The following is a 45,200-nucleotide window of genomic DNA, read 5'->3' on the forward strand; positions in this document are numbered from 1 at the left end:
CTGGCAACATCCTCTCAACCCACCTGAATCTCATGTTTTTGTACTCAAGTATCGGGTTATCGGTGGGATACAAGTCAATGGTGACAAAAGCCAGGTTTACTGGAAAGCCATTTTTGCGGAGCGCCAAGTACCTGTTCTATCGGGTACGGTTACTGTTCACTTACCCGAAGTCCTCTCAGGTCAAGTCAAAAGCTACACATCCTATGGAATTCCCGCTACTCGTCGCACTCTTGATGGTAAAACCTTTGAATTTGTCGCCAGTCAAGCATTGCCACCTGGGGATGAACTCGAAGTACAAATCATTTTTCCCTCATCGGTTTTGAATCTTCCTCAACCTCAATGGCAGCAATTTAGGTTTGATATTCAAGAATTTTTCGTCTATATGCTTTGGAGTTTGCCAGTCATTGGTATAGCTATCAGAAAAGTTTTTGCCCGCCTATGTCCGCGTTGTAGAAAGCTGACGATGATCAAAACTCGGTCAACGTCCTATTTGTCCTATTTGTCCTATTTCAAGGGTAGAGGGCGAGTGACTTACTATTACTATTGTCCAAACTGTTTTTATCATCGCACATCTAAAAAGGCTATCTCTTGGGGTGGTGGGGATGGCGGTGATGGTGGCGGTGGCGGCGGTGGTGGCGGTGGCGGCGGTGGCGGTGGTGGTGGCGGTGGTGGTGGCGGCGGCGGTGGCGGCGGTGGTGGTGGTTAAACTGAAGTGCCACGCCAAGTTAACGCTTGTTCGCTTCAATATGAGTACATCATACCAGCCGATAAACCAGCACCCACCTACTGTCATTCATCGGGATATTAAGCCAAGCAATATTCTGTTGGGCGATCGCAGTGGGAATAGTCTTGGTCAAGTCTATCTCGTTGATTTTGGCTCAGTGCAAACGGTAGCAGATGGTGGCACGATTACAGTCGTCGGTACCTATGGTTATATGCCACCTGAGCAGTTTGGTGGCAAGACAATTCCTGCCTCAGATTTGTATAGCTTAGGTGCTACATTAATTGACTTGCTAACTAGAACCCATCCCGCTGATTTACCCAGCCGCAACGGTTGTATTCGGTTTGAGGCGGAACGACTCGCCAGTAAGCCGTTCCAAACCTGGCTTAAATTACTAATTCAACCCGATCTTAGTCAGCGATTCAAGAATGCTCGGTCAGCCTTGGATGCTTTACAAAAGGAGCAACTGACACTACAGTCCTTAGCAAAGGTTCACGTAAAACCTAGGGGTAGCCGAGTTGCTCTAACTAAAACGGATGACCAACTGCAAATTGTTATTCCTCCGCTTCCCCTTAAACAGAAACTCCAAGTTATTTTTTCTGGGTTGAAGCAAACGAGCTTCTGGTGTCTTCTCTTACTGTTAGGCTTTTGGAAACTTGAAACTTTATTATTGGTTGCACCATTGACGCTGTGGATAGTTTCGTCAATATGGATAAAAATTATTGGCAAAATATTTGAAGAGATTCGGTTGTCCATTGATCAAAGAGAGATTTACTTAACTATTAACTGGTTAGGTATTAAAAAAAGATATTCATCACCAACCCAAGATATCATCAAACTTGAGCGCGTCACCTACAAAGAATTCTTCGACACCATGCAAAAGACCAGTAAGCCAAAACTTCTGTATAGTGGACTGAATATCTGGGTAGGGAATCAATGTTATGCACTAGAAAAAGACTCGTTTATTGGGGGAATACGCCAATTGACTCCAGTGGAGCTAGACTGGCTAGCCGTTGAGTTGAGTGATTGGTTGGATTTGCCCATTCAAACCGCCGGGGAAGTCCCTATCTTAGGTAATCAAAGTGGGATATCCACTGACGTAATGAATACGGAGTCCAATTTCAGAGACAATACCTCAGACATAGACAGTGCCTCAGAGAATGATTTATCCAACCTCTGGTTCTTTTTTTGAAGCAAAAATAGTTTAATCAAGATTGCCTAAATTACCTTAGGTCAAAAGTTACAAGCATTGGGGAAGATTTTGATTTCTTTCCGGAAATGTTTCAAGGTATAGAGTACAACAGATGTAGTGGTCTTTAAATTCTAAACAACCATACCCAAAATACAACCATGTATGTTAGCAAGCAAACTACCAATGAATTAGTTATTCAAAGAGAAAAAGCTACCTGGCTACACAAAGTATTTGCTTTTTTCTTGCTCTCACCATTTTGGGCTGTAGCGTTCGCTCTGGTGGGTCTTCTTTTATCTCCCTTTAGCATCTTTACTCTTTCTTGCAATCGGGTTGAAGCTACCTTGGTTGAATGCGAGTACACTCATGATGAACTTTTTGGTCTTATTAAAGAACCCATTATTAAAACGGGATTGACTAAAGAGGCTAAGTTAATTACTGACCACTCGGTAGCTTTAGTGATTGTTGATGGGCGTGCTAATATTTTAAATTCTAATATTATATATGAATCTAGTAACCATGAGGCTGTAGCCACACTTGCCTCAGGAATTAACAGTTTTATTAATTCTAATGAATCCTCTTTAATCCTTAAACGCATTAACTGGGAAGAAGAACAACAGTTCATAGGGGCGTACATTTTTATTTTACTGTTCACATATATGTGGATTTCCAGATTAATTTCTATTACTAGATCTATGATTTATGACGCTAAAAGTAGAAGCTTTACCTTGAACAAAATAACTAATAGTTTTATTGATAAGCATGGCAATAAAGTCAAACAGTACGAACTTAGTAAAATTAATAATATTGAACAAAATAAATACGAATCTAGTGATATAGATGAACCTAATACTCATACAGTATTTTTAGTGTTGTATTCCGGAGAAAGGTGTCTGCTAATGGCGACTTTTAACGAAAATAAAGCGCTCTTAGTCAAACAAACAATTGATAATTTTATTCAAGAATAAATAAAGAAACAGACTTTTTACGTTATTGTGGACGGCTTTTCAACGGTTGAAATAAGATTAATTGGATTGACTTCACCGCCTAATTGCACAACCAGTGCTTGGGTTCCGGCTAATGTCCCGACGTCAAAGTCACCTTATACTGGACTACCCATCCGTGCTAAATAAACTTTATCGTAATAGGAAATGAAATGTTATGGTCATAACTCGCAAAAACCTGTGGGACTGATTGGACAGATTGGCTGTGGTATAGGATTGTCTTTAAGGTGAAGCCTCCTCAGATTGGTAAGTCCAGACAGAGGACTGATATCTGTTATTTGGTTAGAGTTGAGGTGAAGCCCTCCTAGATTGGTAAGTCCAGACAGAGGACTGATATCTGTTATTTGGTTAGAGTTGAGGATAAGCCCTCCTAGATTGGTAAGTCCAGACAGAGGACTGATATCTGTTATTTGGTTATTGTCAAGGATAAGTATAGTCAGATTGGTAAGTCCAGACAGAGGACTGATATCTGTTATTTTGTTATTGCCAAGGACAAGATAACCCAGATTGGTAAGTTCCAACAGAGGACTGATATCTGTTATTTGATTAGAGTTGAGGTAAAGCCCAGACAGATTGGTAAGTCCAGACAGAGGACTGATATCTGTTATTTTGTTATTGTTGAGGTAAAGCCCAGACAGATTGGTAAGTCCAGACAGAGGACTGATATCTGTTATTTTGTTATTGTTGAGGTCAGGCGCAGTCAGAGTGGTAAGTCAAGAAAGAGGACTGATATCTGGTATTTGATTAGAGTTGAGGTAAAGCCCAGTCAGATTGGTAAGTCCAGAAAGAGGACTGATATCTGTTATTTGGTTATTGTTGAGGTTAAGTACATCCAGATTGGTAAGCCCAGACAGAGGACTGATATCTGTTATTTGGTTATCGCTGAGGTTAAGCACAGTCAGATTGGTAAGTCCAGACAGAGGACTTACATCTTTTATTTGGTTACCACCGAGGATAAGCCCAGTCAGTGAGGTAAGTCCAGACAGAGGACTGATATCTGTTATTTGGTTATTCCAGAGGTTAAGCTCAGTCAAATTGGTAAGCCCAGAAAGAGGACTAATATCTGTTATTTGGTTATTCCAGAGGTTAAGCTCAGTCAGTGAGGTAAGTCCAGACAGAGGACTTACATCTGTTATTTGGTTATAGCCAAGGACAAGATAATTCAGACTCGACAGAATTTCATCGGCTTGAGAACAATCACTTGTGCCTGCTTCTTCTAACAGTACCTCAACTGTTTTTCTTAAAGAGGCTGATAAACTGCCTCGTTGGAGACACCACTCTCTAAAAGAACTCCCCAGACTGGGTTGGGCAGCTATAGCAACTCCATATCCCCATCCCCACAGACTTAAGGAGAGGGCGATAACACTAATCCGTTTCATTTCCTGGCTTTGATACACTCTCGCCTCCAGATTATCCCGCTTATTACGATATGAGGGTTATAAGTAGTCGAACAAAAGAAAACGGCACTGTATGAAGTTTTGTAATCCTTGTCGGGCATCCGTTGTGGAGAAAGGCAATGGTGGGCGAAAATTACCATTACCTCCTCAAGCACTGAGGTAGTGAACAACCTCAGTTAAAGGAAATTAATTCACCGACAACCGGAAGCCATTCAGCAATAATTAAAGCAGAAATACCACACTTGGCGATTCCATCCTCTAACCCAGCACCACCAATACTTAGTACACTTGCTACCCGATTAACATGAAGATCTTTTAGATGCAGTAGATCACACCCAATAGTTGTTCCTAAGACACCTCCAGCAAAGGCAACTGGAACATCAAGACGAGCAACACCACTTGTCACTAATCCCATTTCTGTAAAAGCAGCTATGAATATCATTGATGCCAAAACAGCTATGAGTGTTACAATCCAAAAACCTGAGAAACTTAAATAAATCCCTATTCCTGGTAATACAGTGACAAAAAAATAGCTAATCAGCGCAACAATTGTCATCACGATTAAAATAGCTAAAGGTTGAGTGCGATGAAATTGATAGAGCGCCAAAACGATGGGAATCAAACCGCCTGATACATTTAAGCCGATGTAAGAACGGATGTAAGAACCGGGTGTAAGCGATATCAATACTGGCAGTAATTTATAGTATCTGCGACCCTGACATTGTAATACCAGATAGAGCGGCAGGTTGATGAAGCATCCGAAAAAAACCGTAATGATTAAAGGGATTCCTAAACTTGGTGCAATGCCTAAGCGAGTCATTACGAGCGAAAACACAATCGAATAAAATTTGATTGTGAACCAAAATAATGCACAAAAAATCAGCAAAAATATTAAACAGCTAGAAACACAACCTTGAGCAGACTTGGGTCTAATCTCCCAGTTAAATTTATGGCGTTGCACTACATCAAAATTCTGATTAAACCAATGTTTAATTCGTCTTTTAAAATTCATCTTTAATTTCTCTTTGATATTGAGAGTCTATAAATTATTTAAAGGCAAAGTGTACTTTTAGGCGATCGCACTCCCAAAACCCGTCAAACCCACAACCAGACAGTGTTTCAATTTTTGGGGAAAGTCGCGATCGCTCCTCACCTCTGTATCATATCATGTCCGGTGGAATACTTACGCTATCGGTGGAGACAAGGCAGAGGGCAGAAGGCAGAAGGCAGAAGGAAAGGAAAAAGGTTGCAAGGCACAAGGGAATAATGACTGTTTAGGCGGACATGATATCACTCCTTTTTTGGGCTGAAGGGGTGTTTTTATGGTCTAATGCCAGAGGGTAAAATTATTAGAAAGGATAACTGAGGGAGTAAGTGAATAGCGTTGTGTTACTCTGCTAAAAATCCTGAAATTTGATACAGTAAGTCTCAGATCCCTCTACAGAAAAGAGCAAACACCTGGGGGAAAAAGAGCAAACACTTGGGGGACTGACTGGGCAAGTTGGCTGTGCGATGGGATTATCTCCAAGGAAAAGCCTCCTCAGATTTGTAAGTTGTGCCAGAGGGCTGGCATCTGTTATTGAGTTGCTGCTCAGGAAAAGTTCAGTCAGATTGGAAAGTCCAGCCAAAGGACTAATATCTGTTATTGAGTTGTCCCAGAGCTGAAGCTCAGTACGACTCAACAGAGTTGCATCAGCTTGTTCACAATTACTTGTGCCTGCTTGTTCTAACAGTATATAGACTGTTTTTCTCGTTTCATCTGACAAGCTCCCACGGTTCAGACACCACTCTTTAAAAGAACTCCCCAGGCTGGGTTCGGCTGCTATTGCCACCCCACATCCTAATCCCCATATACTTAAGGAGAGGGCGAACACACTAATCCATTTCATTCCTGATTGCACGATTAACCTTCCTTCGGTGGTTTTGATTTCCGTTCAAAGGCTTGGATACTAGGCTGATCCAGTATGAATCCCTGTTTTGTTCTAGCTCCCATCTTACCGCTAATCGCGTCGTCACCCAAAACTGTTGAACTAATTCAACAGAGCCTTCCCAAGACTCTATAGCCCTTTGGATCGGGGTTTCAAGCCTTCGTTGCTTGTAATTCAGTTTCTTCAAATGCCAAAATTTAGTCTAAAGTCCAGTAATTAACTGCCCAAAGAATAATCAAGGTAAAAAGCTGCTGTTGAAGATTTTGGGTTTATGCGTAAGCGCAAAAAGATAACCTGACAATCAGTGGGTGTACAATGTACACCCTTGAACGGATTTGGACTTTGGCATAATGGCACAAACAGATACTAGCAGCCTAGATTGGAAGTAGAACCGTCAGACATAGTTGCACCACACAAGTTTGCACCTGATAAATCCACATCATTCAATTTTGCCTCACTGAGATTGGCATTGCTTAAATCTGCACCGTCTAGTAAGGCATCTTCCAAGTTGACCCCTGTCAAGGTCGCATTTCTCAGGTTCACATTACGTAGGTTAGTGTAAAATTTTGTACCTCTGTTGCTAATAGGAAAACCAATTGCAAGATCAAGCAAAAATTCACCAAAACTGTAATTACCAGGTATATCCTGCAAACGAATTGAAATATCGCTGAGGTTTGCTCCTTGCAGATTTGCTCCTTCTAGGTTGGCTCTTTCCAAGTTTGCACCTTGAATGTTGGCATCTTCCAAGTTGGTATTTCTTAGATCAGCATCTTGTATCAAAGTAGGTGCAATCAATTTGGCTCCCTTGAGATTAGCCAGTTGTAGATTAGCACCTTGTAGATTCGCAGCACTCAGGTCTGCACCTTCCAAGCTCGACTCAGTAAGCGAGGCTAAGGTGAGATTACTTCCTGTGAGAACCGCTTCAGTGAGATTAGCTTGGCTGAGGTTCGCGCCAACCAGGTAAGCTCTCACAAGTGTGGTACCTTGTAGATTGGCTCCTTGCAGACTCGCACCTTCCAAGTTAGCCTCATTTAAATTAGCACCAGCCAAGTCAGCACCGCGTAGATCACACCGTATACATTCTTTAGTTTCTAATAATCGCTGTACTGGAGAAGAGAAATTTGAGAGAGTGTTTACTTGGCTCTGGGATAAGAGTTCTGCGGATGTAGGAGTTAGACTGAGTTGAGTGTTTAGAGAATTTGGGATGTTTTCATTGGTGAGAATTGTCAGAAATTTGGTGCGATTGCCTTGATTAGAATCGGGTTTCACAAGGTAGCCAAATTCTAACCTGTGAACTTTATTCCAAATTTGGTAATTCTGAGCAAAGACAGTCTCAAAAAAGATTTTAATCTCTAAACTGGGAAGTTGGTTATCCAAAAACTCAATGGGTTCTCCTTCTTCATCCTCCAGGTATACAGTCAAACTTTCTTCTGTTGCCACTACCTTGCACTTCCCACTTTGATTACTATTGCCAGAAAGTAAGGAACAGCCAGCCTCTTCACCACTGCGTTCATCTAAGGGAATGGGAATTTCCAGTCCTTTACATTGAGAATTGAGGGGAAATTTTGAGCAAAGAATGTATAGTTCCCGCCGAGAATTTTCTTTATTCTGAGCAGATGTAGGATAGGCAATGAGGATGGAAGCTAAAAGTATGACAGATGCAATTTTCTTATGTTTCATGGAATGTAGCCTGTTGAATACTAGTATCAGGTAATTTATCATAACCACTCTAGAAGAGCCAAGAGGATTTAAGTCTGATACTACAAGTTGTTCTAGATTTTCATTGCCCAGTCTTTTATTGCAACAATTGCTAGGTTTAACAAATGAGCTGAATGTCTCATTAATAGCATCAATAAATCGTCTTTTCATTTGCCGCATTTTCGTATTAGCAGGATGCTGTTGTGCTTTGATGACTTGATTATCGGTGTCGATTGGGCTGACCCCAACGGTAACTCTTTTGATCGATATTGGCTGGCGTAAGGGTTTGGCATTTAGATTTTCTCGTCTTTCCCTCTAGTTGTATCAGTGGCATATCCCCACTATAAAACGCCGGAAGCTCCAGCCGTAAGGCTAGGACTAAGGAAGCCTATACTGTACCTGTAGGGGAGCGTGTAGGAGGATGTCACAATTATGGAAAAGAAACCTTAGGGACACCATCCTTTGCGCCCGATTCAATGGTCAAATCTAATCCATCATTTTAGCTGTGTCACGCCAGTAGGTTTGGTTTCCTGTCGTCAACCCAACCGAATCTAGGGCTAAAGCCCCTACTACGAACCCACTCTAATCCATCATTTTAGCGATGTCAGTCCAGTCGGGGCGGGTTTTACCTTTATCGCTGCGATCGCACTTAGATGCGCCTGAACCCGCCCCGATTTTCTACCCAACCGACAAGAAGGATAAGCGCGATCGCATCTGCTTCTACCTTGCCCAACCGACTTAAAATAAGCTGGTGGGCAATGCCCACCCTACAGTCTGACAAAATGCAAATGTCCAGCGCCATTTGACTTAACTTCCCATCACCTCGGATTCGCCACCGATGGCTGTAAATCCACTTGAGACTCACCCACAGGTTGATAACCATTCTCCGGTAGAGGACGCCGTTCCTCAATCAAGCCAATCGTATCACTCACCTTTTCCGGGAAAATCACCACCAAACCACCGGACGCCACGCCATCTAACGCCGTATTAATCGCCTCGGTTTCATTGAGAATAATGTCATACTCCCGATCCGGATTCGTCTCCAGAATTCCCTTACGAATCAACTCCGCTGCATCACCACTGGGACGCCCCCGTAAATCCGCATCTTCTTTAATAATGATCCGGTCAAAAATGTCCGCCGAGAGTCGCCCCAGGTTAATGAAATCCTCATCTCGGCGATCGCCTGGTCCACCGACAACGCCAATCCGTTCCCCGGACCAATTGCGGACAAAGCCACCCACGGCTTCATAACTGGCAGCATTATGGGCATAATCCACCAAGGCATGGTACTCACCCAGGTTAAATAAATTCATCCGTCCCGGTGTCTGCGCCACAGACGCCCGGAATGTGGTCAACGCATGACGAATTGCCTCAATCGGAACCCCTTGAGCAAAGGCGGCGAGACTGGCGGCTAAAGCATTCGCAATTTGGAACGGTGCCATTCCCCGCATGGTGACTGGGACATGTTCCGCCTTCTCAATCCGCAGCGTCCATTCCCCTCGGATTAACGACAGGTAGCCATTTTCATACACCGCCGCTAAACCTCCCTGGCGGGTGTGCGCTTTCACCACCTCGTTGTCGGGATTCATGGAGAAAAATGCCACATGCCCTTTGACCCGCTGTGCCATCGCCATGACTAGGGGATCTTCGGCATTGAGAACGGCATGACCGGCTGGACTGACGGATTCAGCCACTACACTCTTAAGATGCGCCATCTGGTCAAGGGTATCAATATCACCAATACCCAAGTGATCCGCCGAGACATTTAAGACAACGCCCACATCACAGGCATCAAAGGCTAACCCCGATCGCAGAATCCCACCTCGTGCGGTTTCCAGTACCGCCACCTCAACTGTGGGATCTTTGAGAATTACTTGAGCGCTTTGGGGTCCAGTCGTATCTCCTTTTTCCACCAGATGATCGCCAATGTAGATCCCATCCGTCGTGGTATAGCCAACCCCATGACCCGTTTGCTTATAAATATGGGCAAGTAAGCGAGTGGTAGTCGTTTTCCCATTCGTCCCTGTCACCGACAGAATCGGAATCCGACTGGCTTGTCCCGGTGGAAACAGCATATCCATCACCGGGGCGGCGACATTGCGCGGTAAGCCTTCCGAGGGACAGACATGCATCCGGAATCCTGGCGCAGCATTCACTTCCACCACCACGCCGTCAATGTCCCGTAGGGGTTGGGTAATATCCGGCGTAACAATATCAATCCCAGCAATATCCAGACCAATAATTTTCGCCACGCGCTGGGCTAACCAAACGTTTTCCGGGTGGATATCGTCCGTCCGATCAATTGCCACACCCCCTGTACTTAGATTCGCCGTTGCCCGTAAATAGCAGACCTCATCCTCTCTGAGAACAGTATCTAAGCTATAACCCTGACGTTCTAAGACACTTAGACTCGTATGATCAACGATAATTTTCGTCAGGACGTTATCATGACCCTCGCCTCGATTGGGATCACGGTTGGTTCGTTCAATCAGTTCCTCAACCGTGGACTTGCCATCCCCAATCACCCGCGCCGGAATCCGCTGGGCGACGGCTTCCACTTTGCCGTTAATCACCAAGACGCGATGGTCAAAGCCGGGATAATAGCGCTCCACAATCACCGCCCGGGAAATATCTTTGGCGCGATCATAAGCTTTTTCGGCTTCGTCCCAGTTGCGGATGTCAATCGTAATCCCCCGCCCATGATTACCATCCAGGGGTTTAATCACGATCGGAAAACCGCCCACATACTCGATCGCGCTATCTAATTCATCCAAATAATATACCGTTGTGCCTCGGGGAACCGGAACCCCGGCATCGAGCAAAATCCGCTTCGTCCCTTCTTTATCACAGGCTAATTCCACCCCTAAAATGCCGGAGTAATCACTCAAGGTGGCTTGAATTCGCTTCTGATGTACCCCGTAGCCAAGCTGAATCATGGCTCTGGCACTTAGGGGAAGCCAAGGAATGCCTCGGGCGTCGGCTTCTTTAACCAAGGCTTCTGTACTCGGTCCTAACGCCGCATCACGAGCGAGTTCGCTCAGATCTTTTAAGTCTTGATCTAACTCCCGTTGGGGATAGGTGCCGGTATCGACAATACTTTTGCACAAGCGCACAGCCGCCCTAGCCGCATAGCGACCCGCCTGTTCGTCAATGTACTCGAAAACAACTTGATAAATTCCGGCTGTCCCAGTTTCTCGAGTCCGACCAAACCCAACGCGCATTCCCACCAGTTCCTGGAGTTCCAGCGCCACATGTTCGATAATATGCCCCATCATCGTGCCTTCTTTGACTCGACTTAAGAAGCCACCCCGAACACCCGGAGAACAGAAATGCTCTTCCAGACTGGGTAGCGTCTCTACCAGTCCCTCGTAAAATCCTGGAATTACATTGGAGGGTTTATCGATGAGTTCCTCCAAATCAAGACGCATGACAATCAGTTTATGGCGTCGAATGCTCCAGTAATTGGGACCGCGTAACGTCTGGATTTTTAGAATTCTCATAGTTAGTGATGAAATCGGGGATGGTTCACAATGTCGGCAAGGAGGCACAAGTTAGGGATTGTGCAAAGTCTATTTTAGGAATTTTTGTAACATTACGTGACATCCTCCTACCCTGGATCTTCAGATTAGAGCTTAGACTTCCAAGTGTCGCGACTTAGATTGTTTCTACATTTTTCGCGGTTCTCAAAAGTCCTTCACGTAATCGGGGGAGTCGTTTACTCTTGCCCAGACAGGATTCACTCATTTTGAGTGGATGGTAAATCTTATCTAGTTTCCGACTGTTCAACCCCATCAAACTGTTCATTCTGAACATTTTGCTGGAACGATTGGCAATTTTTGACCTTCGTAGAGAGGTAGCATGCTACGTCTCTACATCCCTGCTCTTGTTGTCATACATTAGCTGCTGATGGGCATTAATGCCCGTTTGTAGACATGATAGCGATCGCCATGGCACAGAATATGTACTTGCAGGTTATGCAGACTAATGGGATCGGTGCTGCCAATATCCACCTGATTGGTGTGAGACACGGCGGCGGGATCAATAATCGTCACCGTCCCTTTGCCCATAACCTGTAACCACCCATCTCGCTCAAAGATAATACAGGTATCTTCATCGATGCCGATTCCCAAGCGATCCGGGTGCATGGCGATCGCACTAATCAAGCGGGCGATGCGATTCCGATTCAGAAAATGCTGATCGACGATCACTTCCGGAATAATCCCTAACCCTGTTGCCATATCGACTAAAGAGCGATTCGGGGACTCACCACTCCCACCACCTGCAATCATGTGATGACCCATTACCGCTGCACCTGCACTGGTTCCCGCTAAGGTAATTTCCCCTAAATGCACCCGTTGGCGGACTTTTTCCATTAACGGGGTATCTGAGAGTAAACCACACAAGCGCAGTTGATCCCCACCAGTCATAAACACACCCGTACAGGTTTCCACATACTCTTGTAAATAGGAATCCGATCCTTGAGCGCGATCGCGCACATCCAGGACTTTAATTTCCTTAGCCCCCATATCCTCAAAAATCCGCTGATAGCGATCGCCAATAATCGAGGGTTCTCGCGACGCCGATGGGATAATCGCAATTCGCGCCTCACCTGCACCCGACCGACGAAAAAAGGTTTGCAGGATCTCCCGTCCATGCACTTTATCTTCCGCACCACCAATAACAATGATGGCAGTTTTTGTCGATTGAGGCATTGTCGTCGCTTGGAATTGAGAGTCTAACTGCAGCATACTGTCGAGTTCGGGCATAAGGTGAGTTCAATACTTGAGTGTCGCGCTAGGGCTAGAACTGTCACTTTATTACGATTTTGACTCTAGCTCAACTCCTAGTCTCGGCTGTTCTTGGCAAGCGTCTCCCCAACTAAACATCATCGTGCTTGGCTTTGATCCGATGCACTCTACATCCGCCTAAATACGAGGAATCGATGGAAATCGTCAATTGTTTAGCTGCCAAAGAAGGCTCACTCACGACACTGAGCCGTTCAGAGGAAATCGGCTGTTTCCCCATCATCATGGCAAATTATACCAATAATTACCTATACTATGAGTTACGATTGACCCTTTTTTGTCTTAACAGCTACCCAATTCTTGTGCGCTTTGATGTTGTCACCCTGTTTCCGGATTTCTTTACCTCTCCCCTGGCGTCGGGACTGCTGGGTAAGGCATTGACTAAACAAATCGCCCAGGTGCATTTAGTCAATCCTCGCGATTTTGCCACGGATAAACACCGACGGGTTGACGATGAACCTTATGGGGGTGGGGTGGGGATGCTCATGAAACCCGAACCGATTTTTGCGGCGGTGGAGTCGTTGCCCATATTACCTCGGCGAGAGGTGATTCTGATGACACCCCAGGGACAACCCCTGAACCAGCCTCTGTTGGTGGAGTTGGCGACGGGTTATGACCAGATTGTGATTATCTGTGGACATTATGAAGGTGTGGATGAACGAGTCTTGCAGTTAGTGACGCGAGAGGTATCGTTAGGGGATTTTGTCTTAACCTGCGGTGAAATTCCCGCCCTCGCCCTGATTAATGGGGTGGTGAGATTACGTCCTGGAACCGTGGGGAAAGTAGAATCCCTCAAATCAGAAAGTTTTGAAGCCGGATTATTAGACTATCCCCAGTGGACACGCCCTGCTGAATTTCGCGGTTGGCATGTCCCAGAAGTTTTATTATCGGGTAATCATCAGGCGATTGACCAGTGGCGTAAAGATCAACAGATTCAGAGAACCCGGGAACGTCGCCCTGATTTATACGACAAATGGGTTCAGCAGAGTGAAAATCCGCCGAGTTCCAATAGAGACCCAGGGGAAGGCATGTAAGTAGTCGGACTTGCATTAAAGTTAACGGTGGAGATTAGGCAACAGGCAACAGGCAACAGGCAACAGTAAGGGTTTGAGGCATGAAAACATTTCTTAGTACAGTATACAAAATTTATGTCCAGGTACTTAGTGCCGTGGCACGCCTAAATTGATAGATTAGATTCGACTTGTAGTAAGGGCTTTAGCCCTATATTAGGTTGAGTAACATGCGCCAACCCAACCGACAACCTCAAAGCCTTTATTCTATGAATAATACTGAATTACACTTAGGAAAAGGGCGGGTTTACTTACCTAAGAGGTTTCTTGCACTCGATAAAGGTAAAACCCGCCCCTACCAACCCAATTCACTTTTGCCGCGTCTCTACTCGCGGATATGTAACAATGAAACTCGATTGGGATTAAACATTTGCTGCTTTTAACCGTGCTTCCATGAAATCACCTGAGTTGCTGAAAAACTTACCGACTCCTGTACAGATAGTGTGGCGACCCATGTTGCTGATTTCTTTGGTGTTGCACGGTATTGTGTTAATTCTACCTGTTCCTTCTACCTGGGAAAGGTCAGAACCTGAAGAACAAGTGAAGGTGACACAGTTACCTTCTCTTTCTACATCACCTGAGTCTTCGGTAAATTCGGCTGAAAAACCCAAAGCGAAAACGAGTCCAACGCTAAGTCAACCAACTCCTTCCATCTCAGCATCTCCCAGTCAACCTGCGATTAACTCATTTGATTACCCTATCCAACCGACTCCTGATCTCAGTCCTACTATTGAACCCTCACCATCGATTTCGGGAGATCCTCAACCATCACCATCTCAATCACCGTCTAGTTCTAGGAATGAAACTCAGGCGACTGAGGAAAAAAATACCGAAAATACTGAGCCAATTGGAGGTTCTGGAATTAATACTAATGATGACAACGTTCAAGATCCTCTCTTAAAGTTTCTCGAAAATTTTCCTTTTCCTGAAGCAGCGCAGGTAGGTTCATTAGGCATACTGTCGGGAGATGCCGATACATCGGCTCGTCATGTCCAGCAGCCCTTAGGTCAGGTGATTAAATACTATGGTAAAGAACTACCCGATCGCAATTATACTCTAGCTAATCCTAGTCCCGATGAACCGGAATTTAAGGTTTATCAAGTTTCTCAAGATGATATATCTCAATATCTTCATTTAATTGTTAATGGAGAAGATACGGTTATTTTTCTCTCGGAAACACAACTTGACCGGGCAGATCTACCTAATTTAGAAGCCGAAACAGCCGAAGAACGGGAATTAAAAGAAACGGTAGAACAAATTATTATTGCTGGTAAGTACGAGAAAGACTTAAGTGAAAGCGTCAAGAAAAAGTTAGGCGATGGTAAATATAATCATTTAGGAACGGTTTATGAAAAAGCTACCGAACAGTTAGGCGATCAAATTGAAAGCAAACTCAAAGAAAAGGGATTTAATCCTCAAGTTATTCCGTTGGGAGAAGATGGAATAATTTATAGTGTGGAAAAGAATGATTTTCAGGGTTTTATCCAACTCATCCCCACACAAGATGAGTCGGGAACAGCCGTTATTAGTTTAGATGATTTTTCCTTTTAGTTGCTCAAAGAATTTAAGTACCACTCTCAATCGCCAGGGAAACGCGATCGCCTCCCACATCCCGCATTTCTGCTAATACCTGAATCACTTGTTCATAGGGTAATTGACTGTCGGCTTGCAAGAAGACAGCGCCTTGAGGATTTTGGGATAAATAGGTTTGTATTTTTTCAAACAATTGCTCTTGGCTGATAGGCTGATTACCGATGACCAGTTGTCCTTGTGAGTTCAATTGTACAATTAAAGGAGCGAGATTTTCCGGCGGCTGAGTTTGAGTCGTCTCAGTATTAGGGAGTTGGACATTGACGCCTTCTTGAGTGGTTAATAGCATGGAGGTCATGACGAAAAATGCTAAAACTCCCATGATCACGTTGAGCATAGGAATTAGCTGAATGGATGGTATTGATGATTGGGTTCGCTGGGTTCTAAAACGCATTGTTTAACGATTTGAATAAACATGATTATGTGACAGATAATTAAAACTAGGGCAACCCGTTCTAATTGAGTATAATGGTATTTAAAATTGATGCAGGCGGGTCGCCCTTACAGGTTGTTATTATGTAAATTCTTTTAACGACGCTCAATCGCAAGGGAGACGCGATCGCCTCCAATTTCTGTCATTTCTTTTAACAGGTTTTGCACGTCTTCATAGGGTAATTCTCGGTCTGCTTTTAAAACAACGGTGGCATTTTGATTTTGGTCAAGGTAGGACTGAATTTTTTCTGACACCTGATTAGGGGTCATCACTTGATTCTTGAGTAAAATTTTACCTTGGCGATTTAAGCCAATGACTAGCGTGTTTTGAGTATTTGTCTCAGGATTAGTGGTTCCAGTACCGGGTAAACCGGGTAGATTAATATCTCCTAAGCGCTGACCTGTATAGCTCATTGATGTGATAATGAAAAAGGTGAGTACTGACATCATTACATCCATTAAGGGAATCAGATTCACTTCGGGAATTGGTAAGTTTTTTGACTTGTTTCTAAAGTGCATGGCATTTTATTATTAAAAGTTGATGTAGGAGTGCCTAAGCAGATGCCGGCGCTTTTATTATTAAAAGTTGATGTAGGAGTGCCTAAGCAGATGCCGGCGCTAAAGCGCAACTACAAGCGCAACTACAAGGGCAACTACAAGGGCAATTACAAGCGTAATTACAAGCGTAATTACGAACGCTTGGCGAGGATGGGTTCATACCAAACTTGGCGATAAATGAGTTCTAGTTCACTCCCAACTTCTGCAAAGTAATCCATTTGCTGGGAGTTTAATGTGACGAGAGTTCGCAGGATTAATAGGGCAATAATGGCGACAATCATACCCGCTGCTGTGGTAATTAGGGCTTCGCCAATTCCTCCAGCTACTTTTGTCGCTTCGACTGTTGTCCCCCCCTCGCCAATTTGCAGGTTATTGAATGTAATAATTAAACCAGTGACTGTTCCCAATAGACCTAATAGAGGCGCCACGGCTACAATAGTTTCTAGTAGTTTTTCTCCTTTTCGCATTTTGACAAATTCTTTGTCTCCGGCGGCTTCCATGGCTAAACGAAAGGTTTCGGGTGTTGGCTGTTTCAGCTTTAGGGGTGCATAGAGAAAGCGACCAATGGGTAAGTGTTGAGCCGATTCCGCTATATCTCTCGCTTGATCTAAATTATGCTGTGCCGCCTTTAGCACATCGTTAACCAGGGTTGCTTCTTGGCTTAATAATTGAAACCAAAACCAAGCCCGATCTAGCCCACAGGATATCGTTAATATCGATAATCCCAGAAGAGGCAGCATGACGAAACCGCCTTGGATTAATAAATCATAAACTCTTGTCATTTAAGAAACTCTTAGACTAATTTCGCACAATTCACCCTGGTAACTTTTATCCTATAACGATACAGACTTATTGTCCAATCCGTAAGGGATTAAACCCCCGACGGCTTCAACGGGGATTGATCTTCAGTTTAACTCTTTCGCGATCGCGACTCGATATTCCCGATTAATAAAAATTACACTAAACACAGTTGGGCGGTTGCGTAAGAACTTAATCAAACTCGACTTTGATTTAAACCGTTTTACACAGGTGTCGGCTGTTTTTCTATACTGGCTTTTAAACTCTTTTTTTAAGTCATTGACGGCTATATCATCAGTTCCAGCTTTTTGAATCATTCTTTCTATCATGTCTTTGAGGATTTTCTCTAATAGTTTAACTGAAGTTATGGGGGCTTGAGTGGGTTGAGGTTCTGTGTGGCTGTCTTTGTCTGATGAATTGCCGATTGTTACCGTATAAATCTTTCCCGATTTTTTGAGATTAAACAAAGGACAATCTTGCAAAAAATCCATGAATTTAACATTCAGGTTCAAATCTTTCAGCACCTGAGTAATAGATTGCTTATACTGATGGCGAAATTCAGTACCAACATGGGAAAGGGGAACAGAGACTTTACCCAAATCTGCCATTAGTCTTTTCACAATTCTAGCTAATTCCTGCTCTAACTCAACTTTTGATTGAATGACCGTATTGAAAGAACGATGTAAAGCTGGAGATTCGATGAGGGTATTTGCAGGCAGAGTGGCAACGGGAGCAGCCGAATGCATTTTAAATAAGGTAATATATAAGCCTGACCGTTCGGGTAAGTGATGTAATACAAACTCATTCGGATAATCGCGAAAAAAATCTGGAACCGTTTTGCCCGGACAGTGACATGAGACTACGTGACTCATCGTCGTCTGGTAATGGTGGCAAAATAGAGTAGATACCTGAGACAATTTCACCCAAGGATTTCCGGTTTTAGTTTGTTCAAGCCGAATAATCGTTTTGATTTGATTTATAAATTCTTCGAGGACAGGAATTTCGGCTGGCGGACTCAGGGGATGGGTTTGAGTTTGGTTGGTATCACTATTTAAAACGGTTATAATATTCCCTTGTTTGCGAACTAAGTAGACAGTAAACCCATGAGTCTGAAGTGTATTATAAAGATGCGTCATCACTCCATCAGAGGAGCAAACTAATATTTCCCGCGCATTGGGATAATGGATAAAGATTGACGAACCCACTGTTGCCATTTTCACATCGGCACTATCTTTCCCGGGTGGAACGTGAATCAGTTCATAGCCGCGACTGTGAAATTCTGCGTCTTTTTTGCCGAGGCTGCGCCAATTGGCAAAGGCGACTTTAATTTGAATCGGACAGGTACAGAGTTTTGCCAAAAATTTTTCAGTTTCGATATCTAGTTTTAGATTCTCGGCGTCGAGTAAAAGAATGGCAATTCCTGGGGAATCATTGGTCACTGAAGCCGGAGAAGGTACAGTGTCCGAACTCTCTGAACTCACCCATTCTAGCAACGGCGATGGGGATTTTTGGGGACTTAAGGACTGTAGAGTTTGAGTCAATTCACCAAAACTGGGTTGGGTAAAATAGCTGGGAAGGAGTAAAATTTCTAGGAAACGCCGTAGGTTGATCAGCTTGGCATCCCAGTCGTCAGCTTGAGTCAGTCGCGGTTTTAGCTTGGTGATTAAAACCGATTGATTGTGCGGGGTACGCCAAGGAATCGTCCTGTACTTTTCTTTGAGGAGTTCCGGATGCTGCTGTTGGATATCCAGGACGATTTGGTAAACGCGATCGCATATTTGATCAATAATTGCTGTATCAGTTGCCAATGGCGCACTGGACGGATCGGACATATCACAAAGTAGCAGGTCGGATGGCGTATGCGTCCATAATAAAAGAAAGAAAAAGCTTTACCTATCTTAACTATGACCAGAGATCTGCGAGCATTTATCCAGCTTTTAGAGGAACGGGGACAATTACGCCGGATTACGGCGTTGGTTGACCCGGATTTAGAAATTGCCGAGATATCCAATCGGATGCTACAGGCGGGGGGACCTGGACTGTTGTTTGAGAATGTCAAGGGTTCATCATTTCCCGTCGCCATCAATCTGATGGGAACCGAGGAACGGGTGTGTTGGGCGATGAATCGGGACAATCCCCAGGAGTTGGAGACATTGGGGAAAAAGCTGGGAATGCTGCAACAGCCGAAACCACCGAAGAAAATTTCTCAGGCGGTGGAGTTTGGCAAGATTTTATTTGATGTGGTTAAAGCCAAACCGGGACGGAATTTTTTCCCCGCCTGTCAGCAAGTGGTGGTGGAAGGAGACGCCCTAGATTTAAATCAACTGCCCCTAATTCGTCCCTATCCAGGGGATGCGGGCAAAATTATTACCTTGGGGTTGGTGATTACCAAAGACTGTGAAACGGGGACTCCGAATGTGGGTGTGTACCGTCTGCAACTCCAATCCCGGACTACCATGAGTGTTCATTGGTTATCGGTACGGGGTGGGGCGAGACACCTACGCAAAGCGGCGCAAAATGGCAAGAAACTGGAAATTGCGATCGCACTTGGGGTTGATCCCTTAATTATTATGGCAGCCGCGACGCCGATTCCCGTAGACCTTTCTGAATGGCTGTTTGCGGGACTCTACGGTGGGTCTGGAGTCCCCTTGGCAAAGTGCAAGACCTTAGATTTACAAGTCCCGGCTGATTCCGAGTTTGTCCTAGAAGGGACAATTACACCAGGGGAAGTATTACCTGATGGACCCTTTGGGGATCACATGGGTTATTACGGCGGCGTCGAAGATTCCCCAGTGATTCACTTCCACTGCATGACCCATCGCCAAAACCCCGTCTATCTTACCACCTTCAGTGGGCGTCCCCCCAAGGAAGAAGCGATGATGGCGATCGCCCTCAATCGGATTTATACGCCAATTTTACGACAACAGGTCTCCGAGATTGTGGACTTTTTCCTCCCCATGGAAGCCCTGAGTTACAAAGCCGCAATTATTTCCATTGATAAAGCCTATCCTGGACAAGCGAGACGGGCGGCTTTAGCCTTTTGGAGTGCTTTACCCCAATTTACCTACACCAAGTTTGTGATTGTTGTAGATAAAGACATTAATATCCGTGATCCGCGTCAAGTGGTGTGGGCAATTAGTTCCAAAGTAGACCCCACGCGAGATGTATTTATTCTGCCGAATACGCCCTTTGATAGCTTAGATTTTGCCAGTGAAAAGATTGGCTTAGGTGGACGCATGGGGATTGATGCAACGACTAAAATTCCTCCCGAAACGGAACATGAATGGGGGGCGCCATTGGAATCCGATGCGGATGTCGCCGCTATGGTTGATCGGCGTTGGGTCGAGTATGGCTTAGATGATTTGGAATTAGGAGAGGTTAATCCGAATCTGTTTGGCTATGATATGCGGTGAACAAATTTATACGTGATTAGGAGATAACCCTTGACCGAATCAAAAAAAACAATCAAACCCTCAGCCCAAGACCTTGAAAATGAAGTCAACGGAATGCATGAACGCGGCGTTACGAATGCGGAAGTTCTTCAAGCCATGGCAGTTATTGCTGATAAACAAGGTGATTCTACCTTAGCTAGAAAACTCGCTAATACAGCCGAGGAGTTAGTCAAAGAAAGCCAAATTTAAGTCAAAACCATGTTCTAGTGGCGTGGTACACCTTATTTGGTGGATTAGAATTGTAGGGGCACCATCCTTGCGCCCGGTTTAACCCTTCGACTTCGCGGCAATTGAGCCTGTCGAAATTCAGGGTTAAACGTCAAATCTATTCCACAATTTTAGCTGGGTCAGTCCACTAGAGGAAAGCGAAGGATTAATCGGGGCGGGTTTAGTTGCATCTGGGTCAAAAAGAGACGATAGTAGTGAAACCCGCCCCTACACCCCTCAAAACTTACAAGTAAGACTATACACAACCGATGCTATCGGACTTGATATGACCAGTCAACCTAATTTTCCTGGTATGAACCCCTACCTGGAAAGCAGACTATCAAATCTTGGTCAGTCGAGCCAATGAAAGACCTGCTGCAGAACGCTATCCCTTTGATTTGCGGGAACCAATACCCGTCTTTTTATTACCCCTGAGCGCCGCAGACGTTGAACCTGCGATCGATTTGGCTGCCTTACTTGAACAAGCCGATCAGGAAGCCGCCCTTGACTTGGTGATTGACTATTCGGTGTCGCCAGAACCCGCCTTGAATGAAGTAGATATGGCTTGGCTCGATACCTTACGCTAAGTCGTCAGACACCATTCAAGTTGAGCATAAAGACAAGGGAAGAGGAAACGGAAAATAGTCAAAATTTGACATTTTTTAATATTTCTTAGTACAAGGAACATCATTGTTCCCCACTTCAATCCCAGAAATAGTAGAACGAGTCAATTCAGTGGCGAGGCAATCCGCCTTGGCATTTTTCTGCAACATTATATGACATAAAACACCTATTTATTGGAATTTTATCGTTCATCTTTGGTTCATCAGATTTTGGAACTAAAGATGAGCCACAAAAACGATAATTATCTTGCCCGTTTGGAACAAATCCGGTGGGGGAAGTATCCCCAATGCCCCTATTGTCAATCAACCCATTCTCGACGCTTAAAAAAGGAACGCCGCTATCAATGTAACGAATGCTTTACTTCATATAGCGTTACAGTTGGGACTCTGTTTCACAAAACGCATGTTGACTTAGAAAAATGGGTTCTGGCAATTTATCTAGTTCTCAATCCCCCCGAACGGATCAGTGTGCGTCAGTTAGCGAAGAAGATTGGAGTCAACAAGAATACCGCCTCCTATATGATTGCCCGGATTCGGCAGGCAATGACTCAAGAGGCGGACTTGCTACAGCGACTTGTTGAAATAGAGTTTAAGTAAATTACAAGTCCAGTGAGTTTTTTCTCCTATCTATTGTCACATTAACCCTCTAAACCAAAGCCATTTGAGTTCCCTCCTTCCTCCCGGTTCCCTCCCGGTTTCCTCCCCTTGGTAAGGGGAGGGTTAGGGTGGGGTCTGTCTAAAGGTATTGGAGATTTGTCAACTTAATCGGTTAACTCTTTTTGGGAATGTCTAAGGAAGAAAGATATTTAGACAGCGATTCTCCCAATTGTTCTTCGGGTGTCTTTTTTTTCTCTGGTTTTTTAGCCGTAAATCCACCAAAAAACCAAACCCAAAGCGAGGCATAGAGGAATAGTATGAAAAATGGTGACAGCATAATCGTTAACGGTAGAGAACCCTAATCAAACTAATCCCAGAGATAGGCAAGACTGAGACTACAGTCTTTGAAGCCCTCTGCGACTACCTTAGGAAACTTTCCTTACATCCAAGTGTAGGTCTGTGTGTCGAAAAAGTCTCGACCGCTAACTGGGACAGTAGAGACGCGCCATGGCGCGTCTCTACAGGGTTTTGGGCGGATGTCAATCCATTTCTATCCGTTATATGGCACTACTAGAGAGCAAGGTTCTCCCGATAATATTGTGTGCATTTTTTTGAATATGATGGCTAACAATTTGCTGTATTTTATGATGCAAATGTTTTTCGGTATCTTTAAGGCTTGCCAAAAATGTCAGTAATCGTTGCTTATCTAATAGCGGTAAGTCCCTGAGCAATTCTTCAGCTTCCTCTAATATTCGCTCTTGTGCCTCTGGCATTAAGTTTATCCAGTTGGAATACAATAGGTTGCGTTCGACGATAGTCAGTTTCCATTGATATTCGGGCATGATGCTTGTCCCACCTAATCATTTGCTATCTGTCGATCATCCTAAGTGAAAAACTATGAAGGAATGGCAAAGGCGGCACTTTCGGATGTAAAAAGATTGTAAATACAGAAAATTCCCCTTATTGTCACGGCGACTGAAGGATTAGGCAGTCTTTGTTGCAGGTTCATGCCCTCCCCCAGCTAGGGCAGGGCGGGTTTTGGATAATCATTATTGGTTATGTGCTGACAGGTTAATCCCTAAACCCGCCCCTACAGACCCTATTTATCCGAAAGTCACGTCTCCTACTTATTTTCCGTCAACGCCTTAGTGCGAGCTTGAAATCCCGCCGACTTGAGCCTGTCAACCATACCTTGATAATCTTGTACCCAGTATTTAGGGTCAAAGCGCACAAATTGGCTCTGATTTAATGCCCCAACCCTAGCGATAACTGGCACTTTTTGCGGTTTCCTCTCCCCAGATTGTTCTTGCAAAATCGATTGGAGACGTTGCAGAGTGGCTGTGTCCACGCGCTGGGGAGTCAGTTCCACGATAATCATTTGTGCCATTTCAATCGGTTCGACATCTTCGATAATCATCTGGATTTTCTCATCTCGTTCATCCGCCTTCCCCCAAACAATTAAACGGGCATCCTTTTCAATGAAGGAACTAATCCGCTCAAAGGTTCTCGGAAAAATAACGCCATCGGCTTGACCGGTGAGGTCTTCCATTTGCACAAATGCCATGCGATCGCCACTGGTTTTGGTTGTGTGAAATTTGACCTCCGTCAGCATGACGATGACACTCAGGATGGTGCGTTTGTTTTGATCGGCTAACTCGTTGAGGCTAATGGGAGTTAGCACCTGATTGGCGACTGGACGCACAGATTTGAGGGGGTGATCGGAGACATAGAAGCCAAGCAATTCTTTTTCTTGCTGTAGCTTTTCTTGAGCCGAGAAATCATCAACCTGCGGGGTTTTCGGAGCAGCTTTCCAGGCATCATTCGCCTCACTGTTGTGATTATCCGTGTTTCCCAAGACATCAAAAATATTGATTTGACCACTCTCTCGATCCTTAGCCCGATCTTGCGCCCAACTAATCAGCACATCTAAATCGTGAATCAGTTGCTTGCGATTCGATTCTAGGCGATCAAACGCCCCAGAGTAAATTAGGGATTCCAAGGCGCGACGATTCACCACCCGCAACTCCACGCGATCGCAAAAATCGGCTAATGACTGAAAATCCCCGCCCTCATCCCGTTTCTGGAGAATAGTATCAATCGCCCCCTCGCCCAAATTCCGGATTGCCGAGAATCCGAATAAGATTTTGCCAGAGACTGGGGTAAAATCAACCTGCGATCGGTTAATATCCGGCTGCAAGACATCGATACCCATGGTGGTACAGGTGGCGATGTACTTCTGCACCTTGTCCTGATTCCCACTACTGGCGGTTAGCAGCGCTGTCATGTACTCCACCGGATAATTGGCTTTCAGAAACGCCGTCTGATAGGTAACATAGCCATAAGCTGTCGAGTGGGACTTGTTAAAGCAATTGGACGCCACTGAGCCATTGAAGAGCAGAAAATTATGGTCGCGTTCGACGCCAATGTCATAGACTGGTTGAGTACCCAAGGGTTTACGACCGATAATTTTAACCACGTTTAGAACTCCTTAAATCGTTTCCAAATTGCGCTGACATGCTAAGAGCCGGAATTGTGGGATTGCCCAACGTAGGCAAATCAACCTTATTTAACGCCCTCGTCGCCAATGCTAAAGCAGATGCGGCGAATTTCCCCTTCTGCACGATTGAGCCGAACGTTGGGGTTGTCGCTGTACCCGATGAACGGTTGTCCGTGCTGGCGAAGATTTCCACCTCTCTGGCAATTGTGCCAACTCGGATTGAATTTGTCGATATTGCTGGATTGGTGAAGGGGGCGAGTAAAGGCGAGGGACTCGGGAACCAATTTTTAGCCAATATCCGGGAAGTGGATGCCATTGTCCATGTGGTGCGCTGTTTTGATGATGAGAATATTATCCATGTTTCCGGTTCCGTTGATCCAGTACGTGACATTGATGTGATTAATCTGGAACTGGCTTTAGCGGATTTAGCCCAAGTGGAACGCCGCATGGAACGCACCCGCAAGCAGGCGCGGACGAGTAAAGAGGCGCAGTTGGAACTAGAAGCCTTGGAAAAGTTGAGTGCGGGATTGAATGAAGGTAAATCGGCGCGGAATATTAGTTTAACCGCAGACGAAGCCGAGGCGGTGAAGCCGTTAGGATTATTAAGTGCGAAACCGATTATTTATGCGGCGAATGTGTCAGAAGATGATTTAGCCTCTGGGAATGAATGGGTGGAACAAGTGCGTCAAGTGGCAACCTCTGAAGCGGCAGAAGTTGTGGTGGTTTCAGCCCAAGTCGAGTCGGAATTAATTGAATTACCCGAAGAGGAACGGGGAGATTTTTTGGAGTCGTTAGGTGTGGAAGAAGGGGGATTAAAATCCTTAATTCGGGCTACATACAACTTGTTAGGATTACGCACCTTTTTAACCACGGGACCCAAAGAAACCCGGGCTTGGACGATTACAGCCGGAATGAAAGCACCGCAAGCGGCGGGAACAATTCACACTGATTTTGAGCGGGGGTTTATTCGGGCGGAAACCATTGCCTATGATGATTTAGTCACGTCTGGATCAATGAATGCGGCGAAGGACAAAGGATTAGTGCGGGCGGAAGGGAAAGAGTATGTGGTGCAAGAAGGCGATGTGATGCTATTTCGGTTTAATGTTTGATCCAGCCCGGGCATAAATAATCACTGATTCAATTTGAACGCTTGGCTAACACACCCTACTGGCGTGGCACAGCTAAAATTGTGGAATAGATTTGACCATTGAATCGGGCGCAAGTCTTTGCGCCCCTACAGTTTCCGGGCGTAATTCTAATTCATCAAATAAGGTGTGCCACGCCACTACTGGCGTGGCACATCTAAAATGGTAGATTAAAATTGTAGGGGCGCACGGCGTGCGCCCTAAACGGCTGCAAGGTTTGCGCTCTGGATGGGTTTGCGCTCTGGATTGACACCCTTAAACCCGGGTAAATCTAGATTCATTGGGGTAGATTTAAGAGAATAGATTTGCGATCGCGCCAAGTGATGATAGACAAGGGAAACGCCGACAACCGCCGACATTATGGGCGCACGCCGGGGTTTATGGGCGCACGCCGTGCGCCCCTACAGGTGACAATGGGGGTGAATGAAAACGGCAGGGAATTAGAAGGGTAAATCTAATTCTATTGATTGATAATTGGGATCATGGGTGGGGTTGTCTGTGTCAGATTCCCATCGACGGGGATTGTTGATAATGTAGTTTCGGATGTTGAATAATGATTCTTGGTTGCGGATAATATGTTCGTAATAGTTCCGTTGCCAAATGGGGGTTCCAGGTGATTGACGCATCAGGTTAATGCGTTTGGTGACAGCGGATTTAAACCCAGCGATAAAGGATGATAAGGAACGAGCTGGGCGATGGATGGGTAAATTGGATAAGGGTATATCGGGCTGTTTCCCTGTGGGGGATGTACATTCAACTGTAGGGAATCTAGGTTGGTTTCCCCCATTGATCTGATCAACGCGATGATTCTGTCTTCCTCCTAATGGAGTAATAATGATAATACCGTGGAGATGATTGGGCATAATTATCCATTCATCCAATTGGATTTCTTGGCGTAATTGAGCCGAATACAGCCATTCTTGGGCGACAATTTTACCAATTTGATTTAAATCCATTTGACCGTCGCGAATTTCGCCAAACCAGCAGTGACGTTGGTACGTGCAAAGGGTGACAAAATAGGCTCCGGGTTGGGCGTAATTGTAACCTTTAAGGCGAATCGACTGGCGATGATGGTAATCTGGGTTAAATTTCATAACCAATTGGCGATCGCAGGATTATTTTACCCGTATGTCTGCCCATCCGTCCATCCATCCGTTCATCCATCTGTATCATCCATCTGTATCATCCATCTGTAGGGGCGCATGGCATGCGCCCATATTGTTGCGGTGCGCTCATATTGTCGGTGATCTAAATTTACAAGGGTGTGGATGTCCTCAACGGTGGTAATGGTAATGATTGGCTACTGGGAGATGATCTCAATATCGGTGCTGGCGGCGATGACAACAGCTTATTTGATGAATTAATCTTACGCCCCGAAACCGTAGGGGCGCATGGCATGCGCCCCTAAAATCGGCATATCTAATCCACAATTTTAGCTGTGTCAATCCAGTGCCAGGGCGCACGCCGTTGAAAATGCCAGGGCGCACGCCGTTGAAAATGCCAGGGCGCACGCCGTTGAAAATGCCAGGGCGCACGCCGTTGAAAATGCCAGGGCGCACGCCGTTGAAAATGCCAGGGCGCACGCCGTGCGCCCCTACTGTTTCAATGCAACTAGCAAAAACGCGATCACGCCAAATAATTTATCTAAATCTGTAATCGCTATTCGGGTTTTCTCTTTCGTAAAAACATCCCCCACAAGCCGCCCCAGTTGCCATAATTCTCCATCGGTAACAATGCCATAGACAGGTTGTGTTTCATTCTGGTTCATTTTCTGTGCGGCAATTAACTCCGCAAGACATTGCCCCCACCCTTCAATAAAGTTATTCTGCTTGGCTTCAACAACGACGACAAGCGGTAAACCCAGTATGGTTTTCCCGAGTTCTGATTTTGTTGATATTAAATAATCAGGTGTGCCTGTGAGTTTATGGTCATAAGTAATGGGTTTATGACTCCAGAGTGTGTATTGATCAACAAAGCTTTTATAGACTTCTCTTAAGATTGGATAAATAACATTCTCACAGCGAGAGGCTCCAGATGTGAAAACATCTATATTTTCTAGGTTAAATTCAAATTCGTTACGGAAATCATCTGAAGGCTTCAAGTCAATATATGTAATAAAGGTTTCCTCTGAATACTTAATCTTGTATTCTTGTTGAACTTGAGCCAGGGATTTGAAGTCGGTAAATGCCATAGGTTGTCTACCGCCTCTCAACTAATTTTATGTACCACATCCTTATTTTCCCTCAAACAGGACAACTCAGACTATTTTACTCGATTTAGATAGCCTCTATTTCACTAACCGCATTAAAGAAGTTTCAAAACCAAACAAACCCAACCTGGCTTTAAGTAGTCGGACAAAAGAAAACGGTACTGTATTGAGTGCAAGTAAATCACCCTCAAACCCTTACTGTTCCCTGTTCTCTAATCTCAACCGTTAACTTTAATTGTGTCCACCCACCTATGAGTGGCAAACACGTTCTTTAGGGATAATTTAACGATAATGATGGGATTACTGACTTGGTTAGGCTAAAGCCCTTACTACGAACCGGGGCGATTGGAAATTCATCAAACTTGATTATGTCTGAGTCGGGTTTCCTGGTATCAAAGCGATAACTGCTGACGATTCCTGTGCTGGTGTCTAAGATGCTAAATACGGTGATATCGTTACTGGAAATATACGGTAAGGGTTGGTTATTCTCCCCGCGTAAGGGTGCAATTGTTGGCAGAATTGGTTCTAATCCATTGGGATCTCCTGTCGCCGCGTAGTCTTTACCCTCTGGCACTTTACGCTGTTTTTCGCCTAGGTAAGCCCCATAGGTGTTCCCCACATTTGATGATTCCAGAAAATGGATTCCCTGAGGATTCACGAAGCGATTCCAAAGATGGGAATGTCCATATAAAACCAGTTGTACGCCTGCGGTTTCGAGTAAGGGGATCACATCCCGCAGAATATAATCGGCTTGGGGAGGATAATCATAACGCACCGCCGTAATCGTTCCATTCCCATCCCGTTCAATAATTTGTACGGGGTCAGTATAAGGTGGGACAATATTGTCGCCTAAGGAATGGGGGGGATGATGAAACATGACGATTTTATAGTTGGCTTGTTGGAACTCTGGACTGTTGAGTTCTGCTTTGAGCCAGTTATACTGAGGACTGCCCCGTTTAATCGGTTCAAAAATATGCTGTCCATATCCCCAAGCCGTGGGATCATTTAAATCTGCTTCTCGTTCCCGATATCGTCCTTTGGCATTGGGTTTGAGGCTGGGCGTTCTCCAGATGTTGGTAATATACAGGGAAATTAGACGAATATCGCCAAAGGTTATGGCGTAATAGTTCTCGTTTCCCGGTAGCGTAAAAATTTCCTTGTAGGTGTCGGTATTAAAGGAATGCTCTTTGATCCAGATGAGAGGGTTATTCGAGTTTAACTGAGCGGATTTTTGGTGATAAATTTTGGTGGCAACTTGGCGAGGAATTGGGTCATTGAATTGGTCATTTAATCCGCTATCTGTAGAAAATCGTCCCATGACCTCGTGATTTCCTGTGGCGGGAAATAAGGGCGCATGTTGAATTAACTCACCTCCAGTGTAGCGGGTGGTGATATTATTCTTTTCTAGTTGATAATCAGCCTGACCTTGAAGGGCGGGAAAGAAAGCACCGCCGCGATTATCATCAAACCATTCTGAGGCGCGATCGGGAATATTTACTAAGTCTCCAGCCAGAAAAATGGCATCCACCTTACCCACAGTTTCTGCTACCTTTTGTAAATTGGCGGCTGTCATGGGCATGAGTTGGTGATCCGAGGTGAGCAGAATTTTTAAGGGGGTATCAGGGGGAGGTGCGGCGGCTAAGGTAAATGGGTTACTCTTGATGATTTGTCCATCATTCCGCACGCTGGTTACTTGATAGGGAACTCGTTCACCCGGAGTGAGTCCCGTTACCTCGGCTTCATGTCGCCAGATATCCCTTGGCGTCGGTTTCTGGTAAACTTGAGCATCTTCGGTTTGCTCACCAACACGGGATTTTTGGTCTTCCCGGGTACGAGTCAGTTGGGTGGTATTCGCGATCGCCACCCTTTTCAGTCCTTTTCCATAAGCTACACTATGACGGGTTCCAGCAAATTCTGTAAACCAGACGACGCGCACCGAGGTGTCAGTGGGCAATTGTAGAAACGGATCAGTCAGCAGTTGCGCTGGGGTGAGATAAGTGGGGGGTTGGGTGAACAGCACGACAATGGGCGCAAGCGCAATAAAGACGACAAGTAAACCGACAATAAGAAGTGGGCGACTGGTTAAACGATTGACCATGAATCGTCTTCGAGACAAAACTGAATAGATGCGACTAAGTTTACTTTAGCAGGACGTGAGGAGATGATGCTGTCTACACCATTACATTACGGATTGAGTTTATGTTCACCTGTCTGTCGGGACAATCGTGCTGAGTTTTGAGTGTGGTTTTTCCGGTTATCTGTTCCCTTTCTCTCAATTTTAATCGGTAGTTTAAAGGCACAACAGCTTATGAATATCCGCCCAGCAGAACTTGCCGATATTGAAACCCTCTTTGAGATTAGAACCAGTGTGGTTGAAAATTATCAATCCCGTGAAGAGATTGCTCAATTAGGGATTACCCCAGAAACCGTTGCGGAAATGCTGCAAACGGATTGTCGTGCATGGATTGTCCAAATTGATGGCAAACCCATTGGATTTTCCATTGCCAATGCGACAGAGAAAACATGACCAGGTCGTTGCTTTTGTAAATGCTCAATGAATTATTTTCATGCCGTCACTTTTTCGCCGCGCTATGAATAGGTGGGGCTACCAAATTACCGATTTTTGGTGTTACTAGAATAAGGTTCAGGTAATCGTTTTCTCGGTAAAAGTTCCAATTGGCAAATTGATGCCAGGTTTGCAAGTCGAATGTCTCTCCGAAAACCCTTTGAAACGCCTTTTGGTCAAAATCTCCGCAGACTAGCCAGAGGCGAGAGGGAAAAGGTGATAAGCTACGCAGCGCATTCTCTACAGTTGACGGCTTGATTTTGGTCGTAGGGCAAAGTTCTGGTTGACGCTTGATGGGGGCTGAACCTTGATAGTAATGCCTCAGTGCTGAAGGTGCTTTTTCCGAAGCAGAACCCCCCGATAAAACGATAACGTCACCTGGTTTTTCATTGATGCTAATCGTCTGCATTATGCCTTGCCAATCTTGGCGGTCTTGCACAGTATAGTAGCGCACCAATCCACCACTGACCGCGATCGCATAAACTATTGCCACACCAATCGCTAGGATACGCTGCAAACGCCAGACTCGGAGGAAGCCTGCGGCTAAGAGAATAAGTACATAAGGGGCAACAAACAGGATGTAACGGTCAACCCATAATCTTTGGGAAACCAAGTATAGCATCGCTGAAGGCAAAAACGCCCACGCTGCAACCCATAGAAGGCGTGCTGAACGGTGTTTTTTGAACAGTGCGATCGCGAGCAAACCTGCCAACATTAAGGTATATGTCTTGTAAAACAGGCTCATCAGCTTTGAGGTGGAAGGGAAAGGAAAAGCCGAAAAATGGTTCAACTTGCGGATAATCTCTACCAAACCTGCCTGTTGAGGTTCAGACAACCACCCACCCACGGCTGACGTTGTTCCAGAAACGAGACTAAATGCAGAGGGAAGACAGAACACAATGACAAGTAACAGCCACTTGCTGAAGGCTAATAAAACACGGCGTTGTTTGCGAAACTTCAACCCAAATAACAGAACATCTGGAAGCAGTAGGGTGCCATTAAGCGGTGTTGTTAGAAACATTAAAATACGTGTACTTGCCCACCACCCCATTGCAGAAGCAGTAGGTTTCTCAAGGGCATGGGCTAGAGCCAGACTGCCTCCTAGAGCCAAACAAGTGCCTAGCGAGTACATTCGTACCATTTGAGAAAAGTTGATGAATAGCGGCGAAAGCGCTAAGAGAAGGGCAGAAATGAGACCCGTTGTCTCTCCAGCAACACGACGACCGAGCCGGTAGACTAGAAAGACACTACCCAAGCCAAAAATGACAGCTAATCCCCGCAACCAAGCATCGTTGGTGCCAAATAGCATCCAGATTTTTAGCAGAATGTAATAGAGGGGGCGTATTGTGGCGATTTTGTGTATGAGTGAGTGGTTTAATTCTATTTGCTTGGCATCATGAACGCTGTAGAGTTCATCAATCCACAAGCTTTCTGTTCCTAATTTATAAAGATATAATGCTGTGGTTAGCAGCAAAATTAAGCCAATGGGACTCCATTGTCTTATCCAGTCTGCTGGGAATGCAATTTTTGCTGTAGCTGGTGTTTTTATTTTCATGGTAAATCAACAAAAATCCACCTTAACCCTTCGGCGATCGTAGTTAGCCGTGAATGAAATAGTTATACCCTTATCTGTGTATTCATCAATTCCTTAATCCGCTTAATTGAGTGAAAACAATACCATAAATATTAATTGAGAATCAATGATAACAAAAAATTATATTTTTGCTTTTAATTTAATTATTTTTTTAAGATTAGGCGAATATCACTCATGATTTGTAAAGATTCAGTAAAGTTAAGTTTTACCGTCGCAGATAGGCGATCTAAATATTATTCTCTGGAGCAGTGTATTATTAATCATAGCATCTCCAACAATCCCGGTGTTGTAACTTTCAGTACACATCTCTCCCTGCTTTCAGGGATGTAATCTAAATCACTTTAACTGACTGTGAGAAATTTACTTAGTCGTTTGGATCTGTCCTATCTCTACGTTTTAATCGGAGAAGCAACTCTCGCTCTGACGTTTGCCTTCTATATCATTCTCGCTCGTGTTCTCGGACCGGAGCGATATGAGATTTTCGCTGCTGCTGTTGCTTTGGGAGCTATCCTTTCTCTGCTCATCCAGTTTGGGTTTCCTGCACTACTGACTCGTGAGGTAGCAGCTAACCCAGTCGAAGGTTCAAAATCGACAGGTCAGTTTCTGATTGTTGAGGGATTGAGCTTTCTGCTCGTTCTTATCCTTCTCTTTCCCCTCGCTCGTTTATTAGGTTACGAAGGTGAGGGTTTAATTGTCTGCTACTTAGTCATCTTTGCAGAACTTTGTCGTAGCGTGAAAATGACGCTACGCGGTGTTCTGAAAGGGATGGGATGGTTTAGAAGCGAAACGGTTTCCGTAGCCATAGAGCGATTTTTCGCTGTGCTGCTTTCATGTGTCGTTCTGTTTCTATCGAAAAATTTAGTATGGGTAGTCGGAACGTTTGTTCTTGTCCGTTTCCTGGATATTGTGGGGTTGCTGGTTTACCTGAGTCGGAAAACTTCGATCTGGTTACCTCTAAGCCTGAATGGACTTTGGCAATCTGTTCGGACAGCTTACCCATTTGCGCTATCTGGAGTTCTGTGGATTCTTTACTATCAGATTGATGTGGTTATGCTCAAGGGATTAGCTCCTACCGGGGAAGCGGGGTTCTACAGTGCAGCGTACCGGATACTGGAAATTTTTACTGAGTTGCCACAAGTTATTTTCTATGTTGCCTTCACTCGATTTGCTCGATATTATGCCAACGAACCTGAAAAACTCCCCGAGCAGATTTATAAGTGTACGCGCCTGCTTTTAGGAGTAGCGTTGCCTGTGATTGTTGTAGCAGGTTTTACGCAAACTATATTAGTACAAGTCATTTATGGCGAAGCCTTTGCTCCTGCTGTCAAACCTCTGGCTATCCTGCTACCTAGCTTGAGTTTCAAAATGTTTGGCACCTTAGTGCAAAAGTTACTTCAAGCTACCGGGCGAGAAAAGCAACTGCCTAATCTTATGTTTGGAGCAACAATGACTAATGTGATTTCCAATTTTATTCTTATTCCTTATCTAGGAGGTGTTGGTGCAGCCATCGCAACTTTATTGAGTGAACTCATGTTGTGTTTTATTGGTCTATACCTAATGAACCGCATGGAGTATCAGCATATCAGCAAATGCCTTGGCATTATTGCTGTCATTAGTTTGCTAATAACGGCAATTCCATCTCTGATTCTGTATGGATTGACACCAATTGTTGGGTTGGGCTTAATGGTTCCCAGTATTGCCGCGATAGTGGTGTTGATGCGCCGCGATCGCTTCTTAAAACCGATTACATAGGTTGACATTGATGAAATTTTACTAATTTAGGCTTACCGAAATTGCGGTGGTCAAAATTTATCCTAAGCCTTGCCTATAAATGATTAATAAACAAAGGGTTATATAGAAGTAAAAACTAAGTTCAGTATTCCAAAGCTTATAGCCCAAATCTAATTTTTAGATAAATTTTCAATTGTATTAAACCATCAATTTGACCTTTTGTATTTTTTAGCATTGCCCACAATTTCAAAGGTGGATGCTCAATATACTGATATTTAAATTGTTCTAAGGTTGAAATAGTAGGAGATTCTAATTCTGTAGCATAGCCATATTTGCGTAATGTAGAACCTGCGATCGCTTCAAAAATTTGAAGTTGTCGGTTTGTCATTTTTGTTCGCCATTTTTCGGCGTTATTTGCAATAATAGGACGAGCTAGATTTTGAAGATTTTGCTTGTCAGTTTTATAAGGAACTTCGTCTTTATAATAATTGAGCATTTCGGGAGTATATTTTTCCTCTAAAAAATCACAAATTTTTCTTACAGTAAACTCTGTATTAGATACTAATTCTTCGTATTTAATTTCAAGAAATGAGTCTGGTTTTAAAACAGTTTTCAACTCATCAATAGTTTCCAAATGTTTTACCCACTTTAGAGCTGTAGGATAAATATGTTTAGGTCCCATACGCGATTTTTTCCAAGACAATGCACAATCACGCCCATCACGAACAATATGGATAATTTGTACATTAGGAAATCCATCAAGTATTTCGCGCCAGTAAAAAAGATGGGCAGGAGTTTTTTCTCCCCAACGTTGTTTTCCCTGATCGTTAGCCCATGCCGACATTATAGCCTCAAAAACCCCATGAAAATCATATCTGTGGATATAGTTTAAGGTATGATTACGGTTAGGGGCAGGGAACCAGTCATTGAAGACATCTGTACTAAATATGTCATCCACCAAACGTTCTCGGTTCTTAGCAACCTCTAGATCCCCGTAGTATTTTAACCAAGCAAAAAAAGTATTATAGATATGGGATTCGTATGGTATGGCAATTCTCGGATGACTATTGAGAATTTGGCTCAGTAAAGATGTTCCAGAACGTGGACACCCAAAAATAAAAATAGGACGTTCAGAATTGTTTGAACAAGTGATTGATTTTGAATCGTTATTCATTAGATAACCTTTTAGAGAGTTTACAAGGACATTGTATATAAATTGAATAACCTAAAATTGACGAAAAGCTGGAATCAATACTACTCGAAAGGAACCCTATTTATCTTTGGTTTCTTTACGGTTACTTATGACTCTAGCCGGAACTCCCACCGCAACCGCATAATTAGGAAGGTCTTTGGTCACCACAGCACCTGCACCAACAATACATCCTTTGCCAATGGAAACGCCATCCAGTACAATAGCGCCAGCACCTAACCAGACATCATCCGCGATCGCAACGGGTCCTTTTGAGTAGAGTCCCTGTTCCATCATCGGAATATCGCAACGGTCTGATAGATAGCGTCCACCGCCGATGTAACAGTTACCAGCAATTAACACAGAACGACCAATATAAATTCCCGTGGTAGAGGCGAGAATAGTATTACAGCCAATATCGGTTTTAGCGCCGATTACCACTGGACCCGTTTTACCCTGTATGACGCAATTTCGGGAGACAATCACATCATCTGCTAGGTAAACCCCTTCCTCTCCTGCACCACTAGCATCTAAGAGTCCGTAATCATCAATAGCCACGCGATTTCCCAGGGTAATCCGTCCAGGATGACGCAAGATAATGCCTTTTCCTAAAATCACCCCGTTACCCACACTCTGAAAAAGGTGGGGATAAAAGCGTTTGCGGAGTAAATACCCTAAACCACCGGAAAGATTACCAAACAAAGATGTTATTAATTCATATTCTAATAAAGGGAAAAATCGATCATTTCCCAAAACTTTATTCTGATACCGTTTTAATACAGAAGATTCTGTTTGACTCAGTTGTTCCGTTAAGGGAGTTTTAGAGACTAGCTTTCTTGTTTTGGGTGCTACCATACTGATTCCTTTTGTTTAGACAATTAAAGTGTCAGCTTGATATAATAAAGGCTTGACCATATAAACCATAGGGAAATAGTTCTTCGGCTGACAAATTTTGGTTTTTATCCAGGAATTCTCGAAACGCCTTTCGTTGACCTCTTTCATTGTCTTTATCAAAACAATTCCAATCGTCAAAAATAAGAATAGTTTTCTCCATGATTAGATTTTCGATAAAATTAAGCACTTCTACAGTTGAATGATAAAGGTCACAATCAATTAAGGCTACTGCAACCTTATTCATCGAGTGCTTTTGTTTAAGTTCTTCCTTTAGTGAATCTTCAAAATAGCCTTCAATTAGAAAAGTTCTGTTCCAATCAACTCCCTGATTATTCAAATTATCTATTACCTTATCTTTTGTGCAGCTATATTGACCCTGATAAAATATTTCTTCCTTGGTTTTGTCTTTCTCTTTCACTGGTGGCAATCCCTGGAAAGAATCGAACCCCCAAAAATTCATTTTATTTGAATTATGCTGATTAGCAATTTTTTGAGCATACCAAAAAGCATAGCCTTTAAATATGCCAAATTCGTAATAATCCCCCTTTTGTGTAGTTCCTAATTCACTAGCTTTTTTGAATGCAATTTCCAGAGCCGATACAATTTCTCTAGTTGCTGGATTAAAGCCGTGAAAATAAGAGTAATAAATTTTGTGAGCTAATTTGTTCAGTTTTGTTTTTTGAAGAAACTTGACAATGATCAATCGAATAGATGACATAGTGTCTTTTCCTGGAAATAACATCTTTTAACTATAACAATACCGCTCTATTTAATCCATCCTTGTTCAAGATACCATTGTGCTAGTTCTTTGAGTCCTTCTTCATCCGAATGCGCTGGTACAAACCCCAATAAATTGTTCATTTTACTGGTATTAAACGAGCGGTCTTTGGTATAAAAGGCTAATCGCCGCCTATAAATAGGGGGTTCTATACCCAAAGGACGGCAAATCACTTCAAAGAAATAACCTAAGGCAAACATAGGAGCAGCCGGAAACTTGATAAATTTCACTGAATTCCCGTAATAGTCACTAATAATTGAGACCATTTTCTTAAATGATATAGCTTCTGGACTCCCGCAGATAAAAACTTCTCCGTCAGATTTGGGATGGGTTGCGGCTAAAATCAAAAAGTTGGTTAAGTCATCGACATGGATAAAGTGCAACAAATTATTGCCCTCCCCAATAACGGGTACCCACTGGCGATAAACCCAGTTAAAAATTTTTAAAAGCCTTTTCTCTCCAAAACCGTAAATCCCGGCGGGTCGAACAATGGTTACAGATAATTCCTCCTGAGCGGCATAATTTTTCAGCCAGATTTCCGCCTCTAATTTGGTTTCCTGATAAACATCTCCCGGCTGCAGGGGAGCATTTTCATCGGCTGGTGGCTGTTTAATGTGACCGTGAACGCCAATGGTTGAGACGTGAACGAATCGTTTAAACTCAGGTTGTTTTAAGGCAGCCTTTGCCAGGAGTTGGGTACTTAAAACATGAACATTGTAGTAACCAATATTTGGAGACTTTGCCTCGCGAAATGGAGTGACTAGATGGAAAATATAATTCACTCCTTTTATGGCTTGGTTGATTAGGTTTTCATCAAAAACATCTCCTCGAATCCATTCAATCTCCATATCTTTAAAAGAATCGAGATTAGAGGTATGGCGGGCAATGGCAACAACTCTGACTCCTTGCTGTAATAATTTTCGTACTAGGAGTGAACCCGTAAATCCAGTCGCCCCCGTGACTAAAGCACGGCTATCAGGGGGAAGTTTGTAAGGGAAGTCTTCCATTTTCATTTTTATTAAGCTGCAAAATAACCGGAGAGCCAAACCAATGGGTTAATCCTAACCCTCTGGATAATTTTTCTAACGCCGATGAAACTCGAGGAGATTTTAACATCCGATGTAGTACCATGGGCAGGAAAAATTGCGGATAACGGTCAATGGGAGTGACTCCTAGAGACCGAAAGTAATCCAGCAGTTCTGATTCTTGGAAACAGGTAAAGGGTCGTGTGTTGCCTTCTAAGCCTTTCTTCAGCTTAAATAAGTAGGGTGCGATCGCGTTCACACTTCTGACTGTTGGATAGTCTACAATCACAGCTTTATCCGCCACCCGGACTAACTCAGCCAGAAAGGGTTTCCATTGACTGACGTGCGGGAGTAGCCGATAGCTAATCACAATATCAAACGTGTTATCCGGATAGGGTAAGTCCAAAATATTACCCACTTTAAAGTTACAACGATTAGCGTCCACAAAATGTTGGATTCGCGCTTGACAACTCTCTGCACTTCCCAAAACCGTAACTTGATAACCGTTCTGAATCAACGCCTCCGTCAGTTGACCATGCCCACCGCCAACATCTAAAATCTTGGCATTAGGATAAGCCGCTAGCATCTGCAAGGTTGCTTCTTCTTGAACCTTGAGTAACCAAGCACCAATTTCCCCAGCAAAACGGGATGCATAATCATCCGAGGATGTTTCGATATCTGCTGTTTCGGGAAAATTATTTGTTTTAACCACTGTTTCATGCCCCTGAACAACTAAGGTTATGCCAACTATATCCTAGGTCTTATCAATTCTGGCTTTGACAATCAGCATATAACCACTTGCTCCTAATAATAAGGCATCTAGCTTAGAAAATAACCAAACAACCGGATAAACCAAGGAGTACATACTGAACATTTTTTGGTATCGTTTCATGTCTTGTCCTGTAACAATTCGACCCTTCTGAGATTTTGCACCTCCCCGCTTGAGTAAGTCAAGTGCCAACGTCATCAAGGTGTCAATGGCTTCCGAGAAAAACTTGGAATAGGTTCTGTGACTGACGATTTTAAACCGACCCATCAACAGGGATACTAAGTCATCCACCGTATACCCTGGTCTGACATGTCCATGTTTTTCATCCGTCTGCCCAATTGCCAGCCGAAACTTTCGCAGCAGGCTGTTTTTGATATGCGGCACATTAATGATTAATTCTCCCCCAGGTTTGATAATACGGAATAATTCCTTAACAAATTCTTCATCAGTGTGAATATGTTCCAAAAAATCGATGATAGCCACTCGGTCAAATTCGTTATCGGCAAAGGGGGTATGACGACCATTAATTTGAAATACGTTGTCTTTCACCAATCCCCGGATGGAATTAACCGTATGTTCATCCAGGTCAGCGCTTTTCCAGATGCCACCCCGTTGGCGCAGCAGATAACTAATTACACCATTATCAGACCCAATGTCCAGACAGTGCAAATCAGTAGTTTCTCCCAACAACGCAGTAATTTCTTTGAATTTTCTCTGCTTCAGTACAGATTTATTAAATAGCAACAGGGGCCACTCTTTTTCTAATATCTTTTTCATACTGATTTCCTAATCCTTCACTGTTTCCTTGGTTAACCACCCTTATGGCATCGGTGAATCATTGGTTCGTTGACGCAATTGACTCGCCAAATTCCGTTTATACAATCGCTCAAAATGCAGGTCTGACTCGAAGCGAATGAAACGGTAGACACGGTTAGAATTTAATGATAGCTCTCGATCCAAAATTAACTCTATTCCCTCACCCAACACACCTTGATTAATTTCATAGACAATTCTGGCTTCGCCGGTGAATCGCGAACCGAAGTTGAAATCGTAGTCATCGAAATAGACCACACAACCATTAGGCAAGTAAGGAATCAATTTATCAAAAACAGTACGAGTTGAACTGTAGTAATCACAGTCTATCCAAACTAAAATAGGTAAATTATTTTTCAAGAAACTGAGATTTTCATCGGTCAGAGTATCTTGAAAATAGCCTTTGTGAATTTGGTAATTCTTATAGTGACTCCGACAGTAGTCTTCAAGTTCTTGATATCTTCCCTTAAATTGACCCTCAACCCATCCATCATCTGCAATGACATCTTTGTCTTTTGCATCAACAGAAGCTGGCATTCCCTCAAAAGAATCAAAGGTGTGAACGGTGATTCGGTTATCCATGTCAAGATACTTGGTCGCATACAGCATTTTCGTAAAAGAATAACCATCGGCTGTGCCAAATTCAAGAATAGAAAAGTTTCCCTTATACTGATTTTTAAACTCCTGAATAACTTCGTAAATTATATCCATTCGATAAAAACTATTCAGAAGACGACGCAATATCTTACGAGGTTTGTGAACTAAATTTAAGTAAACCATTGTTTTCAGATAATTTCCTGGTAATAGTTTACCCAAGCGTCGCAGCAAGACAATAAATGGAGATTTATCTGGATATTTCATTTGTTTGTTGAATTAGATATTTCTTCTCGGATTGGCTTTGACTAATCGCCACCATCTTACCCCCCAGACTAGCAAAACTGAATAAACCAATTCAAAACAAATCCAGATTAGGTGACTGTAGTGCCACAACCCCCGAGAGTGATGAACTCCCGGAAAAAGAGTAATTGAAGATACAAAAAAGTTTTCCGTAAACGGGTACAGCAACGGAATCCCTCTGCCCTCGGTAAAAAAATCCAAAACCAAATGAGAACCATAGAGAATAAACGTTATCCAAGCCAGTTGCTTGTAAGAGAACTGCCATCGTTTACGGAGTATGAACGCCAAAATCAGACTAAAGCCAAGGGTAAAAATTAGGCTGTGGGTTAAACCGCGATGGAATGATTCTCCAGTGATGATCTGAGGAATAAAATCTAGGTCAGCAACAGTGGCGACAAAAACAGGATACAAACATAGGATTTCCCATCGCCTGCGCTTAGAGGTTCTGGGTTGAGTCAAAGGTAAAAACTTGGCAAGGACATATCCGGAAACAGCGTGGGCAAGGGGAGATGGCATAGGTCAAACAGGAGATGACGTTTGATTGTCAACAATTTATACTACGGTTAGAAATCGATGCTGATTAACCTCCTTCACCGCTTGTATTTCTTGTTCAATTCGGGTGAGACTCCAGCCCAGTTCTGTTGCCATAGTTTCAGCACAATGCTTGAGAATGTGAGGTTCAGGAACACCAGCACTACCCAGTTCTGTGCGGCGAAATATCACATCACTTAGGGTTTGCGCCATTTCTGCGCGGACGGCGTGAATCACCTCGGCTTTGAGAACCGCTAACTCATCGACTGGCGCTTGTTGTCGGTGAAGATTGCCCTCTAGGGACTTAAGTATATCCGGATAGGCAGACCCATAGTTATAAACCAGACGGCGCATAGTTTCCTCCGTTAATCCATCAGGGGAATTCGTCAGCGCCGTTTGCAAAAAGGTGTCAAACCGTTCAATGTCTCCACCGTAAATGGGGGTAATGTCAGAAACCGATTTTGGCGGTTGTTGTCCCCATGATTTAAACAGTTGGTCTACTGCCTTTTCAGCCACATCTCTGGCGGTGGTATACTTCACACCAATAATTGATAGGAGTCCCGGCAATCCTTCACGGGCATGATTGTGGATGTGATACTGTTTTTCCAGTAGGGGTTCTCCGGTGTGAGAATCTACTCCGGTTCTGGGCAATAGTCCCCCATGGACAAAATCAACATCTTCGGGTTTGAGATTGGCGGGTGGGTATGCCTGGTTAATTTGATCCAGTAAGTCTTGAATATCTGCTGTAGTAACCTGTAAATCATCGGGTTTCTCATCCCAAATTGTATAGGATGTACCAATTATCGATTTGCCTCGCCAAGGGGCAATAAATAGGAAGCGACTCCCTTTATTCACTATGGCATTGGGGTCACTATTACTATTAGTGCTAGAAATTCCTACAGCATAGGTTTGGAATAGGGGACGAGTGACGAGGTTAACCGCTTTAGCCAAAGGCACATTAACAGATGGTGACTCTCCCTGAAGCCAACCCAGAACTTGATTCATCCAGGGACCACTGGTATTGATGACGGTTTTGGCACGGATGTCCAAGTGATTCCCGGTGAGAATGTCTTTGGCTTTGATACCTGTGACGCAATTACCCTCTTGAAGAAAGCCAACCCCTTCCACGTAGTTGGCTACATCTGCACCCGCTTGTGCCGCAGACTGGAGAAATGAAAGGGGAAGTCGTTCTGAGTTGTAAACTTGAGCATCATAGAAGAGTGCGCCCCCGGTTAACCCTTCGTCGGGAATCCCTGGAAGCAACTGCTGACAGTCTTGGGCAGAAATGACGCGACCATTAGGAATATGTTTTTGGGGATCATCGAGTTGGTTGCGATCGCAACTAATCATATCATTCACTGCCAGTGCCAGACTCAAGGCTTCTTTCCCCTTCATCCCATGTCCATAGGTGGGAATCAAAACTGGGAGTGGGTGGATTAAGTGAGGCGCAATCCGGAATAAGGTTCTGCGTTCCCGAATCGATTCCCGCATACGCCGAAAATCAGCATTTTGCAGATATCGCAATCCCCCATGAATCGTCTTTAAGCTGTTAGCAGAGGTGGCTGAGGCAAAATCCCCTTTCTCCACCAACGCCACGGATAAACCCCGCAAGCTGGCTTCCCAGGCGATGCAGGCACCATAGATACCACCGCCAATGATCAGTAAGTCGTATGTGTTTCTGGTTAAATTGAGCAGGTTTCTCTTCATAATATGATGCTCCTTACCCTGATTTTGATTAAACTAAGCTTCTACGCTTAATGCTACGGCTGCACCCTCCACTACTCCTGCATACAACCAATCATAGAGAAGATTGAATTTTCGACAAAACACTTTATAAGTATGATTCCGTTCAATAAATTGTTTTCCGCTGCTACCTAGTTTGAGTCGTAAATCGGGATCATCAATCAGATGCACCATTCCCTGGGAAAAAGCTTGGGAATTGGGTGCTGCCAGTAGGGAAATTTGGCTATTCAGCACCTGGGTGTGAGTGGGTAAATCCGTCGCTAGTAAGGCTTTGCCGCTGTGTAGATAGGAATAGAGTTTCATTGGTGTATTCTTCCCTTTGACTCTAGGTGAGACGACAATATCAGCCTGGGCTAGATATATCCCTAGATCATCAACGGGTTTGGGTCCCAAAAAATGGACGTTTTCTAAAATGCCAAGCTGTTTAGCCTGCTGCTTGTACTTCTGAATGTCAGACGCCTCGCCACCGATAACGACTAAATCAGCCAACTTATTTTTCTTTAAAGTCAAGGCAAAACTTTCCAAGAGGAGATCTACCCCCTGATACGTTTCCAGATTGCCCACATACATAAGCAGTACATGGTTGATTCCTAATTCAGTTCTCAAATTACTCTGCATTTGCATACACCACCCTTTTTACAGAATCTCAGTCAGTTCAATAACGATATATCGGGGATAACCACCACATTTTTGGGCTTGTAGGCTTGAATATCAGTCGCTAATGCCTGACAAACCGCCACAACAACCGCCGCCTTTTGCACCGCTACTCGTTCACAAAAATTCAAAAATGAATTGAGCAATGTTAACTTTGGATACTTTTCGATAAGCTGCTGCGCTAGGGACGAGTCCATGTCATATACATAGGGAAGTTTGCAGAATAGATTCAACATTAAGGCAATAAAGACCGATTCCTCTCCGGCATGAACCAAATCATAGCGCTTCCGGGAAATCAAACCGATAACTTTAAAAATCATGAAAAAATCACAAACTAATTTCTTCCAGGAGAAACCCGGTCTAATATTGCGAACAAAAGGTAGCCGTGGCGTCCGGTGTATGGTTACGTTGGGATACTCAATATCACGTCCTTCTGGATAAGTCACCATGTCAACCTGATCTCCTCGTTCAGACAACACCCTTAAAACCAAGTTCACGGCAATGGGTGTACCCCGGTTTTGGTAAAAGGGGTGGGGGGCGAGTAATAGGACATTCATCTGAGGAGGACTTTTTTTTGATCTAGATACAGCCCTTTTATGAAAGCGACTTTTCTTAGTCGAGCGTTTTTTTACTCTCGTCAGAGGTTTTTGGTTAATCAAAAACATTTCTTGCTCCTTGTTTCGGTCGATACTTATCAATAATTTACAGTTATCGGTGGCAATATGGAGAGCAAACAATCTTCACACTCTCTCTAGGAGATACAAATCTTTACCTCGATTAAATTCTCCTGTCACATATAAATAACATGCATTACTAGAATTTCTCTAGACTTGAAGACCGACTTTACTGAATCTTCATATTCTGGATTTATAATTGAAAATTATATTAAATCTTGGCTGGAGGAAACTCAGATGCCCCTAATGTCGGCGCTCAACGACGCAGGCAAGAAGAGGACATGGAATTTGTGGAGTAGGATAAGCTATAGCTATTAAGCATTCGGATAAAACTTAACTATACTTTATTAATCTTTGTAAAAATACTTGATCACTGAAAGCGCACCGATTGGAGATTTTTATAAAACTTAATAAAATTCACTTGATTGATGTCCGACTACTTATTTTGACGGGAAACAAAAGTGGATTCTGATTAGCTAAATATTGCTCAGACATGAATCCGACTTAGCGGGAGCGGAAACCTCTTAAACACAAGGAAGTCGCTGGACATATGTTTGAAGATGAACGGGATGGGAGCATAAGCAGTGATGGATAGGGTCGAAGCGATAGCACAGGCGACCGGGTTTACAGTTGAGCGCTTCCGATTCAATTGTGCCTGACTTCTTTACATAGCTTCATCTCGTTCAGAATCTCAACGCTTACTTACTTCCTTACTGAGAGGACATCTAATTTGACACATTCTCCTGATCCCAGCGACTTTATCCAAGCTATCAATCCAAAAACTATAAGAAAAAATTATACAACTGAATGAGTAAGCCTATAGACTTACTTCATACAAGCTTTATAAAGCTAAGGAAAATGCCCCTAGTGCAAAAAAGACAGGGTGTGGGGTGTAGTACACTCAAAAGAGAACCGCTATAGTCCCCAGTTTCAAGCAGTTACATCTACATCCTCTCAACCTCTTGACGCAATGCCGCAATAATCTGAATATTAGCCTTGGGAAACGGAAACTGGTCAATTTCCTCTAGGGTTACCCAACGGATTTCATCACATTCCAAGGCTTGGGGGACACCCGACAGATGACGACAGTGATGGACAATCAATGTCACGCGAAAATGGCTATAGGCATGATCGACCGTGATTACGCGATCGCCTACTTCGATCTCAATTCCCAATTCTTCCCGAATTTCCCGCTGAATACAGTCTGCCACGGTTTCATCCGGCTCAATTTTGCCGCCAGGAAACTCCCATAATCCACCCAATAACCCTTGAGCAGGGCGGCGGTCAATTAAAATTTGTCCTTGGTCATTCCAAATCACGGCAACACCAATGATTTTGTGAGGTAAGGGAGTAGAAGCTTCACGCATGGGTAACTTAGATGCAATACCTAGATTGTACGCCTGACAGTGACTTTGCCAAGGA

43 protein-coding genes and 2 pseudogenes are annotated in these 45,200 nt (G+C 43.9%); 15 read left to right on the top strand and 30 right to left on the bottom strand.

Annotated elements, in window-relative coordinates; genetic code table 11:
• From RIE73_RS01365 to RIE73_RS01375, 3 genes are all read left to right on the top strand, one after another.
• Positions 1–706: DUF2207 domain-containing protein (locus RIE73_RS01365; protein WP_446399470.1), on the top strand; the 706-nt coding region annotated here is incomplete at its 5' end.
• Positions 603–1,913: a serine/threonine protein kinase gene (locus RIE73_RS01370; RefSeq protein ID WP_446399471.1), complete on the top strand. Its 1,311-nt coding sequence runs from the start codon at positions 603–605 to the stop codon at positions 1,911–1,913. The genes RIE73_RS01365 and RIE73_RS01370, both read left to right, overlap by 104 nt.
• 158 nt (positions 1,914–2,071) lie before the next feature.
• Positions 2,072–2,878: a hypothetical protein gene (locus RIE73_RS01375; RefSeq protein ID WP_446399472.1), complete on the top strand. Its 807-nt coding sequence runs from the start codon at positions 2,072–2,074 to the stop codon at positions 2,876–2,878.
• Between the two features lie 197 nt (positions 2,879–3,075).
• Here RIE73_RS01375 and RIE73_RS01380 read toward each other — a convergent pair whose 3' ends face one another.
• From RIE73_RS01380 to RIE73_RS01400, 5 genes are all read right to left on the bottom strand, one after another.
• Complete coding sequence (locus RIE73_RS01380; RefSeq protein ID WP_446399510.1) at positions 3,076–3,618, bottom strand: leucine-rich repeat domain-containing protein; 543 nt, start codon at positions 3,616–3,618, stop codon at positions 3,076–3,078.
• A gap of 9 nt (positions 3,619–3,627) precedes the next feature.
• Entirely contained in the window at positions 3,628–4,311 is a 684-nt protein-coding gene (locus RIE73_RS01385) for a leucine-rich repeat domain-containing protein (RefSeq protein ID WP_446399473.1), read from the bottom strand.
• A 172-nt stretch (positions 4,312–4,483) separates the two neighbouring features.
• On the bottom strand, positions 4,484–5,323 hold the full coding sequence (locus RIE73_RS01390) for a DUF1614 domain-containing protein (RefSeq protein WP_446399474.1): 840 nt from the start codon (positions 5,321–5,323) through the stop codon (positions 4,484–4,486).
• Positions 5,324–5,708: 385 nt separating this feature from the next.
• A complete protein-coding gene (locus tag RIE73_RS01395; protein ID WP_446399475.1) occupies positions 5,709–6,200 on the bottom strand; it encodes a leucine-rich repeat domain-containing protein in 492 nt (163 codons plus the stop codon).
• 405 nt (positions 6,201–6,605) lie between these two features.
• Positions 6,606–8,108 (bottom strand): pentapeptide repeat-containing protein, encoded by a 1,503-nt coding sequence (locus RIE73_RS01400; RefSeq protein ID WP_446399476.1) that lies wholly within the window; start codon positions 8,106–8,108, stop codon positions 6,606–6,608.
• A gap of 430 nt (positions 8,109–8,538) precedes the next feature.
• Here RIE73_RS01400 and RIE73_RS01405 point away from each other — a divergent pair, with 430 nt between their 5' ends.
• The gene (locus RIE73_RS01405) at positions 8,539–8,679 is read left to right on the top strand and encodes a hypothetical protein (protein WP_446399477.1); all 141 of its coding nucleotides are present in this window, start codon (positions 8,539–8,541) and stop codon (positions 8,677–8,679) included.
• 76 nt (positions 8,680–8,755) lie between these two features.
• On the opposite strand, the gene cphA is transcribed toward RIE73_RS01405, so the two are convergent.
• Both cphA and RIE73_RS01415 read right to left on the bottom strand, forming a co-directional pair.
• A complete protein-coding gene (cphA, locus tag RIE73_RS01410) occupies positions 8,756–11,437 on the bottom strand; it encodes a cyanophycin synthetase (RefSeq protein ID WP_446399478.1) in 2,682 nt (893 codons plus the stop codon).
• A 396-nt stretch (positions 11,438–11,833) separates the two neighbouring features.
• Positions 11,834–12,685, bottom strand: a complete 852-nt coding sequence (locus tag RIE73_RS01415) for a cyanophycinase (protein ID WP_446399511.1) — start codon at positions 12,683–12,685, stop codon at positions 11,834–11,836.
• 359 nt (positions 12,686–13,044) lie between these two features.
• Between RIE73_RS01415 and trmD the strand changes: the two genes are divergently transcribed.
• Both trmD and RIE73_RS01425 read left to right on the top strand, forming a co-directional pair.
• Entirely contained in the window at positions 13,045–13,776 is a 732-nt protein-coding gene (gene trmD / locus RIE73_RS01420) for a tRNA (guanosine(37)-N1)-methyltransferase TrmD (RefSeq protein WP_446399512.1), read from the top strand.
• 429 nt (positions 13,777–14,205) lie between these two features.
• Entirely contained in the window at positions 14,206–15,363 is a 1,158-nt protein-coding gene (locus RIE73_RS01425; RefSeq protein ID WP_446399479.1) for a hypothetical protein, read from the top strand.
• 13 nt (positions 15,364–15,376) lie between these two features.
• Here RIE73_RS01425 and RIE73_RS01430 read toward each other — a convergent pair whose 3' ends face one another.
• The 4 genes from RIE73_RS01430 to RIE73_RS01445 all read right to left on the bottom strand — a co-directional run bounded on the left by RIE73_RS01430 (position 15,377) and on the right by RIE73_RS01445 (position 19,022).
• Positions 15,377–15,796: an ExbD/TolR family protein gene (locus tag RIE73_RS01430; protein ID WP_446399480.1), complete on the bottom strand. Its 420-nt coding sequence runs from the start codon at positions 15,794–15,796 to the stop codon at positions 15,377–15,379.
• Positions 15,797–15,930: 134 nt separating this feature from the next.
• On the bottom strand, positions 15,931–16,353 hold the full coding sequence (locus RIE73_RS01435) for an ExbD/TolR family protein (RefSeq protein WP_446399481.1): 423 nt from the start codon (positions 16,351–16,353) through the stop codon (positions 15,931–15,933).
• Positions 16,354–16,523: 170 nt separating this feature from the next.
• Complete coding sequence (locus RIE73_RS01440; protein WP_446399482.1) at positions 16,524–17,174, bottom strand: MotA/TolQ/ExbB proton channel family protein; 651 nt, start codon at positions 17,172–17,174, stop codon at positions 16,524–16,526.
• Between the two features lie 123 nt (positions 17,175–17,297).
• Complete coding sequence (locus RIE73_RS01445; RefSeq protein WP_446399483.1) at positions 17,298–19,022, bottom strand: NYN domain-containing protein; 1,725 nt, start codon at positions 19,020–19,022, stop codon at positions 17,298–17,300.
• Between the two features lie 72 nt (positions 19,023–19,094).
• On the opposite strand from RIE73_RS01445, the gene RIE73_RS01450 reads away from it, so the two are divergent.
• From RIE73_RS01450 to RIE73_RS01465, 4 genes and pseudogenes are all read left to right on the top strand, one after another.
• Positions 19,095–20,603: a UbiD family decarboxylase gene (locus RIE73_RS01450; RefSeq protein WP_446399484.1), complete on the top strand. Its 1,509-nt coding sequence runs from the start codon at positions 19,095–19,097 to the stop codon at positions 20,601–20,603.
• A gap of 30 nt (positions 20,604–20,633) precedes the next feature.
• A complete protein-coding gene (locus RIE73_RS01455; protein ID WP_446399485.1) occupies positions 20,634–20,831 on the top strand; it encodes a hypothetical protein in 198 nt (65 codons plus the stop codon).
• Positions 20,832–21,187: 356 nt separating this feature from the next.
• A pseudogene (locus tag RIE73_RS01460) lies at positions 21,188–21,436 on the top strand (DUF4058 family protein); the annotation flags it as partial.
• Positions 21,437–21,694: 258 nt separating this feature from the next.
• Positions 21,695–22,069: a transposase gene (locus tag RIE73_RS01465; RefSeq protein ID WP_446399486.1), complete on the top strand. Its 375-nt coding sequence runs from the start codon at positions 21,695–21,697 to the stop codon at positions 22,067–22,069.
• A 172-nt stretch (positions 22,070–22,241) separates the two neighbouring features.
• On the opposite strand, the gene RIE73_RS01470 is transcribed toward RIE73_RS01465, so the two are convergent.
• From RIE73_RS01470 to RIE73_RS01480, 3 genes are all read right to left on the bottom strand, one after another.
• On the bottom strand, positions 22,242–22,406 hold the full coding sequence (locus RIE73_RS01470; RefSeq protein WP_446399487.1) for a hypothetical protein: 165 nt from the start codon (positions 22,404–22,406) through the stop codon (positions 22,242–22,244).
• Positions 22,407–22,626: 220 nt separating this feature from the next.
• Positions 22,627–22,911, bottom strand: a complete 285-nt coding sequence (locus tag RIE73_RS01475) for a hypothetical protein (RefSeq protein WP_446399488.1) — start codon at positions 22,909–22,911, stop codon at positions 22,627–22,629.
• A 281-nt stretch (positions 22,912–23,192) separates the two neighbouring features.
• On the bottom strand, positions 23,193–24,545 hold the full coding sequence (locus RIE73_RS01480) for a helix-hairpin-helix domain-containing protein (protein WP_446399489.1): 1,353 nt from the start codon (positions 24,543–24,545) through the stop codon (positions 23,193–23,195).
• A 38-nt stretch (positions 24,546–24,583) separates the two neighbouring features.
• Here RIE73_RS01480 and ychF point away from each other — a divergent pair, with 38 nt between their 5' ends.
• Positions 24,584–25,675, top strand: coding sequence for a redox-regulated ATPase YchF (gene ychF, locus RIE73_RS01485; protein ID WP_446399490.1), 1,092 nt, complete (start codon positions 24,584–24,586; stop codon positions 25,673–25,675).
• 341 nt (positions 25,676–26,016) lie between these two features.
• Positions 26,017–26,163, top strand: a complete 147-nt coding sequence (locus RIE73_RS01490) for a hypothetical protein (RefSeq protein ID WP_446399491.1) — start codon at positions 26,017–26,019, stop codon at positions 26,161–26,163.
• Here the strand turns inward: RIE73_RS01490 and RIE73_RS01495 are convergent.
• Positions 26,152–26,805, bottom strand: a complete 654-nt coding sequence (locus RIE73_RS01495; RefSeq protein WP_446399492.1) for a transposase — start codon at positions 26,803–26,805, stop codon at positions 26,152–26,154. The genes RIE73_RS01490 and RIE73_RS01495 overlap by 12 nt on opposite strands.
• Positions 26,806–26,975: 170 nt before the next feature.
• Between RIE73_RS01495 and RIE73_RS01500 the strand changes: the two genes are divergently transcribed.
• On the top strand, positions 26,976–27,119 hold the full coding sequence (locus tag RIE73_RS01500; protein WP_446399493.1) for a hypothetical protein: 144 nt from the start codon (positions 26,976–26,978) through the stop codon (positions 27,117–27,119).
• A 186-nt stretch (positions 27,120–27,305) separates the two neighbouring features.
• On the opposite strand, the gene RIE73_RS01505 is transcribed toward RIE73_RS01500, so the two are convergent.
• Both RIE73_RS01505 and RIE73_RS01510 read right to left on the bottom strand, forming a co-directional pair.
• Positions 27,306–27,902: a hypothetical protein gene (locus RIE73_RS01505; RefSeq protein ID WP_446399494.1), complete on the bottom strand. Its 597-nt coding sequence runs from the start codon at positions 27,900–27,902 to the stop codon at positions 27,306–27,308.
• A 289-nt stretch (positions 27,903–28,191) separates the two neighbouring features.
• Entirely contained in the window at positions 28,192–30,018 is a 1,827-nt protein-coding gene (locus RIE73_RS01510; protein ID WP_446399495.1) for a metallophosphoesterase, read from the bottom strand.
• 210 nt (positions 30,019–30,228) lie between these two features.
• On the opposite strand from RIE73_RS01510, the pseudogene RIE73_RS01515 reads away from it, so the two are divergent.
• A pseudogene (locus RIE73_RS01515) lies at positions 30,229–30,444 on the top strand (GNAT family N-acetyltransferase); the annotation flags it as partial.
• 49 nt (positions 30,445–30,493) lie between these two features.
• Here the strand turns inward: RIE73_RS01515 and RIE73_RS01520 are convergent.
• A complete protein-coding gene (locus tag RIE73_RS01520) occupies positions 30,494–32,041 on the bottom strand; it encodes a glycosyltransferase family 39 protein (protein ID WP_446399496.1) in 1,548 nt (515 codons plus the stop codon).
• Between the two features lie 390 nt (positions 32,042–32,431).
• Between RIE73_RS01520 and RIE73_RS01525 the strand changes: the two genes are divergently transcribed.
• Complete coding sequence (locus tag RIE73_RS01525) at positions 32,432–33,832, top strand: flippase (RefSeq protein WP_446399497.1); 1,401 nt, start codon at positions 32,432–32,434, stop codon at positions 33,830–33,832.
• 136 nt (positions 33,833–33,968) lie between these two features.
• Here RIE73_RS01525 and RIE73_RS01530 read toward each other — a convergent pair whose 3' ends face one another.
• The 12 genes from RIE73_RS01530 to mutT form a co-directional block, all read right to left on the bottom strand.
• Positions 33,969–34,985: a sulfotransferase family protein gene (locus tag RIE73_RS01530; protein WP_446399498.1), complete on the bottom strand. Its 1,017-nt coding sequence runs from the start codon at positions 34,983–34,985 to the stop codon at positions 33,969–33,971.
• A 96-nt stretch (positions 34,986–35,081) separates the two neighbouring features.
• Positions 35,082–35,855, bottom strand: coding sequence for an acyltransferase (locus RIE73_RS01535; protein ID WP_446399499.1), 774 nt, complete (start codon positions 35,853–35,855; stop codon positions 35,082–35,084).
• Between the two features lie 31 nt (positions 35,856–35,886).
• Positions 35,887–36,612, bottom strand: coding sequence for a TylF/MycF/NovP-related O-methyltransferase (locus tag RIE73_RS01540; RefSeq protein WP_446399500.1), 726 nt, complete (start codon positions 36,610–36,612; stop codon positions 35,887–35,889).
• A gap of 47 nt (positions 36,613–36,659) precedes the next feature.
• Positions 36,660–37,679, bottom strand: coding sequence for an NAD-dependent epimerase/dehydratase family protein (locus tag RIE73_RS01545; protein WP_446399501.1), 1,020 nt, complete (start codon positions 37,677–37,679; stop codon positions 36,660–36,662).
• Complete coding sequence (locus RIE73_RS01550) at positions 37,648–38,409, bottom strand: class I SAM-dependent methyltransferase (RefSeq protein WP_446399502.1); 762 nt, start codon at positions 38,407–38,409, stop codon at positions 37,648–37,650. The genes RIE73_RS01545 and RIE73_RS01550 overlap by 32 nt, the downstream gene beginning before the upstream one ends.
• Before the next feature lie 42 nt (positions 38,410–38,451).
• On the bottom strand, positions 38,452–39,243 hold the full coding sequence (locus RIE73_RS01555) for a methyltransferase domain-containing protein (protein WP_446399503.1): 792 nt from the start codon (positions 39,241–39,243) through the stop codon (positions 38,452–38,454).
• A 42-nt stretch (positions 39,244–39,285) separates the two neighbouring features.
• Positions 39,286–40,140 (bottom strand): TylF/MycF/NovP-related O-methyltransferase, encoded by an 855-nt coding sequence (locus RIE73_RS01560; protein ID WP_446399504.1) that lies wholly within the window; start codon positions 40,138–40,140, stop codon positions 39,286–39,288.
• A 12-nt stretch (positions 40,141–40,152) separates the two neighbouring features.
• Positions 40,153–40,692, bottom strand: coding sequence for a metal-dependent hydrolase (locus RIE73_RS01565; RefSeq protein WP_446399505.1), 540 nt, complete (start codon positions 40,690–40,692; stop codon positions 40,153–40,155).
• A gap of 36 nt (positions 40,693–40,728) precedes the next feature.
• The gene (locus tag RIE73_RS01570; RefSeq protein ID WP_446399506.1) at positions 40,729–42,414 is read right to left on the bottom strand and encodes an FAD-dependent oxidoreductase; all 1,686 of its coding nucleotides are present in this window, start codon (positions 42,412–42,414) and stop codon (positions 40,729–40,731) included.
• A 33-nt stretch (positions 42,415–42,447) separates the two neighbouring features.
• Complete coding sequence (locus RIE73_RS01575) at positions 42,448–43,068, bottom strand: glycosyltransferase family 4 protein (RefSeq protein ID WP_446399507.1); 621 nt, start codon at positions 43,066–43,068, stop codon at positions 42,448–42,450.
• 32 nt (positions 43,069–43,100) lie between these two features.
• A complete protein-coding gene (locus RIE73_RS01580) occupies positions 43,101–43,661 on the bottom strand; it encodes a glycosyltransferase family 4 protein (RefSeq protein WP_446399508.1) in 561 nt (186 codons plus the stop codon).
• A 1,061-nt stretch (positions 43,662–44,722) separates the two neighbouring features.
• Positions 44,723–45,200 (bottom strand): 8-oxo-dGTP diphosphatase MutT (gene mutT, locus RIE73_RS01585; RefSeq protein ID WP_446399509.1); only part of this gene is annotated, 478 nt, incomplete at its 5' end.

Source organism: Coleofasciculus sp. C1-SOL-03, assembly GCF_040220555.1.
Taxonomy (GTDB): domain Bacteria; phylum Cyanobacteriota; class Cyanobacteriia; order Cyanobacteriales; family Coleofasciculaceae; genus Coleofasciculus.

Coding starts and splice junctions, on each gene's coding strand:
- RIE73_RS01370 (WP_446399471.1), top strand. CDS start 603: ATGGCGGTGATGGTGGCGGTGGCGGCGGTGGTGGCGGTGGCGGCGGTG.
- RIE73_RS01375 (WP_446399472.1), top strand. CDS start 2,072: ATGTATGTTAGCAAGCAAACTACCAATGAATTAGTTATTCAAAGAGAA.
- RIE73_RS01390 (WP_446399474.1), bottom strand. CDS start 5,323: ATGAATTTTAAAAGACGAATTAAACATTGGTTTAATCAGAATTTTGAT.
- RIE73_RS01395 (WP_446399475.1), bottom strand. CDS start 6,200: ATGAAATGGATTAGTGTGTTCGCCCTCTCCTTAAGTATATGGGGATTA.
- RIE73_RS01400 (WP_446399476.1), bottom strand. CDS start 8,108: ATGAAAAGACGATTTATTGATGCTATTAATGAGACATTCAGCTCATTT.
- RIE73_RS01405 (WP_446399477.1), top strand. CDS start 8,539: ATGTCAGTCCAGTCGGGGCGGGTTTTACCTTTATCGCTGCGATCGCAC.
- cphA (WP_446399478.1), bottom strand. CDS start 11,437: ATGAGAATTCTAAAAATCCAGACGTTACGCGGTCCCAATTACTGGAGC.
- RIE73_RS01415 (WP_446399511.1), bottom strand. CDS start 12,685: ATGCTGCAGTTAGACTCTCAATTCCAAGCGACGACAATGCCTCAATCG.
- RIE73_RS01425 (WP_446399479.1), top strand. CDS start 14,206: ATGAAATCACCTGAGTTGCTGAAAAACTTACCGACTCCTGTACAGATA.
- RIE73_RS01430 (WP_446399480.1), bottom strand. CDS start 15,796: ATGCGTTTTAGAACCCAGCGAACCCAATCATCAATACCATCCATTCAG.
- RIE73_RS01435 (WP_446399481.1), bottom strand. CDS start 16,353: ATGCACTTTAGAAACAAGTCAAAAAACTTACCAATTCCCGAAGTGAAT.
- RIE73_RS01440 (WP_446399482.1), bottom strand. CDS start 17,174: ATGACAAGAGTTTATGATTTATTAATCCAAGGCGGTTTCGTCATGCTG.
- RIE73_RS01445 (WP_446399483.1), bottom strand. CDS start 19,022: ATGTCCGATCCGTCCAGTGCGCCATTGGCAACTGATACAGCAATTATT.
- RIE73_RS01450 (WP_446399484.1), top strand. CDS start 19,095: ATGACCAGAGATCTGCGAGCATTTATCCAGCTTTTAGAGGAACGGGGA.
- RIE73_RS01465 (WP_446399486.1), top strand. CDS start 21,695: ATGAGCCACAAAAACGATAATTATCTTGCCCGTTTGGAACAAATCCGG.
- RIE73_RS01470 (WP_446399487.1), bottom strand. CDS start 22,406: ATGCTGTCACCATTTTTCATACTATTCCTCTATGCCTCGCTTTGGGTT.
- RIE73_RS01475 (WP_446399488.1), bottom strand. CDS start 22,911: ATGCCCGAATATCAATGGAAACTGACTATCGTCGAACGCAACCTATTG.
- ychF (WP_446399490.1), top strand. CDS start 24,584: ATGCTAAGAGCCGGAATTGTGGGATTGCCCAACGTAGGCAAATCAACC.
- RIE73_RS01495 (WP_446399492.1), bottom strand. CDS start 26,805: ATGAAATTTAACCCAGATTACCATCATCGCCAGTCGATTCGCCTTAAA.
- RIE73_RS01505 (WP_446399494.1), bottom strand. CDS start 27,902: ATGGCATTTACCGACTTCAAATCCCTGGCTCAAGTTCAACAAGAATAC.
- RIE73_RS01510 (WP_446399495.1), bottom strand. CDS start 30,018: ATGGTCAATCGTTTAACCAGTCGCCCACTTCTTATTGTCGGTTTACTT.
- RIE73_RS01520 (WP_446399496.1), bottom strand. CDS start 32,041: ATGAAAATAAAAACACCAGCTACAGCAAAAATTGCATTCCCAGCAGAC.
- RIE73_RS01530 (WP_446399498.1), bottom strand. CDS start 34,985: ATGAATAACGATTCAAAATCAATCACTTGTTCAAACAATTCTGAACGT.
- RIE73_RS01535 (WP_446399499.1), bottom strand. CDS start 35,855: ATGGTAGCACCCAAAACAAGAAAGCTAGTCTCTAAAACTCCCTTAACG.
- RIE73_RS01540 (WP_446399500.1), bottom strand. CDS start 36,612: ATGTCATCTATTCGATTGATCATTGTCAAGTTTCTTCAAAAAACAAAA.
- RIE73_RS01545 (WP_446399501.1), bottom strand. CDS start 37,679: ATGGAAGACTTCCCTTACAAACTTCCCCCTGATAGCCGTGCTTTAGTC.
- RIE73_RS01555 (WP_446399503.1), bottom strand. CDS start 39,243: ATGAAAAAGATATTAGAAAAAGAGTGGCCCCTGTTGCTATTTAATAAA.
- RIE73_RS01560 (WP_446399504.1), bottom strand. CDS start 40,140: ATGAAATATCCAGATAAATCTCCATTTATTGTCTTGCTGCGACGCTTG.
- RIE73_RS01565 (WP_446399505.1), bottom strand. CDS start 40,692: ATGCCATCTCCCCTTGCCCACGCTGTTTCCGGATATGTCCTTGCCAAG.
- RIE73_RS01570 (WP_446399506.1), bottom strand. CDS start 42,414: ATGAAGAGAAACCTGCTCAATTTAACCAGAAACACATACGACTTACTG.
- RIE73_RS01575 (WP_446399507.1), bottom strand. CDS start 43,068: ATGCAGAGTAATTTGAGAACTGAATTAGGAATCAACCATGTACTGCTT.
- RIE73_RS01580 (WP_446399508.1), bottom strand. CDS start 43,661: ATGAATGTCCTATTACTCGCCCCCCACCCCTTTTACCAAAACCGGGGT.